Below are 56987 nucleotides of genomic sequence, written 5' to 3'. Positions count from 1 at the left end.
GCTTGTCGAAGAGCACCGCCACCGAGCGGGGGCCGGCCAACGGCTGATGGCCGAACCGGTCGGCCTTCATCCGGGCCGCCAGGTCGAGCACGCTGGACTGTTCGGCGGGTGAGAGGTCGTCGTCGCGCAGGAAGTGCCGGGTCATGCGGTCGTCCCCGTCGTGGTGGGCTGGGTGGAGGGTTCGGTGGTCGCGGGAGCGCTCGTGCCGGCCGCCGCGGGGGCCGTCGCGTCGAGGGCCGCCGGGAGCGCGGCGAGGAACGCGTCGACCTGCTCGGTGGTGAGGATCAACGGCGGGGCGAGCCGGACCGTGCCCGGCTGCACCGGGTTGGTCAGGAAGCCGACCTCCCGCAGCGCCTCGGCCAGGACCGTCGCCACCGGCGCGGTGAGCACCACGCCGAGCAGCAGACCGGCCCCGCGTACGCCCGCGACGAGCGGGTGGTCGAGCGCCTCGATACCCCGACGTAGCCGTTCGCCGACGCGCTTGACGTGGTCGAGCAGCCCTTCGTTGGCGATCGTCGCCACCACGGCGAGCGCGGCGGCGCAGCTCACCGGGTTGCCGCCGAAGGTCGTACCGTGCGAGCCGGGTGTGAGCAGGTCGGCGGCCCGGCCGAAGGCGAGCGTCGCGCCCAGCGGCAGGCCGCCACCCAGGCCCTTGGCGAGGGTCACCACGTCGGGCTCCACGCCCTCGGCCTGGTGGGCGAACCAGTGCCCGGTACGCCCGATCCCGGTCTGCACCTCGTCGAGCACCAGCAGCGCCCCGTGCCGGGCGGTGATCCGCCGAGCCGCCGTGAGGTAGCCGGCCGGCGGCACGACGACGCCGTTCTCCCCCTGAATGGGCTCCAGGATCACCATGGCGGTGGCGTCGGTGACGGCCGCCTCCAGCGCGGCGACGTCGCCGAAGTCGACGTGGGTCACGTCCCCGGGCAGGGGACGGAACGGGTCCGTCTTGGCGGGCTGACCGGTCAGGGCGAGGGCGCCCATGGTGCGGCCGTGGAAGCCGCCGTTGGTGGCGACCACGTGGCTGCGCCCGGTGCGCCGGGACAGCTTGAAGGCGGCCTCGTTCGCCTCCGCGCCGGAGTTGGCGAAGAAGACCCGGCCGGGTCGGCCGGCGAGCGCCAGCAGCAGCTCCGCGAGAGCCACCGGCGGCTCGGCGACGAAGAGATTGGAGACGTGCCCGAGCGTGGCCACCTGCTTCGACACCGCGGCCACCACCGCCGGGTGGGCGTGACCGAGGGCGTTCACCGCGATCCCGCCCACCAGGTCCACGTACTCGCGGCCCGCCTCGTCGACCACTACCGCGCCCGCGCCGGAGACCAGCGCCAGCGGCGGCGTCCCGTAGTTGTCCATCATGGACTGTGTCCACCGTTGCACCAGGCTGCTCATGCCCCGACCGTCCCGTCCTGCGGCACCACCATCGTTCCGAACCCTTCCGACGTGAACACCTCGAGCAACGTGGAGTGCGCCACCCGCCCGTCGACCACGTGCGCGGCGGGCACGCCCCCGCGCACGGCCCGCAGGCAGGCCTCCATCTTCGGCACCATCCCCGACTCCAGGCGGGGCAGCAGCTTGGCCAGGTCGTCCGCGGTGATCTCGGAGACCAGGCTGCTGGTGTCCGGCCAGTCGGCGTACAGGCCGGCGACGTCGGTGAGGACGACCAGCTTGCGGGCCTGCAGGGCGACGGCGAGCGCGGCGGCGGCGGTGTCCGCGTTGAGGTTGTGCAGGACACCGTCGGCGTCCGGCGCGACCGTCGAGATCACCGGGATCCGACCGGCGTCGATCAGGTCGGTCACCGCGGAGGTGTCCACCGACTCGACATCGCCGACCTGGCCGACGTCGACCGGCTGCCCGTCCACGTACGCCGGCCGGCGCACCGCGGTGAACAGCCGCGCGTCCTCGCCGGACAGGCCGACGGCGTACGGGCCGTGCGAGTTGATCAGCCCGACCAGCTCCCGCCCGACCTGCCCGACGAGCACCATCCGGACCACGTCCATCGCCTCGGCGGTCGTCACCCGCAGGCCGCCCCGGAACTCGCTCTCGATGCCGAGCCGGCCCAGCATGGCCGAGATCTGCGGACCGCCGCCGTGCACCACGACCGGCTTCAGACCGGCGTAGCGCAGGAACACCATGTCGGCCGCGAACGCCCGCTGCAACGCCGGCTCGGTCATGGCGTTGCCGCCGTACTTGACCACCACGGTGGAGCCGGAGAAACGCGCCAACCAGGGCAGCGCCTCGATCAGCGTCTCCGCCTTCGCCTGGGCCCGGGTGAGGTCACCACTGAGACTCACAGTGCCGGCCTTCCGTTCGCGACTGCGGGACTCCGCTTCGCTGCGTTCCTCGCGCTCACCGGGCCCGCCTTCCGTTCGCGAACTGCGGGACTCCGCTGCGCTGCGTTCCTCGCGCTCACGTTGAATACGCCGAATTCTCGTGCACGTACGCGTGGGAGAGGTCGTTGGTCCAGATCGTGGCCGTCGCGTCGCCCGCGTGCAGGTCGATCCGGATCGTCACGTCCCGTGCGCTGAGGTCGGCCTTCGACCGGTCCTCGGCCGCGGCGCCGTTGCGGCACAGCCACACCCCGTTGACGGCCACGTCCACCTCGTCCGGCTCGAAGGCGGCCGTGGTGGTGCCGACCGAGGCGAGGATCCGACCCCAGTTCGGGTCGTTGCCGAACAGCGCGGTCTTGACCAGGTTGCTGCGAGCCACCGAGCGGCCCACCTCGACCGCGTCGTCCTCGGTCGCGGCACCGACGACGTCGATGGCGACCTCCTTGGTGGCGCCCTCCGCGTCAGCGACGAGTTGCTGCGCCAGGTCGTGACAGGCCGTCGTGACGGCGGCGACCAGCTCGGCCGGGGTGGGCTCGATGCCACTCGCGCCGCTGGACAACAGCAGCACGGTGTCGTTTGTGGACATGCAGCCGTCGGAGTCGACCCGGTCGAACGTCACCCGGGTGGCCGCGCGCAGCGCCTCGTCGAGCGCCGCCGGCCCGGCCACCGCGTCGGTGGTGAGCACGCAGAGCATGGTGGCCATGCCCGGCGCGAGCATCCCGGAACCCTTGGCCATCCCGCCCACGGTCCAGCCGCTGCCCCGCGCCACCGTCGTCTTCGCCCGGGTGTCCGTCGTCATGATGGCCTCGGCAGCGGCCAGGCCGCCGTCGCGCGACAGCTCCCGGATCGCGGTACGGACGCCCGGCAGCAACTTGTCCATCGGCAACCGCTCACCGATCAGCCCGGTGGAGCAGACCGCCACCTCGCCGGCCCCGAGGAGCAGCCGCGGGCTGACCGCGCTCAACGCCGAGGCGGTGTGCTCGGCCGTGGCGTGCGTGTCCTGGAAGCCGGCCGGGCCGGTGCAGGCGTTCGCACCGCCGGAGTTGAGCACCACCGCGCGGACCACACCGCCCTGCACGACCTGCTGGCTCCAGAGCACGGGCGCGGCCTTGACCCGGTTGGTGGTGAAGACACCGGCGACGCCCGCGTCCGGGCCGTCGTTGACCACCAGCGCGACGTCCGCGCCACCGCTGCTCTTCAGACCGGCGGTCACTCCGGCCGCCCGGAACCCCCGAGGGGTGGTGACACTCACGCGACTTCCCTTTCGTTCGCGACTGCGGGGCCCCGCTGCGCTGCACTCCTCGCGCTCACGGGCTGACTCCCCAGATCGACAGGCCCGTCGCCTCCGGCAGGCCGAGCATCAGGTTGGCGTTCTGCACGGCCTGGCCCGCGGCGCCCTTGCCCAGGTTGTCCAGCGCGCTGAGCACGATCAGCCGACCGGAGTCGACGTCGACGGTCGCCTGCAGGTGACACGAGTTCGAGCCCAGCGTGGTGGCCGTGTGCGGCCAGCGTCCCTCCGGCAGCACGTGCACGAACGGCGCGTCGGCGTACGCCTGCGCCAGCACCTGCTGCGGGTCGACGCCCCGGGCCGGCACGGCCGTGACCGTGGCGAGGATGCCGCGTGGCATCGGCGCGAGGACGGGGGTGAACGACAGGCCGGTCGCCCCGGAGGCCTGCTTGATCTCCGGCACGTGCTGGTGGGTGCCGACCCGGTACGGGGACAGGTCACCCATCACCTCGCTGGCCAGCAGGTGCGGCTTCGCCGCTCGGCCCGCGCCGGACGTGCCCGAGGCGGCCACCACCACCACGTCGGCGGGGCTGGCCGCGCCGCCGGCGATCAGCGGCGCGAGCGCGAGGGTGATCGCGGCGGCGTAGCAGCCCGTGTTGGCGACCCGCGTGGAGCCGGCGATCAGTTCCCGCTGGCCGGGCAGCTCCGGCAGGCCGTACGTCCACTGGCCGGCGTGCGTGCCGCCGTAGTACTGCGCCCAGGCGTACGGGTCGGCGAGCCGGTGGTCCGCGCCCAGGTCGACGACGCGCACCTCGGGCGGAAGCTGGGCCGCGAGGGCCGCCGACTCGCCGTGCGGCAGAGCCAGGAAGACCAGGTCGGCGTCGCCGAGGATCGACGGGTCGGTCTCGCCGAGCACCAGGTCGAGCCCGGTGAGCTGCGGATGCACCACGTCGACACGGTGCCCGGCCTGGCGGTGCGCGGTGGCGGCGACCAGGTCGAACTCCGGGTGCCCGGCGATCAGACGCAGCAGCTCGCCGCCCGCGTACCCGCTCGCTCCGGCGACCGCGACTCGAATCCCCATACCCACCTCCGCATGACTATGCAGAGGAGACTAACAAGAGCGATTGTTTCCTGCAAGTTAATACAGCCTACTGCATGGTGATGAGCGCCGGTGCTGGCCGGTGCAGGGTGGCGTCCTCCCGCCGGGTATTCCAGCAGAGGACGCCCTCGCTGTCAGTTCACGTGCTCGGACAATCCGTGCTGTCGCTCGTACGTCCGTAGGGCGGCGTCCCACGCCTCCGTGTACTCGCTCGGCCCCATGCCGAGATCCCCGTGGCCCCGAACCGCCTCGCGCAGCAGGTCCACGAGACCGGGCACGGTCTCCCGGCGCTCCTGGACGTACCGACGGAACACCTCGGCGAACTGCTCACCGGTCAACCGCGCGGCATGCGAGGTGACCGGATCGTCCTCGAGATTCTGCAGCACCGCGCACCAGCGACGCGTCAGCTCATCCGCCTGGGTCGCCTTGATCTTCTGCAACTCGTGGTCACACTCAAGCCGGATGCGGTCCTCCCAGTACGGCCGCAGCCGCTCCCGGACCCGCTCGTCCGGACTGACACGGATGAGCACGCTGAAGTGCGGCGAACCCTCCCGTGGCCAGCGCTGGCCACCGAACAGATTGTTCAGCGCACGTTCGAGGTCGTGCGAACGGTGGGGTTCGTGTTCACGGGCCAGGTCGACCGCCCGCTCCCGGACGATCCCGCCAGCCCACCCCAGATAACGCTCGGCGCGAAACCGCAGCTCCTCGTACGTCATGTTCTGCGCCGTCCAGTTGTAGACGGCGTGCAGGCGGAAGTCGAACGCGTCCCCCTTCGCGGGTACCAGGATCGGCGCGGGGACGTCCTGACGGAACGTCACGGTGGCGGGGACGATCGGCGCCGGCGGGGCCGGGGGAAGCGGGGGCTCGGTCGGCGGGAAGAACGCATGCCACCAACGACGACGTTCCGCCTGCCCAGGGATAACTGCTCTCGTGCCGGGAGCACCGGCGGGACCCGTCGTCATCGCGTCTCCTCATCGATCAGTCGTTGTACGTCGTCGAGCAGGTCGTTGTGGGGCATCACGGGACGCCACACGTGGTGGAGCTGGTGGTCCAGGCGATGACGCAGCGCCGGCTGTCCAGCGATCATGTGCCGCACGAGTTGAAGGCAGTGGCTGGCGACGGCTGCCTGCTGATCCGCCCGGTCCAACCAGAAACCGAGGGTTCGCCACGATCGGTACGCCGTCCTTGGCAGGCTGAGGGCGGTCGCCCAGAGCACGGCGAGGTCGGCCAGTTCGATCGTTCGCTGCTCCACCAGGTTCAGCAGCTCCGGCCAGTGCTCCCTGGGCGGTTCGGCCCAGCGGTCCGCGAGCACCCGCAGGGTCCGCGCCGCGTGGAGCTGCACCTCGGGGTCGACGGATGCGGTCCAGTCCACGAGTGCCGGCACGACGCTCGCCGCGTGACCGTTGCGGTAAACCTCGACCACCCCGCGGACGACGGAATTGTTCCGCCGCTGCATGCGGGCCTGCGCAACCTGACGCAAGTGGACCAGCGCCGACTCCGGCCAGAGCCGGGCCATCCCGAGGCTGTACGCACGCGCCACGGTGTCCCGTAGGTGAGCGGCCGGACCGGCCACCCACTGATCAAGTTCGGTCCGGATCCGAGTGCGCAACCCGGGCTGCATCGCCATGGCGACCAGTACGATCGCTGCGGCCTGCCGAACCCCTGCCCGTCGTTCCCGGGCCAGTTCCCCCACGGTGTCGAGGGCTGACTGCACATCGCGTGTCGCAGACCAACCGATGGCGCCGGCCGCGGCCTGTCGGACCGTCGGAAGGTCTCCTCGGACAAGGTCCGCCAACCAGTCCAGCAACAGCCTGGGCGACCACCACTCTGTCCATGCCACGTCCAGCAACGCAGACCGGAGTGGCTTGGCACCGGCCGAGAAGTCGATCCGACACCCACCTGGCACGCGCGCGTCGTTCAGCCGTGTGACGGCTTTGCCCAGTGTCGACCCCAACAGCGCGTCGAGCATCGAACCGCGAAAAGGGGCACTGGTCGATCCGGGTTCCGGGAGGTCGAACCGGGCCAGACGTTGAGCTGCCTGGTGTATCTCAGTCACCGGCTGCCCGGCAAGGACGGCGCACGACAGGCGGAAGGCCCGCACCTCATCGGGCGGGAACACGTCGACTTCCTCGCCGCCGCGCCGCACATCGAGGATCTCGGCCGCGCGCTCCCGTAGTTGAAGCGGCAGAAACTGCTCCAGCCGCTCGGCCAGCGCTCCGCCCTTCGGGACCGTCCGAGCGATCGTCACGACGATGTCGACGACGTCGCCGGGTCGAGGTTCGCTGGCCAGGTAGCTCGACAGCAGTGGATGCCCTACGCAGTCCTCATCCACGTAGCGTTCCACGCAACGCCCCTCGCACGTGCCCGTACACCAGCCCACGCACTGCCCGGTGAGCTGTTGGCGAAGCTGCGCCCTGAACACCTCGGCCGCCGGGGCCGGACGGTGTTCGACGATGTGGCCGACGAGGTCGTGCTTTCTTCGGGAGAAGTCCCCGATCAGAATCAGCGTGGTGCCGGAAGTCTCGGCTCTGGCTGCCAACGCCACGAGGGTGAAGCCGTCCACTTCCCGAAGAACCACCTCATTCAGCCGGAGCACGTAACCGTGCCCGGCGGGCAACGGTGCGTCCACGCCGAGCAGATCGGCCATCTGGTCGACACCGAGTACGCGGACCCGCTCGAACCCGTGTCTCCGGGCCACCGCCAGGGTCGCCGACGTGAATCGTCCGCTTCCGACGGGGCCCGAGAGGCAGACCAGGTGATGACGCTCGAGATGTTGGTCAAGCCGCCGATCACTCGGCGCATCGGCGTACCTGCCCGCAGTCTCACGGACACCAGCCTCGACGAGAGTCTGGAACCAGACGCGCCCGGCGCCGTCGGACCGCCCGGCGGTGAAGTTGACCGTTCCGATGGCCACGGCGCCCGGGCCGGTGGCGTTCTGTCCCTGAACCCGAACGTCGCCGACATCGATCGTCGAACCGCCCAGCAGGCCAGCAAGCCTGCGCAGCACGTCCCCGGGGTCCACGAGGTCGTCCGGATCATCCTCCTCCGGTGGCTCCTCGCCCGACTCCACAGAGGATGCCGGCTCGTCCTCGCCGTCGAGCGACTCGACGGCTACGGGTGGTCTCTCCCCGGGTCCGCGAGCCGCACGATCCTCGACGTCACCGAGTGGGCCATCGGCAGAGGTGTCCTCCAACACGTCGTGCCAAGGGTTGTCCAGATCCCCTTCGCCGTCGGCGGAGACAGGGGCGTACCGACCCCTCACCGAGGATCGTCCCTGCGCGTGCCGACGTTCGCGTCGCGGCCGACCGAACCGATCGCCGCCGCACCCGGCCCGATCGCGTTCTGCCCCTTGACGCGGATGTCGCCAGTGCGAATTCCACCGTGCTCCAGCCTGCTGCTGGCAGGCTCTGCCTCCGCGGCCTCCACCGGCTTTTCCGCGGTCTGCGCAGCGCCCTCCTGCCCAGCGCTCGCCAGGGTGCCCGGGACCGTGACGGCGGCGAGATCCTCGTCCACCACGCAGAGCCAGGCGTCCTCGCGGAATTCCTTGTCCGGGTGGGCCACCTCGATCCGAACGAACCGCTCCGGCCGCATCTCCTCCGGGTACTCGGTGACGACATCACGGAAGATCTCGGTCGAGACGACAAGCGCGACGCCGGCATCGGGAAATGCGGCCAGCGCCTTCTTCACCGGCTCGGCGTCGCAGAGCCGGCAGACGAACACCACGGCGTTGCCGGGGAAGCCGTTCGCGCCGTCGAGATGCACCAACCCCTGGTGCACCGCCACTCTGAGCCGGATCCGGGCAGCCGGAAGGCGGCTGCTGTTGTGGTGGCGCAGCCGCCGGTTCAGCTCCGGGACGAACCTGCCGATGACCCGCGACTCGGACACGTCACGTGGCACGATCGCCAGCTCGCCGTCGCCCGCCTGCTGAGTCATCCAGGCCACCCGGTCGAGACCGACGGCATCGGCGGCCTCGTGCAGCAGCTCCCGGAAGTGCCGCTGCGCCTCGTACTGTTGGACGTTGCTCCGCCTGCTGTAGCGCTCCATATCCACGGAGATCAACAGCCGTCGCTCGGGATGTCGCATCCAGCTCCCGCCTTCACCATCCGGCTCGCCCCGCCGGCGAGCACCGCAGGAGCCATCGAACCGGTGCGTGCGGACCGGGACCCCGTAGAACTACGGCATTCCGCGGGCACGTCGAAAATCGGTCATCCCGTCCTGCTGGCAGATCCGTCGCACACCCGCGCCGTGTGCTTGCCGTATGAGGACGGATCTACCTGACCTGTTGCTCACCCTCGGCTGGCCGCCCGCGGCGGTGCTGGCCCTGACAACCGTCCATCTGCTGATCGAAGCGTGGGATCGATCAGGGGCATCGCGCTACGCACAGGAACGGCTACGCTTCGGCAGTCGTCCGTCGAGAAGGAGGCCGCGGGTGCGACGACCCCACGAACTGTCCGGCGACGAGTGGCCCTACGGCACGTTCCTGCAGCGGCTCACGCCACCGGTTCGGAAGACGCTACTGGGGCTGGGGGTCCGTCGTCAGGTCCCCGCCGGGCAGATCGTCATCCACGAGGGCCTGCGAGAAGCTCATCTCGTGCTCCTCGAGGAGGGACTGACCAAGGTCACCGCGACACTGCCGGACGGTCGATCCGCTCTGCTGTCACTGCGGGTCGGGGGAGATCTCGTGGGTGAGATGTCGGCACTGAACAACGAGCCCCGCTCCGCCACCGTGACGACCTGCGGCCCGGCGAAGTACAGCGTGATCCAGCCGGACCGGTTCAAGAGGTTCCTCAAGGATCATCCGGAGGCGGCCCTCGAACTCGCCGCGATGGTGTCCGACCGGCTGCGCTGGTCCAATCGACGCCGGATCGATTTCACCTCGTACCCGGTGAAACTGCGTGTCGCCAGAGTGGTCGCCGAACTCTGCCGTACCCACGGTCGACAAGGCATGGACGGCGTCATCATCGACGTTCGCCTCACCCAACCCGACCTGGCTACCATCTGCGGCGCCTCCGAGACCTCGATCCAGAAGGTGCTTCGAGAGCTACGGACGGACGGGTTGGTCGACACCGACTACCGGCGGATCACCGTCCGCGATCTGCCGGGCCTGCGACAACTCGGTGACCTGAACCCCAGCGACGACTGACGGGCCCTCTCCGCCGCGACGGCGACCGCCGCTTCTCGAAGGGCTGTCGAAAACGAATCGACTGAGTGACCACTCAATCGACTAGCATCATTCTCCGACGGTGGTGGACCGGTTGTCCGGTCCGCGTGGGGGCACCTGACGGAGGCGCGGTGGGAGTGTCGTTCCAGATTCTCGGTCCGGTCCGCGTCCATCGCGACGGCGAAGCCCAACGTGTCCCGGCCGGTCGGCCCGCCGCCCTGCTGGTCACCCTGCTACTGCACGCCGGCGCGGTCGTGCCCGTCGAACGACTGCGCGAGGAGCTGTGGGGCCGGTGCCCGCCGGTATCGGCCCTCGCGAACCTGCGCAGCCACGCCAGCCAGCTACGCCACCTGCTCGACTCCCCCGGTCGTCCCGCCCGGCTGCCCGCCGAGCACGGCGGTTACCTGCTGCGGGTCGAGCCGGGTGAGCTGGACGCCGCCGAGTTCGAGCGGCTCGCCACCGAGGGGCACGCCGCCCGCATCGGCGGCGAGCCCGAACTGGCCGCCACCCTGCTCGGCAAGGCGCTTGCGCTCTGGTCGTCGACGGACCCGTCCGGAGCGTACGGGCCGGTCACCGCGGCGGCCTTCGACCGGCTGCGCGAGCGGCGGGCGGCCGCCCGGGAGACGTACGCCAACTGCCGGCTGGACCTGGGTGACGCGGGCACACCCGCGTTGCTGACCCTGCTGCGCGACCACGTCACCGAGCACCCGCTGCGTGAGCCGGCGTGGGCGCTGCTGATGACCGCCCTGCACCGCTCCGGCGACCAGGCCGGCGCGGTGCGGACGTACCAGGCGGCGTGCCGGGCTCTCGACGGGGAGCTGGGCGTCGCTCCCGGGCCGGAGTTGACCGAGCTGTACCGCGAGGTCCGCCGGCACGCGCCCCGGTCACCGGTACCGTCCCGGCGTCGCGTCGCCCCGCACGCCCGCGATCATCCGGACATCCGTGACCGTCCGGTCGATCCGCAGGGACGACGCGTACCGCACGAGCTGCCCTGCCCCTCGGCCCCGTTCGTCGGCCGGCGCGCCGAGCTGGCCCGACTAGGCGATGCCCTGGCCGACGCGCGGCGACAGCCGGTCACCGTCGCGGTCTTCGGCATGGCCGGCACGGGCAAGTCGGCACTGGCCCTACGCGCCGCCGCGGCGGCGCTGGACGCCTTCCCCGACGGCCAGCTCCACCTGGACCTCGGCGGATCGGTCGCCGACACCCCGCCGCCGCCGTTGCAGGTCGCCACACGCGTGCTGCGGGCACTGCACCCCGGTGCCGACGAGCCGGCGCCGGCCGGCATCGCGGAGGCCCGGGCCCGCGTCCGATCCCTGCTGTTCGACCGCCGGGTGCTGCTCGTGCTCGACAACGCCACCGACGCCGCCCAGGTCGACGGCCTGCTTCCGGTACGCGGGGGATGCGCTCTGCTGGTGACCAGCCGTACCCCGGTCACCAGCGGCGACGCCCCGGCGCTGCGGCTCGATCCGCTGCCGGCCGCCGACGCGCTGGCGTTGCTGCGCGCCACCGCCGGGGACCGCCCGGTCGACGACGAGCCGGAGGCCGCGTCGGCGGTGGTCAGTCTCTGCGAGCGCCTGCCGCTCGCGCTGCGTACCGTGTCGGGTCGGCTGACCGAGGGACCGCACTGGTCGCTCAGCCGGTTGGCACGACTGCTGCGCGACGAACGCTACCGGCTCGCTGAGACCGGCCTGGGGCCACGGCTCGGCGCCAGCTACCGGCGGCTCGGCTCGGCGGCTCCGATCTTTCTCCGGCTCGGCCGTGCCCACCCGGGGCCGGTGACCGCGGAGCTGACCGCCGCGTTGACCGGAGCGCCGCCGGAGGACGCGGCACGCGCCCTGGACCGTCTGGTCGCCGCGCAGCTCGCCGAACCGGCCGGCCCGGGCCGTTTCCACATCGGCGACCTCGTCCGGCTGTACGCCGCCGAACTCGCCGCCAACGAGGCGGCGCAGACCGCAACGGTCAGGCCGGCGCCGGCTCGTCCTGGCGGTAGCCCCGGGCCTGGAGGGTGAACAGGCGCGCGTACCCACCACCGGCGGCCAGCAGCCGATCGTGGTCACCGCGTTCGACGACCTGCCCGTCGGCGAGCACCACGATGGTGTCCGCGTCGCGCACCGCATTGAGCCGGTGCGAGATGAGCAGGCTGGTCCTTCCCCGCCGCAACTCGCGCAGCCGCTGGTTGAGGTCGTGCTCGGCCTCGGCGTCCAGCCCGGAGCTGGGCTCGTCGAGGATGAGCAGGTCCCGGTCGGCGCGCAGGAAGCCCCGCGCCAACGCCACCCGCTGCCACTGGCCGCCGGAGAGCACCACTCCCGCCTGCGGGTCGTCCCGGTCCGGGCCGTCGAAGAAGATCCGGGTCAGCAGGGTGTCGTAGCCGCGGGGCAGCGCGGCCAGCGTCTCGTCGATGCCGGCGTGCCGGGCGGCGGCGCGCAGCCGCTCCGGATCGTCGCGCGCGCTCAGGTCGCCCAGCGCGATGTTCTCCGACGCGCTGAGGTCGTACGGCATGAAGTCCTGGAACACCGCTCCCAGCCGTTCGCGCAGCGCCGCCGGGTCGAGGTCCCGCAGGTCGATCCCGTCCCACCGGATGGCGCCGCGCTCCGGGTCGTAGAACCGGCACAGGAGCTTGACCAGCGTGCTCTTGCCGGCGCCGTTGAGCCCGACCAGCGCGGTCGTGCGGCCGGCCGCCAGGCGCAGGTTCACGCCCCGCAGCACCCAGGGGTGGTCCGGCGAGTAGCGGAACCACACGTCGCGCAGCTCGATCCCCTCGGTCAGCGGTGGTACCGGCAGCGGGTCGGCCAGCACCGGCAGATCCCGCTCGACGTGCGCCACCTGGTCGTAGTGCTCGAACAGGAGCAGCGACTGGTGAATCGCGCCGAGCTGACTGACCAGGCTGCCCAACGCGCCCTGCACACCCGGCACGGCCGCCAGGTAGATGACCACGTCGCCCGGGGTCAGGCCACCGGCTCGGGCCACCGAGACGGTGTAGACCACGCCGACGCCGGCCACCGCCGCGCCGAGCAGGCCGAGCACCGCCTGGGCACGCACCTCGCGGCGGTCGAGTCGTTGCTCCACCCGGTGCATGCCGTGCAGTTCGTCGAGCATCCGGTCGCCGAAGAACCGGCCCAGACCGAAGAGCCGCACCTCCTTCGCCGCGGACACGCCCACCAGCAACTGCGCGAAGAACATGTCCCGTCGTTGAAAGTGCTCCAGGCGGAGCACCATCGCCGCGCGGGCCCGGTTGAGCCGCAACTGCATCCACAGGGTGGGCAGTGCGGCCAGGAGCACCAGCACCCCGATCAGCGGGTTGAGCATCAGCAGGATGCCGACGAACCCGCCCATCGCCAGGACGCTCTGCACCGCGCCGAGCGTGTTGCCGGTCAACTGGGTCGGGCCGAGATGCCCCGTCTGCTGGGCGGCCTGCAACCGGTCCTGGAACTCGGGGTCCTCCAGTCGGACCAGCCCCACCAGGCGCCGCAGCGCGTCGTGCAATCGGCGACGCACGAGGCGGGACACCGCCCGCGACCGCTCGGCCGCCACGTAGGTGCGCAGATGCGGCAGGACCACGTTGAGCGCGGCGGCGACGGCGAGGCCGGCAGCGAGCGCGGCCAACCCCACTGGAGCCGAGCCGGCGCCGGTGAGACGGTCCAGCAGCAGCTTGGTCAGCGCGGCGACGAGCACCGGGGTGAGCCCGGCCAGCACCGCGAGGACAACATCCGCCGCCGTGCCCCCCGGTGCCGCGCGCCAGGTCAGACCGAGGGCCGCCCGCGCGTAGCGGACGGCCCGTCGGGGAGTCAGCCGCGGGCCGCTCACCGCGCCACCGGAAGGTCCAACCGGGCGATGCCGAACGCCGTGGCCCCGACGATCCCGCGCTCATCGAGCAGACCGAACGCCGGGTACCCCTTCACCGCGAACGCGAGCGGCAGCGGCCCGTTCCCGGGCTCGACGAAGACCGTCGCCAGGCCGGCGAAGCGCTCGGCGTACGGCTGGGTGTCCGGACCCTTGCCGACCACCACGATCCACACGTGGTCGGCGCCGCCGGGCATGGTCCGTGCCCGGTCCATCAGCAGCGGCAGTTGCTCCTCGCAGTGCTCACAGCTCGGCGAGAGGAAAGCGACCATGGTCATCGGTGGGATGTCGGACCGATCGAGAACTCGACCGTCCACGGTGGTCGAGACGAAGTCACCGGGGATCGAGCCGACCTCCAACATGACCGGCGGCGGCGCGCTCTGCTGGTCGCTGAGCAGCTCGGTGTGCTCACGAAGGCGTCGGATCACGCCGAGCATCAGGATCAGATTGAGCAGGCCGAGAGCGGCGACGAGGACGACGGCCACGGTCAACAGCGCCATGAGGACTCCTTCGGGTGCGGGGTACGGACCGGGATCAGGACCGACGGGCCGGGCGGGGCGCCCGGGACGGGGCGGGTGCGAAGAGCGCGACCAGGTCGTCGAGACGGATCACCACGGCGGCGAGGAGGACCGCGACGCCGACGGCGAGCAGCACGGTCGGCGCCGACGGCGGCTGTCCGGTGCTGGTGGCCCAGCCCAGCAGGCCGAGCAACGCCACAGTGGCGAGGGCGAGGTTGCGGGCGACGTGCCGACCGCCGATCGGGGCGTCGCCGGCGCCGAAGCAGCGGCACGCCGGCCGGGCACCCCGTCGCAGCGCGCCCACGATCGCGGCGGTGAGCACGCCGAGCAGCCCGGCGGCGAGCAGCAGCCCGGCGGGCACGGTACGGGGAACGGCGAGCAGGACCACCACGGCCGCCTCCACGGTGACCGCGAGGCGAGCGGTCGGCGGTGCCCAGCGGGCCGGCACGCCGAACTGGCGGACCGACCCGACGAACTCCGCGAAGACCGTGCGGCTGCGCAGCTTGCCGATCACCGCGACGACGAACACCAGGGCCAGCAACAGCCGCGCGGTCAACTCCAGGGTTCGCATCGCTACGCCACCTCCTTGCCGGGAGGGCCAGGCTAGGAGCGGCGGATACATCCGAAGTACATCGATGCACATCGACAAGCTGTCCGGCTGTGCGGGGGGTGTAGCGGGCCGCCGTAGCGTCCGGACACCGATCAGTATCGAGAGGAGGTGAACGGATGTTCCGTCGACTGGAGACCCTGGGCGAACGGATGCTCGGCGCGTTCGTACCCAGGGTGACGGCCGCGGCCGGCTGTCCGCCGGACCCGTGGTGCGCCGTCTGCGCCACGTGCTACCTGAAGCGGTGCAGCCAGAACGGTGCCTGCAAGACGTTCTGCGGCGGCTGCGGCTACAGCTGCAGCGCGGGTGCGAGCACGATGACCGCCCTCTGCTGAGCGGTCACGGCGTGCCGTCCGGCTTCCCGCCGGGCGGCACGCCGTCCCGGGCGCGGTTCGACCGGTCAGTCCGCCCGCGGTCGCGGCCGGACCAGCACGCCGAGCACGTCCGGCTCGGGGATGTAGCCGCACTCGCGGGAGTCGTAGCTGTGCGACGGGTTGTCGCCGAGCACCACCAGCCGACCCGCCGGCACGACCTGTTCACCGCCTCCACGCAACAGCGGCACCCGGTCCACCGGCACCGGGTCGCCGGGCACCGCGTACGCCCGCTTGATCAGCAGGCCGGGGCCGGTCGCGTCGGGGCGGGTGGGGTGGCCGGCGGTCATCGCCGCCGGGGCCACCACGACGACCACGTCACCGGGCCGGACCCGGGCCAGCGGCACCCGCCGGGCCAGCACCCGGTCACCGGCGCGCAGGGTCGGCTCCATGCTGCGACCCACGACGGCCACCAGCAGCAGGTGCCGGCGGGCCCAGAGCAGGCCGGCGGTGGCCACCGCGAGCACGGCGGCCACCGCGAGCCATCCCAGCAGCGGCATGCTCAGGCGCCGCGCAGGGTCGCGCCGAAACGCTCGGCCGCGACGGCGACCGCCGCGTCCCGGGCGGCCAGCGCCTCCTCGACGGTCAGCGTCCGGTCCGGAGCGCGGAACGTCAGCTTGTACGCCAGCGACCGTCGGCCCTCGCCGAGCTGCGCGCCGGAGTACACGTCGAACAGTCGCACGTCCTCCAGCAGCTCGCCGGCGCCCGCCTCCAGCGCCCGACGCACCTGCTCGGCCGGGACCGACTCGTCCAGCACCAAGGCCACGTCGATCAGCGCCGGCGGGAACCCGGACACCGTCGGCGCGGGAGTCACCGGCACCGGCGGCAGCACGTCCAGGTTCAGCTCCATGGCGCAGGTACGGCGGGGCAGCTCCAGCGCCGCCATCGCCGCCGGGTGCAGCTCACCGGCGTACCCGACGACGGTGTCGTCGACCCGCAGCTCGGCGCAGCGGCCGGGATGCCACGGCGCGCACTCGGCGGCGCGCACCTCGACCCGCTCGTCGGGAACACCGGCGGCGGCCAGCACGTCCCGGGCCGCCTCGATGGCGTCCGCCCAGCCGGCCGGGCGGCCCGCGCCCCACCAGCCGGCCGGGTCCAGGTCACCGGCGAGCACCGCCGCGACGTGCACCGGTTGGGCCGGCACGACCGCGTCGGCGGCGGCGAACTCCTCGTCGGTGGGTCGCCGGTCCACGCCCATCGCCGGCGGACTGCCGGCGTCGGGACGCGGGTGGAAGACCGCGCCGATCTCGTAGAGGGCGAGGTCGCGCTGACCCCGCCCGAGGTTGCGCTTGAGGATGCCGAGCAGCGGGCCGAGCAGCGTGGTGCGCAGCAGCGGCTCCTCCTCGGACAGCGGGTTGGCGAGGCGCACCGCGGGTCGGCGCGGGTCGTCGGCCGGCAGGCCGAGCTGGTCGGCCAGCTCCGGGGACACGAAGGGATGCGCGAGCACCTCCACGTACCCCCGCTCGGCCAGCGACCACGCCACGGCCCGGCGGCGACGCTGGCGCGGGGTCAGGCCTCGACCGGGCGGCGCGGTCGGCAGCACCGACGGCACCCGGTCGTACCCGTCGAGGCGCACGACCTCCTCGACCAGGTCGGCCGGATCGGTCAGGTCGGGCCGCCAGCTCGGCGGAGTGACGCTCAGCACCGCCCCGGCGCCGCTGGCCGTGCCGACCGCGCCCGGGTCCTCGGACAGTCGGTCCGCGCCCTGCGCGACCGTGCAGCCCACCTGCTCCAGCAGGGCGACGACCCGCGCCGGCGGGTACTCGACCCCGACCCGCCGGGTCGGCAGGTCCGCCGGCAGGGTGATGGGGGTACGCGGCCGGACGTGGTCGATGTCCAGGATCTCCGCGCTCGGGGTGCCGCCGCCGTGCTCGGTGAGCAGCCGCACGGCCCGTTCCAGGGCGACCAGCGGCACGGCCGGGTCGACGCCCCGCTCCCAGCGCTTCGCGGCCTCGCTGAACAGCTTGTGCCGGCGGGCCGTTCGCCCGACCATGGCCGGGTCCCAGTGGGCCGCCTCGAAGAGCACGTTCGTGGTGACGCCGGTGTCGACCTCGCTGGTCTCGCCGCCCATCACCGCCGCGAGCGAGATCGGCCCGGTGTCGTCGCAGATCACCATGTCGTCGGCGGTGAGCACCCGGCTGACACCGTCCAGGGTGGTCAGCTTCTCCCCCGGCTCGGCGCGACGGACCACCAGCGGCCCGGCGATCCGGTCGGCGTCGAAGGCGTGCATCGGCTGACCCAGCTCCAACATCACGTAGTTGGTGATGTCGACGGGCAGCGAGATGCTGCGGATGCCGGCGGTGACGAGCCGCTGGGCCATCCACGACGGCGTGGGCGCGGCCGGGTCGACGCCGCGCACCAGGCGAGCGGTGAACCGGTCGCAGCCGACCGTGTCGCGGACCTCCACCGGGTACGCCGGCGTCGGCGTTCCACCCGGGGCGGGCACCAGGGCCGGGTCGTGCAGCGGCACGTCGAACGCGTGCGACAGCTCCCGGGCCAGGCCGCGCAGGCTCAGCGCGTACCCCCGGTCCGGGGTGATCTCCAGCTCGAACACGACGTCGTCGAGGCCCACGACGGGCCGCGCGTCGTCACCGGGCTTGGCCGCGCCGTCCGGCGGCAGCACGATGATGCCCGAGTGGTCGTCGCCCAGGCCCAGTTCCTTGGCCGAGCAGATCATGCCGGCCGAGTTGTGCCCGTACGTCTTGCGCGCGCCGATCGCGAACCCGCCGGGCAGCACGCCGCCGGGCAGGATCACCACGACCCGGTCGCCGACGGCGAAGTTGCGCGCCCCGCAGACGATCTCCTGCGGCTCGCCGGTGCCGTTGGCGTCACCCACGTCCACCCGGCAGAACCGGATGGGCTTCTTGAAGCCGGTCAGCTCCTCGATCTCGCGTACCTCGCCGACGACGAGCTGACCGGTGACGCTCGCGCGCAGGTCCTGCACGGACTCGACCTCGATGCCGAGGTCGACCAGGGCCTGCTCCAGGTCGCCGGTGGGCAGGTCGGCGGGGAGGTCGACGTACTCCCGCAGCCAACTGACAGAAACTCGCATGACTTCAGACCACCGTTCCCGTGTCTCGTACCCGCATCGCCCTACGCCCCGGTCCCGAGCGCGCGGCTGAACCGCACGTCGCCCTCGAAGAGATGGCGGATGTCGCTGACTCCGTGCCGGACCATCAGGGTCCGGTCGATGCCCATGCCGAAGGCGAAGCCGGAGTAGACCTCCGGATCGACCCCGCAGGCGCGCAGCACCCGGGGGTTGACCATCCCGCAGCCACCCCACTCGACCCACTGCGGACCGTCGCGGTGCTCCGGGAACCACACGTCGAACTCCGCCGACGGCTCGGTGAACGGGAAGTAGTGCGGCCGCCACCGGGTCTTCGCCTCGGGGCCGAACATCGCCCGCGCGAAGTGGTCGAGGGTGCCCCGCAGGTGCGCCATCGTGATGCCCTTGTCGACCACCAGACCCTCGGCCTGGTGGAACACCGGGCTGTGGGTGGCGTCGATCTCGTCGGTGCGGTAGACGCGGCCGGGGACGATCACGTAGATCGGCGGCTTGCGGCTGAGCATGGTGCGGGTCTGCACCGTCGACGTGTGGGTTCGTAGAACAAGGCCGGAGCCCTCCGGCGCGATGTGGAACGTGTCCATCAGACCACGCGCCGGGTGGTCGGCGGGGATGTTCAACGCGTCGAAGTTGACCCACTCCAGGTCGACCTCGGGGCCCTCGGCCACCTCGTAGCCCATCCCGACGAACAGGTCGCTGATCGACTCCATCAGCGTGCTGAGCGGGTGCCGGGCGCCGCGGGGGCGCCGGGCGTACGGCAGCGTGACGTCCACCCGCTCCTCGACGAGCACCCGCGCCGCCTGCTCGCGCTCCACCACCTCGGCGCGGTCGGCGTACGCGGTCTCGATCGCCCGACGGGCCTCGTTGACCCGCTTGCCGGCGTCGGACTTCGCGGCCGGCGGCAACGCGCCGATCTCGCGGCGCGCGAGGGACACCGGAGACCGGTCACCGAGATGCGCGGGGCGCAGCGCGGTGAGCGCGTCCGGGTCGGCAGCCGCCGTGAACGCCTTCGTGGCGTCCGCGACGGCCTCGGCCAGGGCGGCGGGGTCGAGCAGGGCAACCTGCTTCGGGTCGTACGGATCGTTGCGGTAGCTCATGGCGTACGGGCACTCCCTCACGGCGGCGCCAGCCCGTCATCGGGGCGGCGAAGCGAGTCTACGGACGCGCGGCTGTGCCGCAGCCCGCCGGTAGGAGTTGCGCAGGGAGCAGGTCAGGCCCGCCGCCCGCCGACACCGGCGGGCTGGCTAAACGAACGCCGTGGCGCGTTCATGGACGGACGCTCTCCCCTGCTGTCAGTCGCGCCGGGTGCGGACACCCTCAGCGCTGTGCTCTCGCTGAAGCGTACAGGCAGACGGCCGCGGCGGCAGCCAGGTTGAGGCTCTCGGCGCGCCCGTACAGGGGGACCCGCACCCGGGCGTCGGCCGCGGCCGTCAACTTCTCGGGCAGCCCGTGCGCCTCCGAGCCGAACAGCCAGGCGGTGGGCCCGACGAGTCGGCCGTAGTCGGTCAGGTCGTCCAGGTCGCTGTCGCCGTACCCGGTGGTGGCGAAGATCGACAAACCGGCGGCCCGCAGCGCGTCGACCACCGCGACCGGATCGGACGCGCGGACCACGTCGACGTGGAACAGGCTGCCGGCGGAGGCGCGGACACACTTGCCGTTGTACGGGTCGACGGCGTCGCCGGCGAAGACCACCGCCCCCGCGCCCGCCGCGTCGGCGGTACGCAGCACGGTGCCGGCGTTACCGGGGTCGCGGATCTCGGCGAGAACCGCCACCAGCCGGGGAGCGCCCGCGAGCGCCTCCTCCAACGACACGTCCAGGTGCCGGCAGACGGCGACGAGCCCCTGTGGGGCGACCGTCTCGGCGAGCGCCGCGAGGGCGTCGTCGGTCACCTCGGAGACCGGCACGTCGGCCCGGGCCGCCGTGGCGGCCAGCTCCGGGTACCGATCCAGCGCGGTGGTCGTACCGAAAAGCTCGGTGACCACCCCCGGCCGCGCCAGGGCCTCGCGGACCGCCTGCGGGCCCTCGGCCAGGAACCGCCCGGCCGCGTCGCGGTCCCGGCGGCGTTGCAGGCGGCGGGCGGCGACAACCCTGGGGGTACGCGGGGTGAAGGCCATGGGGTTTGCTCCTCGGGCACGATCGAGGCGCCCCCCGGACGGCGGTGCCGACGCGGGAGACGCCTCGTTCTGGTGCGTGGGGATCAGGCGGCCTGAGCCGCCGCGCCGCCGGTGCCCTCGGCCGCGACCGCGGCCCGGGCCAGCTCGACGATCGCCGCGAAGGCGGCGGCGTCGTTGACGGCCAGGTCGGCCAGGATCTTGCGGTCGACCTCGATGCCGGCCAGACGCAGGCCCTGGATCAGGCGGTTGTAGGTCATCCCGTTGGCCCGGGCGCCCGCGTTGATCCGCTGGATCCACAGCTGCCGGAAGTCGCCCTTGCGGTCACGACGGTCCCGGTAGGCGTACTGCATCGAGTGCAGCACCTGCTCCTTGGCCTTGCGGTACAGCCGGGAGCGCTGGCCGCGGTAACCACTCGCGGTCTCCAGCAGGGTACGACGCTTCTTCTGGGCATTCACAGCCCGCTTGACGCGTGCCATCTCAACTCCTTCTTACGTAAAGGTGGCGCGCGTCAGCGGCCGAGCAGCTTCTTGATGCGCTTGACGTCGGCCTTGGCCAGCACGACCGTGCCGGTCAGCCGGCGGGTCTGGGTGGAGGGCTTCTTCTCCAGGTTGTGGCGCAGGCCGGCCTGCTGGGCAACGACCTTGCCCTTGCCGGTCAGCTTGACCCGCTTACCCATACCCGTGTGGCTCTTCATCTTCGGCATGTGGAACGTCTTCTCCCCTGTTACTCGCCGCTGGTGGCGGCGGTGCCGGTGTCGCCGGCTGCTGCGGTCTCGCCGACCGCCGCGGTCTCATCGGCTGCCGGAGCGGCGGACTCGTCCCCGGCCCGGTCCCGAGGCCCACCGCGCGACGCCGTGGCGGCGACCGCGGAGGCCTTGACGGCCCGGTGCGGAGCGAGAACCATGATCATGTTTCGGCCGTCCTGCTTGGGAGCGGCTTCGACGTATCCCAGATCCGTGATCTCGGACTCGAGCCGGCGCAGGAGCCGGTAACCCAGCTCCGGGCGGCTCTGCTCGCGACCGCGGAACATGATCGTCACCTTGACCTTGTCGCCCGCCTTGAGGAACCGCACCACGTGACCCTTCTTGGTCTCGTAGTCGTGCGGGTCGATCTTCGGCCGAAGCTTCATTTCCTTGATGACGGTCTGCTGCTGGTTACGCCGCGCTTCGCGCGCCTTCAGTGCGCTCTCGTACTTGAACTTGCCGAAGTCCATGAGCTTGCACACCGGCGGGCGCGCCATCGGCGCAACCTCGACCAGGTCCAGATCGACGTCCGCGGCCAGCTGAAGGGCGCGCTCCAGCGGGACGATGCCCACCTGCTCACCCTCTGGGCCGACCAGTCGGACCTCACGTGCCCGGATCTGCTCGTTCACGCGTGGTTCGACGCTGATGGGGCCTCCTCGAGTCGTTTCTGCTCAGGTGCCGACCCCCGCGGCTCCCGGATGGGAACCGACCTGGAAAACAGAAGGCCCCGGCGCATGCCAGGGCCTGCTCGACCGGTCGGCACGATCACAGGATCGCGCATCCGGGACCGGGACATGCCCGGAACCGGTGACCGGACCCGGCCACCGTGGCGGCGACTCGGGTGGGAGCAGGCGCTCCGCTTTCAAGGCTGCCTGCTCGCACGCGGAGACAGCCTGGTCGACTCGACAACACTACACCGCCGTACCGCCGACCCCCAAACCGGACACGACCTACGGGCGCGCCGCCGCGGGCGGCGAGGCCGCGGGCGGCGAGGCCGTGCGGCAGGCGGGCCGTACGGCAGGCGGCCGTGCGGCAGGCGGGCCGTACGGCAGGCGGGCCGTACGGCAGGGTCGGCGCTCGGTGAGGGCCGTGCGGCCGTCGAGAGCCGTGCGGCAGGGCCGGCGCTCCGTGAGGGCTCGACGGGCCTCAAGATCCGCGCAGTTTCAGGGAAGTTGCGGCATCTGGCCGCCGGGAGGCAGCAGTTTCGGGGAAGTTGCTGCCTCGGCGTGCGGCTTTCGGGCGCGGGCGGGGCGGAGGGAACGCTGCGGGTGCGGGCGGGGCGGGCAGGGCGGACGCGGCGCGGTGGCCGGCGGGGCTAACGCGATGCGGGCGGGCCGGTGGTGCGGCTGCCGGCGGGGCTAACGCGATGCGGGCGGGCCGGTGGTGCGGCTGCCGGCCGGGCGGACGCGATGCGGGCGGGCCGGTGGTGCGGCTGCCAGCCGGGCGGACGCGATGCGGGCGGGGCGGTGGTGCGGCTGCCGGCCGGGCGGACGCGGTGCGGGCGGGTGCGGGTGCTCAGCTGCCGACGGCGCGTTCGGCGAGGCGGGCCTGGTGGGCCTCGTGCAGCCGGCGCAGGGCGCGCACCCCGTCGACGGCCAACTCCTTGTCGGCCGCCTGAAGAGCGATCAACGGCAGCAGGTCGTCGTCGTGCAGTTCCAGGCTGGCCCAGGGCGCTCCGCGGTCGAAGCGGACACCCCGGACGACCTCCCAGGGCAGCTCGTAGGAGCTGATCACGTTCCGCACCCGGATGCGCCGCTCGTCCGCTTCGATGCGCGGGCGGGTGAACAGCAGGAAGCCCAGTGCCCCGAAGACGCCGAGGCCGATCATGGCGATCTGGTCACCGCGCTGGAAGCTGCCGTACCCGTCGCCGGTCGGCCCGGTCAGCGAGGTGGCGACCAGGGCGAACACCACCACCAGCACGATCGCCGCGGACCAGCACACCACCCGGATGCGGCGGGGCTTGAGGCGGACCAGCTCGGTGTCACTCACTCTCCCAGTCTGCCACTCACGTCCGCTCCACCCGCGCACCACCCGCCGAGGCGCCACGGTGATCCACACGAGCTCAGCGAAATGGGGGTGACCCGCGCGGGCAGACACCCCCATTTCGGCGAACTCGGGTGGATCAATACCCGTCAGAGTCGGCAGGCGTGGATGTTGGTGACCAGGATGGCGCGGGCGCCCAGGTCGTACAGCTCATCCATGATCCGGTGCACGTCGTCGCTGAGGACCATGGCCTGCACGGCCACCCAGCCCTCGCGGTGCAGCGGCGAGACGGTGGGCGACTCGATGCCGGGGGTCAATCCGCTGGCCCGGTCCAGCAGACCGGCCGGCACGTCGTAGGCGAGCATCACGTAACGGCGGGCCACCAGCACGCCGTGCAGGCGGCGCAGCAGCTGCTCGGCCTGCGCGTGGGCCGGCGCGCCGGCACGGCGCACCAGCACCGCCGACGAGAGCAGCAGCGGCTCGCCGAACACCACGAGGCCCGCCTGACGCAGCGTCGCGCCGGTCTCCACCACGTCCGCGATCACGTCGGCGACCCCGAGGCGTACGGCGTTCTCCACGGCGCCGTCGAGGCGGATGACCTCGGCCTTGACGCCCGCCTCGTCGAGGTGCCGCTCGACGAGCCCCGGGTACGCGGTGGCGATCCGGTGCCCGCCCAACTGCTGGACGGAGTCGATGTCGTCGGGGCGGGCGGCGAAACGGAAGGTGGCCCGGCCGAAGGCGAGGTCGACGACCTCCTCGGCGGGCGCGGCGGAGTCGATCAGCAGATCGCGGCCGGTGATGCCGAGGTCGAGGTCACCGGAGCCGACGTAGGTGGCGATGTCCTTGGGACGCAGGTAGAAGAATTCGACGTCGTTGCCCTCGTCGCGGCAGACGAGGTCCTTGGGATCGGTGCGCTGGCGGTAGCCCGCCTCGCGCAGCATCTGGGCGGCCGGCTCGGCCAGGGTGCCCTTGTTGGGGATGGCGACACGCAGCATGACGGAGTGCTCCTTCGATCGAATCTGATCAACGACGGGGCGCACTCACAGATGTCGGTAGACGTCCTTGAGCTCGAGACCGCTGGCGAGCATCAGCACCTGGACCTGGTAGAGCAGCTGAGAGATCTCCTCGGCGGTGCGCTCGGGCCCCTCGTGCTCGGCGGCCATCCACGACTCGGCCGCCTCCTCGACGACCTTCTTGCCGATGAAGTGCACGCCCTTGTCCAGAGCGGCGACGGTGCCCGAGCCCGGGGTGCCGGCGGCGGCCTTGGCCTGCAGCTCGGCGAACAACTCCTCGAACGTCTTCACGGGATGCGATTCTTCCAGCCGCCGGGCCGCCACCGGACGTCCGGGTCCGGCCGAACCCAGCAGGCGGACACTTCCCCGTCATCGCGGTGGGAAGATCTTCGATCGATGCCCGTGGACCTCTACGCTGTCCGCCATGGCCAGCCGTTCACGTCTTCTCGCGCTCACCCTCGTCGGCGCCGTCGTCGGCGCCATCGCCGGTTGCGCGCCACAGGACGAACCGACCCCCACCGTCACCGCCGCGCCGTCCTGCGCCAAGGACAGCCTGCCCACCCGTACGCCGGGCAAGCTCACCATCGCCACCGACCAGCCGGCGTACGAGCCGTGGTTCCGGCAGGACAAGCCGGAGAACGGCGAGGGCTTCGAGGCCGCCGTCGCGTACGCGGTGGCCGAGAAGCTGGGCTACGCCCGGGGTGACGTCACCTGGACGCGGGTGAAGTTCGACACCGCGATCGCGCCCGGGGAGAAGACCTTCGACTTCGACATCAACCAGTTCTCGGTCACCGACGAGCGCAAGCAGGCGGTGGACTTCTCCGCGCCGTACTACCTGGTGCGGCAGACGGTCATCGCGCTCAAGTCGTCGAAGATCGCCGGCAAGAAGACGGTGGCCGACCTGAAGGGCGCCAAGCTCGGCGCCCAGGTCGGCACGACCAGCTACCAGGCGATCACCGACGTCATCAAGCCGACCGCGAAGCCGCAGGTCTACAACAGCAACGACGACGCCAAGAAGGCCCTGCAGAACGGGCAGATCGACGGTCTCGTCGTGGACCTGCCGACGGCCTTCTACATCACCGGCGCGGAGGTCACCGACGCGGTGATCGTCGGCCAGGTGCCGCGCGTCGGCGTGCCGGAGGTGTTCGGGCTGCTGCTGGACAAGAACTCGCCGCTGACCCGCTGTGTGAGCGACGCGGTCGGTCAGCTCGGCGAGGCGGGCACGCTGAAGGAGCTGGAGCAGAAGTGGCTCGCGCAGGTGGCGGGCGCGGCCGAGCTGACGTGACGCCGCGGGGCGACACCACTTCCGTAGCGCCACGGGAACACACTCCCTCGGCGGCGCAGGCGCGGCGGGCGGCGTACCGGCGTCGACAGACCGTCTACAGCGTGCTGGTCGCGGCCTCCTCCACGGCGGCGCTCGGCACCCTGCTGGTCGTCGCGGTGACCGGCGCGCCGGGCTGGGACCGGGTACGGCACTCGTTCCTGGACCCGAGGATCGCCGCCGACGCGCTGCCGGCCGTGCTGGACGGGCTGTGGCTCAACGTACGGCTGCTGGTCTGCTGCGCGGCCGGGGCGCTGCTGCTCGGGCTGGCGATCGCCGTGCTGCGGACGCTGCGCGGCCCGGTCTTCTTCCCGGTCCGCGCGCTGGCCGCCGGCTACACGTACACGTTCCGGGGCCTCCCGCTGATCATCGTGCTCTACCTGCTCACCCTGGGTGTGCCCGGCCTGCGGTTGCAGGGCATGCCGTCGGTGCTGGTGCTGGGCGGGCTCGCGCTGGTGCTCACCTACAGCGGCTACCTCGCCGAGGTGTTCCGGGCGGGCATCGAGTCGGTGCACCCCAGTCAACTCGCCGCCGCCCGATCGCTGGGCCTGACTTACCGGCAGACGATGCGGCACGTGGTGCTGCCGCAGGCCGTCCGTCGGGTGGCGCCACCACTGCTCAACGACGTGGCGGCGCTGCAGAAGGACGTCGGGCTGGTCTCGCTCGCCGGCCCGATCGACGCGGTCCGGGCCGCCCAGATCGCCACCGCGCAGACGTTCAACTACACGCCGTACATCGTGGCGGGCGTGCTGTTCGTGCTGCTCGCGATCCCGCTGATCGCGGTCACCGACTGGGTGACGCTGCGCTCGGCCCGCCGCCAGTCGGGAGGCTGACCATGACGCTGCTGCGCTGCCGTGGGCTGCGCAAGGAGTTCGCCGGCCACGTCGTGCTGGACGGGCTCGACCTGACCGTCGCCGAGCACCGGGTGGTGGCCCTGATCGGGGCGTCCGGGTCGGGCAAGTCCACCCTCCTGCGGTGCGTGAGCCTTCTCGACGAGGTGGACGACGGCACGATCGAGCTGGACGGGGAGGACATCTCCGACCCTCGGGTCGACGCCGACCGGGTACGCCGGCGGATCGGCATGGTGTTCCAGGCGTACAACCTGTTTCCGCACCTGAGCGTGCTGGACAACATCACCCTCGCGCCCCGGCGCGTGCACCGGCGGTCCCGCGCCGAGGCCGAGGCCCAGGCCCGCGACCTGCTCGACCGGGTGGGGCTGGGCGCGAAGGCGCACGCCTATCCGGACGGCCTCTCCGGCGGGCAGCAGCAGCGGGTGGCGATCGTCCGGGCGCTGGCGAACTCGCCCCGGCTGATGCTGCTCGACGAGGTCACCTCGGCGCTGGACCCGGAACTCGTCGGCGAGGTGCTGACGATGATCCGGGACCTGAAGACGGACGGGATGACCATGGTGCTGGCCACCCACGAGATGGGCTTCGCCCGGGAGGTCGCCGACGAGGTGTGCTTCCTCGACGCGGGGCGCGTCATCGAGAGCGGGCCGCCGGAGCAGGTGCTCGGCGAGCCGACGCAGCCCCGTACCCGGCAGTTCCTGCGCCGGATCATCGAGGCCGGCCGGCTCTGAGACAGGCCGGCCGCGACGCGCCGGCCACCGACGGGCGCGTCAGCCGCCGAAGCCCACCCGCTGGGCGTTGCCGGCGGCCACGGTGCGCACGGCCAGCGCGGCGTCGAGCGCCGCGACGGTCGCCGCCCAGCCCTTGTCCTCCGCCGAGCCGGGCAGTCCGGCCCGGTCCCGGGCCTGCTCGATGGTCTCCACGGTGAGCACACCGTGCGCGACGGGCTTGCCCTCGTCCAGCGCCACCCGCGTCAGACCGTCGGTGACCGACCGGCACACGTAGTCGAAGTGGGCGGTCGCGCCCCGGACGACCACGCCGAGCGCGACCACCACGTCGCAGCGGCGTGCGAGGGCCTGGGCGACGACGGGCAGCTCGACCGAGCCGGCGACACGGGCGACCACGGATCGCGCGCCGCACGCCTCGGCGGCGGCGACCGCGCGCTCCAGCATGTGGTCGGTCAGGTCGCCGTGCCACCGCGCGGCCACCACGCCGACGGTCAGCCCCGCGGCGTCCACCGCGTCGACTCCCGGCTCACCGAATCCCGCCATCGTCATGCTCCGATCTCGTCGTTGGCGACGGGACGCCCCAGCGGCGCCTCGGACACCTCGTCCAACTCGTCCAGCAGGTGACCCATCCGGTCCCGCTTGGTGCGCAGGTAGCGCAGGTTCTCCGGGTGCGCGCCGGCCGGCAGGCTCTCGCGGCCGGTGATGGTGAGCCCGTAGCCCTCCAGCCCGGCCCGCTTGGCCGGGTTGTTGGTCAGCAGCCGCATCGAGCGCACGCCCAGGTCGTACAGGATCTGCGCGCCGGTGCCGTAGTCGCGGGCGTCGGCCGGCAGGCCCAGGTCGAGGTTGGCGTCGACGGTGTCGCGGCCCTGGTCCTGCAACTGGTACGCCTGGAGCTTGTGCAGCAGCCCGATGCCGCGTCCCTCGTGGCCGCGCACGTAGAGCACCACGCCCCGGCCCTCGCGGGCGACCCGGGCCAGCGCGGCGTCCAACTGCGGCCCGCAGTCGCAACGCAGCGAGCCGAACACGTCCCCGGTCAGGCACTCGGAGTGCACCCGTACCAGCACGTCCCGGCCGTCGCCGAGGTCTCCGATGACCATCGCGACGTGCTCGGCCGGGTCGTGCTCGGCGCGGTAACCCAGCGCGCGGAACACCCCGTGCCGGGTGGGCATCCGGGCCTCGGCCACCATCTCGACCTGCTTCTCGGTACGCCGCCGGTAGGCGATCAGGTCGGCGATGGTGATCAGCACGAGGCCGTGTTCGGCGGCGAACTTCTCCAGGTCCGGCAACCGCATCATGGTGCCGTCGTCGTTGACCAGCTCGCAGAGCACGCCCGCCGGACGCAGCCCGGCGAGCCGGGTCAGGTCGATCGCCGCCTCGGTGTGTCCGGGCCGGCGCAGCACCCCACCCTCACGGGCGCGCAGCGGCACCACGTGCCCGGGACGCGCCAGATCCGTCGGGTCGGTGGCGGCGTCGGCGAGCAGCCGGATGGTGTGCGCGCGGTCGGCCGCCGAGATGCCGGTGCTGACCCCCTCCCGGGCGTCGACGGTCACCGTGTACGCGGTGCCACGCCGGTCCTGGTTGGTGTGGTGCATGGGCGGCAGGTCGAGGCGGTCGGCCTCGCTCTCGGTCAACGGCACGCAGACGTACCCCGAGGTGTAGCGCACCATGAACGCCATCAGCTCCGGCGTGGCCAGCTCGGCCGCGAAGATCAGGTCGCCCTCGTTCTCCCGGTCGGCGTCGTCGACCACGACGACCGGCCGTCCGGCCGCGATCTCGGCGATCGCCTGCTCGATGTCGGCGAAGCTGCTCATGCGACGGCCTCCGTGTAGGTGGGCGGGAGCGTGGCGGCCGGACGGGTGGCGCGCGACGTGTGCCACCAGGCGGCGAAGCCCCAGGCGCAGAGGGCGCCGTAGATCAGGTACATGGCCGCCGACGGGTAGAACCCGCCTTGCAGCAGCAGCGGCACGCCGACGGCGTCCACCGCGATCCACACCAGCCAGAACTCGACCCAGCCGCGGGCCATGCCGTAGGTGGCGAGCAGACTGCCGGTGAGGATCCAGGCGTCCGGCAGCGGACCCCAGGAGCCCAGCGCCTTGAGCAGCGGGTACGCCGCGGCGGTGCCGACGACGGCGGCCAGCAGCAGGGCGAGCCGTTCCCGCCCGGTGGCCCAGCGTGGCAGGACGGCGGCGTGCTGCGCGTCGGCCCGTCGGTTGCGCTGCCAGCGCCACCAGCCGTAGACGCTCACCGCGAAGAAGAAGACCTGCCGCCCGGCCTGCCCGTACAGGTCGTGGGCCTGCGGGGTGGCGAACACCCCGCCGAGGAAGACGGTGAAGAGCAGCGCGTTTCCGATCATGCCGACCGGCCAGGCCCAGACCAGCCGGCGCAGCCCGAGCAGCGCCGAGATCAGGCCGAACGCGTTGCCGACGATCTCCCGGATCAGCACCGGCGAACCGGCCACCTGCACCTGGGCGTCGAGGAGCCAGCCGAGGGCGCCCATCAGGCCACCTCGCCGGTCTCGGCGAGCCGACTGCCCAGCAGCCGCTCGACGTACTTGGCCACCACGTCGACCTCGAGGTTGACCGGGTCGCCGACGCTCTTCGCGCCGAGGGTGGTGAGCTTGAGGGTGGTCGGGATCAGCCCCACGGCGAACTCGTCGACGCCGACGGCCGCCACGGTCAGCGACACGCCGTCGATGGTGATCGAGCCCTTCTCCACCACGTAGCGCGACAGGTCGGCGGGGAGCCGGAACCGCACGGTCTCCCACTGCTCGGCCGGTTCGCGCGAGAGCAGTTCGCCGACGCCGTCGACGTGCCCCTGGACGAGGTGCCCACCGAGGCGGCTGCCCAGGGCGGCGGCCCGTTCCAGGTTGACCGGGTCGCCCGGGCGCAGCGCGCCCAGCGCGGAGCGGCGCAGGGTCTCGCCCATGACGTCGGCGGTGAAGACGCCGTCCGCCGCGTCCACGACGGTCAGGCAGACACCGTTCACGGCGATGGAATCACCGTGGCGGGCGTCGGAGGTGACCAGCGGGCCACGCACGGCGATCAGCGCGGAATCGCCCGCCGTGGCGGTGACGCGCACGATCTCGCCCAATTCCTCGACAATGCCGGTGAACATGTCAGCCCTCCCTCTTTCGGGGCAAAGCGGTGATCCGGAGATCCGGACCGACCTGCGTAACGTCGACGAGCTCCAGATCGATGGCCTCAGCGATGGTCGTCACTCCCGCGTCGACAAGCGCGGCGGGACCGGCGCCGAGCAACCGCGGCGCGACGTACCCGACGATCTTGTCCACCAGGCCGGCGGCCAGGAAGGCGCCGGCCAGCCGCGGCCCGCCCTCCAGCAGCACCGCGCGGACGCCGCGCTGGTGCAGCGCCGCGAGCAGCGCCGGCAGGTCGACCCGGCCGTCCGGGCCCGCGCCGACCTCGGCGGCGGTCGCGATCCACGTCCGCGCGGCGCCGTCGCGGACCCGGGCGTCCACCGGGGTACGCCCCGAGCTGTCCACCACGACCCGCAGCGGCTGCCGGATGGCCAGGCTGCCGTCGCGCAGGTTGCGGGCGGTCAGGCGCGGATCGTCGGCGAGCACGGTGCCCACCCCGGCGATGACCGCGTCGACAGTGCCGCGCAGCGCGTGCACGTCGATCCGGGCCGCCTCCGAGGTGATCCACATGCTGGTGCCGTCCTCGGCGGCGGAGCGCCCGTCCAGGGTGGCGGCGTACTTCCAGATGACGTACGGCCAGCCCCGGCGCATCGAGGTCAACCAGGCCACGTTGCCGGCCTCGGCCTCGTCGCCGCGTACCCCCAGATCGACCTGGACCCCGGCGGAGCGCAACGTGGCGGCGCCGCCGGTGGCCACCGGGTTGGGGTCGGGTACGGCGATGACCACCCGGGCCACGCCGGCCTGGACCAGCGCGGTGCTACAGGGGCCGGTGCGGCCCGTGTGGTCGCAGGGTTCCAGAGTGACGACCGCGGTGCCGCCCTTGGCGCGCCGGCCGGCCTGGGCCAGCGCGACGATCTCGGCGTGCGGTCCGCCCGCGTAGGCGTGGAAGCCCTCCCCCACGACCTGGCCGTCCGCGTCGAGCAGCACGCACCCGACCACGGGGTTGGGGCTGGTGGTGCCGAGCCCGCGCGCCGCCAGCTCGATCGCACGCCGCATCGCCTCGTCGACGGAGACGCTGGCCATCGCCCTGTCCTGCCCTCTCACTCGCCTCATCGCGCGGGCGGTCAGGGAGGCGGCATCGGACCGCGGGCAGGCGGCGGCGGATTCCGGGTACGGCGCAGCCGCCCCGGGAGGGCGGCACGGCACGCTGAGGCCAGCGGCCGGCTCGGACCCGTCCGTCCCGCGCGCTGTCTCCCATCCGGACTTTCTGGGCGCGGACGAGCCGCACCCAACCGTCGGCCCCGGATTTTCACCAGGTCCACCGGGCGGCAGAGCCGTCCGGGTCGCGGGCTGACCACGGTTGGACCGTGGATCACCGCCGGTTCGGAATTTCACCGAGTCCCGCCAGCGCGTGGTGGGTACTTCGCAGTCTTACACGCCGAACCCGGCGTGTCGTTACTCAGGCGAGCTACTTCACAGCGGGATCACGCCTCAGGTGACGCCGCGCCGCCGGTCCACCGCGACGTACGACCCCGGTTGGCTCTTGGCGACCGTCTTCATCTCCGAGGCCACCGCGATCGCCTCGAGCGGGTCGGTGAACCGCTTGCCGGCGTCGGACAGCGAGACGCCGATCGAGAGGGTGACCAGGGCGGCGCGGCGGATGTTGCCGCGCCGGTCCTTCAGCTCGACGAAGCCGCGCTCACGGTCGGTCGCGTCGTAGAGCGTGTCGGCGGACTTCTCGAAGTCGACCACCGCCCGGGAGGTGAGCGGGCGGACCTGGTCGGGCGCGCAGACGATCACGAAGTCGTCGCCGCCGACGTGGCCGAGGAAGGCCGGCGGCAGGCCCACCGCCACCACGGCCCGGTGCAGGCTGCGGGCCAGCGCGGAGATGAAGTCGTCGCCCCGGACGAAGCCGTACCGGTCGTTGACGCTCTTGAACCGGTCGATGTCGATGTAGCCGACCGCGTAGTCCACCCCCTGCCGGACCCGGTCGCTGATCTCCCGCCGGATGCGGCTGTTGCCGGGCAGTCCGGTGAGCGGGGAGACCTCCCGGAACTCCTTGTTGCGTCGCAGCGTCGAGGAGACCCGAGCCACCAGCTCGGCGGTGTCGAACGGTTTGACCAGGTAGTCGTCCGCGCCCGCGCTGAGTCCGTGGACCTTGTCCACGGTCATCCCCTTGGCCGTCAGCATGATCACCGGTAGGGCGGAGGTCATCGGGTCGGCGCGCAGCCGCCGGGTCAGCTCCAGCCCGTCGATCCGGGGCATCATGAGGTCGACCACCGCGAGGTCGGGCCGCTGGCGCTCGATGACCTCCAGGGCCTCCTGACCGTCGCTGGCGTGGATCACGTCGAAACCGTGCAACCGCAGGTTGAACTCGACGAACCGGGCGATGTCCTCGTCGTCGTCGACGACGAGGATGACGTCCTTGCGGTCGGCCTCGGGCTCCATCTCAGGCCTCGGGCGCCGCGCGTTCCGCCAGCGCCCGCAGGTGCCGTACCGCCTCCGCCGGGTCGGCGGCGCCGTAGACGGCGGTGCCGGCCACGAACGCGTCGGCGCCGGCCGCCGCCGCCTGCTCGATGGTGTCGGCGGCGATCCCGCCGTCCACCTCGATGCGCAGTTCCAGGTGCCCGGCGTTCACGTGCCGGCGGGCGGCGCGGACCTTGTCCAACAACTGCGGGATGAACCGCTGCCCGCCGAAGCCCGCCTTGATCGTCATGATCAACAGGGTGTCGAAGCTGGGCAGCAGGTCCAGGTACGGCTCGATCGGGGTGTCCCGGTCGATGGCCAGTCCCGCCTTCGCGCCGGCCGAGCGCAGGTCCTTGGCCAGCGCCACCGGGTCGTCGGACGCCTCGGCGTGGAACGTGACGTTGTACGCCCCGGCGTCGGCGTACCCGGGAGCCCACCGACGCGGGTCGTCGATCATCAGGTGCACGTCGAACGGCATCGTGGTGGCGGCCCGCAGGCTCTGCACCACGGGCAGCCCGATGGTCAGGTTGGGCACGAAGTGGTTGTCCATCACGTCCACGTGCAACCAGTCCGCGGCGTCCTCGACGGCACGGACCTCTTCGGCGAGGCGAGCGAAATCGGCGGCCAGGATGCTCGGCGCGACGATTGGCGGCGGTACGGTCACGGGGCCAGTGTACGAACGCGGCCACCCGCCGCCCGCAGCACCGCACCAACTCCGACACGCTGTGATCCAGCAGTGACCAGTAGTGCAGAATTAGCCGGTCCGGACGCTCGAATCCGGACGAACAGACATCAGTGGCTGGCCGATCGACCCAAACGCGACGACACTCCAAGCGGGACGGTGCCGTAGGCTGCACGCCCGCCGGGGTCGCGCCGCGGGGCGCGGCGACCGGTCGCCAGCTCCCGGGAGGGCGGACGATGCGACGGTGGCTTGCAGCGCTGGCGCTGGTCGGCGTCACGACGATGCTGCTGTCCGGCTGCGCGCCGGCACGAGGCGCGGACGGTGATCTCACCGACGACTGGCCGGAACTGCGGGTGCCCCGACCGTTCACCCCGGCCACCGACACCTGCCTGCCTCGGATCACCGCGGTCGTGCAGGCCAGCACGTACGAGACCGTGGACTGCGCCCGCAGCCACCTCGCCGAGGCGATCCACGTCGGCACGTTCACCGGGCCGGCCGCGCGGGCCGGCGCCCGGCCGGGCCCGGGTTCGACCGCGCTGCGCGCGGCCCGCGCCGAGTGCGACCAGCGGGCCCGGGACGTGCTCGGCGGCGACTGGCACACGGCCCGGCTCACCCTGACGCTCTCGCTGCCCTCGGCGCCGGCGTGGACCGGGGGCGCGCGCTGGTTCCGCTGCGACCTCAGCGAGACCGACAGCATCGACAACACCCGCCCCGTGAACCGCGTCGGCAGCCTTCGTGGCGCGCTGATCGGCGACAGTCCGCTGACCCACCGCTGTTTCGATCCCAAGCTGATCGGCGACAACCTCAACTACATGGCCCCGGTGCTCTGCACCGAGCCGCACCGCGCCGAGTTCGTCGGCGTCTACGAGGAGAAGGACATGAGCTGGGCGGCCTTCGCCCGCGCGGGCGAGCAGGCGCACCGGCGCTGCATGGCGCTGATCGCCACGTACGTGGCCGTACCCAACAACGACGAACTGCCGTACCGGGCCGGGTCCATCTACTACCCACCGTCGCAACGGGAGTGGGAGGAGGGCGACCGCGGGGTGCGCTGTTTCCTGTGGAGCGACGACCGCAAACTCACCCGATCGATGCGCGGCGCCGGCCCCGAGGGACTACCGGCGATCTGAGCTACGGTGCCGTATGCTGCTGCGCCGTGGCGTTACCGGCCGGCTGGAGGTCGACCGGAGGTCACCGGCGGCGGGAGGTCGAAGATGCGACGGTGGTTGACGGCGGTTGCCGGGGGCGCGGCAATCGCCCTGGCCCTCACCGGCTGCGGCGCGCCCGCCGGCGTGGACCGGAACCTCACCGACGACTGGCCGGCGCCCGTGGCGGCACAGCAGTTCGTCCCCGAAGCGGGTGTCTGCCACCACTCCTCCCAGCAGGTCGGCTTCCTGAGCGGCTACAACCCCATGGAGTGCAGCGAGGCGCACCGGGTGGAGACCATCCACGTCGGCACGCTCACCGGTCCCGGCGCCCAGCGCGGCACCACGCCGCCCCCCGGCTCCGAGGGCATGCGCGCCGCGCAGGCCGGCTGCGAGAAGGAGGTCACCAAGGCGGTCGGCGGCGACTGGCGTTCCGGACGCCTCGGGCTGACCGTCGTGCTGCCGTCGGCGCCCGCCTGGGCCGGCGGCGCCCGCTGGTACCGCTGCGACGTCACCGAGATCGCCAGCATCGACGACACCGCCGTCGACCTGCGCACCGGCAGTCTGCGGGGCGCGCTGACCGGCGCGGCCCCGCTGGCCTACCGCTGCTTCAACCCGAAGCTGGTCAAGGACGACATCGAGGCGATGGTGCCGGTGTCCTGCACGGCCAAGCACCACGCCGAGTTCGTCGGCATCTGGCAGGCCCCGGACATCAGCTACGCGGAGTTCAACCGCACCACCAAGCGCACCCACCGGGCCTGCCAGTCGGCCACCGCCAAGTACGCCAAGGTGCCGGACGACTCCAAGCTCGACTTCCGCGCCGGGACGATCTACTACCAGCCGTACGAGCAGGAGTGGAAGAACGGCAACCGCGGAGTGCAGTGCTTTCTCTGGATCAGCGACCGGAACCTGACGCGCTCGATGCGCAACGCCGGCACCAAGGGCCTCCCGGTCACCTGACCCCGAACACGGACACCGCGCCTGGCCGAGGTCGGCCGGGCGCGGTGTCGTCTTCGGCCGCTGTCAGCCCTTGCGCAGGACGGCGAGGAACATCGCGTCGGTGCCGTGCCGGTGCGGCCACAGCTGCACGGTCGGGCCGTCACCCAGGCCGGGCATGCCGGCCGGCAGCAACGGTCGGGCGTCGACGAAGTCCACCGCCACACCGCTGCGGCGGGCCGCCTCGGTGACCGTCACGTGCGTCTCCACGGTGTGCGGCGAGCAGGTCACGTAGGCGACCAGACCGCCCGGCCGGACCGCCCGCAGCGCGGCGCCGAGCAGCTCGCGTTGCAGCCGGGTCAGCGGCGGCAGGTCCGACGGCTGCCGCCGCCAGCGCGATTCGGGACGCCGGCGCAGCGAGCCCAGCCCGGTGCACGGCGCGTCCACCAGCACCCGGTCGAAGTGCCCCTCCGGCAGCTTCGGGTCCGCGCCGACCTCACGGCCGTCCATGGCGAGCACGGTGACCGGCAGGCCTCGGGTCGCCTGGGACACCAGCCGGGCCCGGTGCTCGGCCACCTCCACGGCGGTCAGGCGGGCGCCGCGCTGCGCGGCCAGCGCGCCGAGCAGCCCGGCCTTGCCGCCGGGACCGGCGCACAGGTCCAGCCAACGCCCGTCCGGGCCGTCCAGCGGCGCGTCGGCGAGCGCGGCGGCCACCAGTTGGGAGCCCTCGTCCTGGACGTGGGCGCGGCCGTCGGCCACCGCCGGCACGTCGCCGGGCGCGCCGCCAGGCAGATAGACGGCGTACGGGGAGAAGGCGCCGGGCGCCCCGCCGACCGCGTCGGCCAGCTCGACCGGGTCGATCAACCCGGGCCGGGCGCACAGGTGCACCGGGGGACGCTCGTTGTCCTCGATGAGGAGCCGGGCGGTCTCGCCCAGGTCACCGCCGAGCGCCTCGGAGAAGGCCCGCACGATCCACTGCGGGTGGCTGTAGGCCAGCGCCAGGTGCCCGACCGGGTCGGTCTCCAGCGGCGGCGCGAGTTTGGCCACCCACGCGTCGATGTCACGGGTCGACACCTCGCGCAGCACCGCGTTGGCTAACCCGGCGGCGCCCGGCGCGACCGAGCGGACCAGGTCCACGGTCGACGACACGGCCGCGTGCGGGGGCACCCGCGTGTGCAGGAGCTGGTACGCCCCGATCCGCAGCGCGTCGCGTGCCGGCGGGTCGATCCGGGCCACGTCCCGGCCGGCCGCGTCGCTGAGGATCGCGTCCAGCGTGCCCAGGTGACGCAGCGTGCCGTAGGTCAGCTCGGTGGCGAAGGCGGCGTCGCGGCCGTACAACCCCTCCTCGCGCAGGATGGTGGGCAGCACCAGGTTGGCGAAGGCGTCGTCGCGGTGCACGGCGGCCACCGCCTCGTACGCCGCGCGTCGCGGCCGGTCCAGCGGCGGCCGCGACGGCCGGCGGTCGCCACCACGGCCGGTCGACGGACCGCCCCGGTACGGACGCGTCCCCTCCGGGGCCGTCACGCGAGACCCTCGCCGGCGCTGACGCGGACGCCGCGCGCCCAGTCGGTGGCCGCCATGGCCCGCTTGCCCGCGGCGCGGACCTCGCCCAGGCGCACCGGCGCGGTGGCCGTACCGGCCAGCACCCGGGTCTTCTCCACCAGCAACTCCCCCGGTTTCAGGTCCGGGCCGTCGGCCACCGGAACGACCGGACCGAGCTTCACCCGCTCGTCCCGGAAGGTCGTCCACGCGCCGGGCGCCGGAGTGCAGGCGCGGATGCGCCGGTCCACGGCGAAGGCCGGGTCGGCCCAGCGGACCCGGGCGTCCTCCACGGTCAGCTTGGGTGCCAGGGACACCCCGTCGGCCGGCTGCGGCTCGGCGCGGGCGGTGCCGTCGGCGATCGCGTCGAGCACGGCCACGAGCAGCCCCGCGCCGCTGTCGGCGAGGCGTTCCAGCAGGTCGCCGGAGGTGTCACCGGGACGGATCTCGTCGGTCAGGGTGCCGTAGACGGGGCCGGTGTCCAGGCCCTGCTCCAGCTGGAAGACGCTGGCCCCGGTCAGCTCGTCGCCGTGCAGCACCGCGTGCTGCACGGGCGCTGCACCCCGCCAGGCCGGAAGCAGCGAGAAATGCAGGTTGATCCAGCCGTGACGGGGGATCTCCAGCGCGGACGGCGGCACCAGCGCGCCGTAGGCCACCACCGGCACGCAGTCCGGCGACAGCGCGCGCAGCCGGTCGAGGAACTCCGGGTCGCGGGGGCGGGCCGGCGTGAGCACCTCCACGCCGTGCTCGTCGGCCCACGCGCCGACCGGCGAGCGGGACAGGCCCCTGCCCCGTCCGGCGGGCGCGTCGGGCCGGGTGATGACGGCGACCAGCTCGTGTCGGGACGCCGCGACGGCGGCCAGGGCGGGTACGGCCACCGCCGGCGTGCCGGCGAAGATCACGCGCATCCGGGTCACCGACCCAGACCGAAGGGGCTGCCACCGGCGTGCGGGTTGACCTTGACGACCGGCGGCGCGGCCGGGTCGTACCACTCGGCCTGGCGGATCGCCTTCATGGCCTCCTTGCGACCGGCGGAGTCCAGCCGGTCGAGGAAGAGCACGCCGTCGAGGTGGTCGGTCTCGTGCTGCACGCAGCGGGCCATCAGCCCGGTGCCGACGATCTGCAGCGGGTCGCCGTAGCCGTTGAAGCCCTTGGCGATGACGTTCTGCCGACGCTTGGTGTCGAAGTACAGCCCGGGAATGGACAGGCAGCCCTCCGGGCCGTCCTGCTCCTCCTCGTCGGGGAACTCCAACACCGGGTTGACCAGGTGCCCGAGCACGTCGTCGACGTCGAAGGTGAACACCCGCAGGCTCACGCCGAGTTGCGGCGCGGCCAGGCCGGCGCCGTTCTGCCCCCGCATCGTGTCGGTGAGGTCGGCGATGAGCCTACGCAGCTCGACATCGAAGTCGACCACCGGATCGGCCGGCGTGCGCAGCACCGGATCCCCAAACAGACGGATGGGCTGGACGGTCACGCGGGACGGCTCCTTCGTCGGACGGGCGGGCGGTGCCGTACCAGTCTACGGAGTGCCCGGCGGTACGCCGGCCGGCGTACCTCGATCGGCCACGGCCGGTGTGCCCAGCGTCACCAGCAGGCTCTCGTAGCCGCGCAGGGTCAGCCGGGTCCGGTGCCGGGGCGGCCCGGCCAGGGCCAGCTCGGGCAGCCGGCGCAGCAGCAGCGGGAACGCCAGCTGCGCCTCCAGTCGGGCAAGGCCGGCGCCGAGGCAGTAGTGCGGACCGGCGCCGAAGGACAGTGGGTGCGCCTGCTCACGGGTGGGATCGAAACGCTCCGGGTCGGTGAAGCGGCGGGGGTCGCGGTTGGCCGCGCCGAGCAGCAGCAGCGCCGTGCTGCCGGCCGGCAGGTCGAGCCCGCCGCAGCGCACCGGCGCCGTGCTGGTCCGGGTGGTCAGCTGCACCGGGGAGTCGTAGCGCAACAGCTCCTCGACGTACGCCGGGACGAACCCGGGGTCGGCGCGCAGCGCGGCGGCGGCCTCGGGGTGGCGCAGCAGCACGACCAGGCCGTTGCCGAGCAGATTGGTGGTGGTCTCGAAGCCGGCCACCAGCAGCACCACCAGGTTGGCCAGCAGTTCGTCGCCGGTGAGCCGCTCGCCGTCGGCGTCGTGGACCTGGACCAGCGCGGTGGTCAGATCGTCGGCCGGTTCCCGGCGGCGGGCGACGATCAGCTCGACGAAGTAGTCGCGCAGCTCGGCGGCGCCCGCGTCGGCGACGGCCAGCTCCTCGATGGTGATCTCCGGCTCCAGCACGCCGGTCAGGTCGCCGGCCCACCGGCGGAACAGCGGCCGGTCCTGCGCCGGCACGCCGAGCAGCGCGCAGATCACCCCGACCGGGAGCGGGTACGCGAAGTCGGCCAGCACGTCGACCGGCCGGCCGGCCTCGGCGCGCTCGATCATCGCGTCGAGCAACTCCTCGGCCTGTGCCCGCACCACGTCACGCATCCCGGCGATCCGGCGCGGACTGAACGCCCCGGCGGCGAGCCGACGCATCCGGCTGTGGTCGGGCGGGTTGGTCCGCAGCATGGACCGGGCGATCGACTTCATCGCCGGGCTCTGCCGCCAGTTCGGCCACACCTGGTCGCGCAGCGCGTCGTCGAGCACCCCGAGCCGGGGGTCGCGCAGCAGCTCGTCGACCTCCGGGTAGCCGGTCACCACGTACAGGCCGGGCAACGCCTCGACCACCGGGCCGTGCGAGCGCAGCCGCTCGTACGTCGGGTACGGATCGACGCGTCCCTGCGGCGACATGAGCAGTGTGAGCGCCTCGGCAGCCTCCATGGCCGGCCTCCCCGTCGATGCGTCCAAGGCTCCATCATCCCGGTGCCGCCGCCGGGAGGCATCCCCTGCCCGGCGCCCGTCAGCCCTGGGCGGTCGCCGCCGTGGCCAGCAGGGCGCGAACCCGCTCGGCGTCGGGATGGCCGAGGTCGTCGAGGATGCGCACCGCACGCCCCCAGGTGCGCACCGCGCCGACGGTGTCCCCCGACGCCTGCCGGCTCTCGCCGAGCCGGGAGAGCGTGTCCGCCTCGTCGTAACGGTCGCTGATCCGCCGGTAGAGCCGTAGCGCGCGCCCGTAACAGCGGATCGCCTCGGCGTGGTCACCCAGGCGGGCGTGGATGAAGCCGAGGCTGTCCCAGGTGTTCGCCTCACCGTGCCGGTCACCGGTACGGCGCAGCAACGTCAGCGCCTGCCCGCAGTGCGTGAGCGCCGGGGCGTACTCCCCCAGCTGGGCGTGCGCCCAGCCCACCGCGTTGCGGGCGCTCGCCTCCCCGGCGAGATGGCCGGCGTCGCGGTACAGCGCCAGCGCCCGCTGCCCGTGCTCCAGCGCCTCGGCGTGCCGGCCGAGGCCGTCGAGCATCGCCCCGAACGCCCGGTGGGTACGCGCCTGCCCGGTGTGGTCACCCAACGCCCCGAAGATCGCCAGCGCCTGCCGGTAGTTGGTCGCCGCCTCGTCCACCCGGCCCAGCCGGGACAGCACCCGGGCGAGGTCCCGGTGGGCGTTCGCCTGCCCGAGTCGGTCGCCCGCCCGGCGGGCCCCGGCCAGGGCGGTCCGCTGGGCGACGGCGAGGTCCGGCCAGCGCCCCCGGCGTTGCAGGAAGTCCACCAGCGTCCACGCCAACTGCCAGGCGTGGCCGTCGAACCCGACGTGCCGGGCGTGCGCGACCGCCGCCAGGAGCACCGGGTACTCGGTGGTGAACCAGGCGAGCGCCTGCGCGTGGTCGGTGATCTCCTCGGGCAGCGCACCGGGCGCGGCCGGGGGCAGGGTGACCGGATCGCGGCCCGGTTGCAGCAGCAACGCGGCGGCGTGGGCGGTGTGCAGGTAGTGGTCCAGTCCCCGCCGGATCGCGGCCCGCCGGGCCGGCTCCGGCTCGAACCGTTCGGCCTGCTGCGCGGCGTACGCCCGGAGCAGATCGTGCGCGCCGAACCGCCCGGGCGCGTGCTCGGTGACGAGGTGGGCGTGGGCCAGCTCCGCCAGCAGTCGGGGCGCCTGCTCCCGGGGCAGCCCGGCGAGGCTGGCCGCCGCCGGCACGCCGATGTCCGGGCCCGGGTGGCAGCCGAACAGCCGGAACAGCCGTGCGGCCGGGGGCGTGAGGCTCTGGTAGGACCAGGAGAAGACGGCCTGGACGTCGGTGCCGGCATCGCCGGCGTCGAACGATTCCAGCGGGCGGGGCGCCCTGCTCAGCTCGGCGGCGAGGCTGGCCAGGGGGAACCCGGGATTCGCCGCGCCCCGCGCGGCGAGCACCGCCAGCGCCAGCGGCAACCGCGCGCACCGCTCGATGATCTCGTCCACGGCCCGCGGTTCCAGGGTCAGCCGGTCCGCGCCGAGCCGGCGGGCCAGCAGCTGCCACGCCTCGGCGGCGCTGAGCAGCTCCACCCCCACCGGCCGGGCACCCTCGGCGGCGATCAGGCCGGCCAGGCGGTTGCGGCTGGTGACCAGGACCAGGCAGGTCGGGCTGCCGGCCAGCAGCGGCCGGACCTGCTCGGCGTCGCGGGCGTTGTCCAGCAGGACCAGCATCCGACGGCCGGCGAGCAAACTGCGGTACAGACCCACCTGCGCGCTCAGGTGGGTGGGGATTCGTTCGGGCGGCACCTCGAGGGCCTCAAGGAAGCCGCGGATCGCCTCGACCGCCGTCACCACGGTTCCGGTGGAGTCGAATCCCCGCAGGTCGACGTAGAGCTGACCGTCCGGGAAGCGATCGGCGACCCGATGCGCCCAGTGCACCGCCAGGGTGGTCTTGCCGACCCCGGCCGTACCGGACAACGTCACCACCCGGGCGGGCGCCATGCCGCCGTCGTCGGAGGCGTCCGGGCCGGCACAGGCGGCGTCGAGCTGAGCGATCTGTTCGGTACGTCCGACGAATCCGGGCAGCGCCGGAGGCAGTTGGCGCGGTACGGGGAGGCGGTTCGACGTCGTGGCGACCCGCTTGCCGCCGCGGGAGCGCACCGCTTGGTCGTCCAACCGCACGTCGGTCACGTGGTTACCCGTCGGGCGTCGACGTCGCTCCTCGATCCGGTCCCGCGCGGTGGCCAGCACGCCCTGCTCGGTGGGGCTCGCGCCGAGCAACCGGATGAGCGCGTCGAACCGCTCCGGCGGGGGCAGCACGTTGCCCGCAAAGTACTCCCCGATGATGCCGCGTGACCAGCCGGTCTTCGCCGCCAACTGGCGGTATGTCAGCTGGGTCTCGCCCTGCTGCCGTGCTTCGCGGCGGCGCAGTTGGCGGAGCAGACCAGCCAGCTCCTGCAGGGTCTGCGCCGCGACGGCACGGCGCGCCACCTCGCACGCCTCGGGCGACTCCTGCGACCTCGAACGAACGTCAGGAGGAACCCACTGGTCGGACATGCGGCCCCCACCCCCTCGCGGTCACCCGGCCGCCCCGGATGCCGACACGGGCAGGCTAGTTGCGGCCACCGTCAGTGAGATAGGAGATCGCCGATGTTTGACAGTTCACATCGGACCTTTCTGGCGTCCGACGGTGTCCAGCCGTGTCCAATCCCGTCCAGGATCGCCGTACGGAACGGATGTCACGTGCCACCGTCCTGGTGCGGGCTCGGCCCGCGCCACGAACCCTGGGGAAGGGGTACAGATGATCCGTCCACACCCGACCGTCCGCCGGTCCCCGTCGATGCTGCGCCGCATCGCCGTGACCGTGTTCGGTCTCACGCTGCTCGTCACGAGCGTGGCCACCACACCGGCCGGCGCCGCGCCGAAGGGCAAGGCCGCCACCACCGGATCGTTCGTCGACAGCACGGCGGTGCCCGGCGGCTTCGCCTCCTGGGCCGAGCTGCTCGAGGTGCAGCAGCGGATGAACACCGCCGCCGCCGCGATCACCAACGCCGCGCAGCGCAGCGCGAACTCCGGCTTCGCCGGGATCGTCGCCGATCCCACCACCCGGCACCTCCAGGTCTACTGGAAGGGCGAGCCGCCGGCCCGCCTGGTCGCCAACGCCCGGGCCACCGTCGCGACGACGGTGCTGCCCGCCGCGTACTCGCAGCGGGAGCTGATGGTCGCCGCCGACAAGCTCCGCGCCTCGGCCGGTGACAAGATCACGACGGTCGGGCCGCGCGCCGACGGCGCGGGCCTTCTCGTGGGTACGCAGAGCGGACTGCTCGGCGCGGCGGCCCTCGCCGGAGTCCCGGTGACCGTCCAGACCGGCGTCGCCGCCGCTCCCGCCACCCGGTGGGACGACTCGCCGCCCTGGTGGGGTGGCGCCGCGTGGCGCAACACCTCCACCGGCGGCGGTTGTTCGACCGGCTTCGGCGTCTGGGCGGGCGGGGTGTCGCGGGTGCTCTCCGCCGCGCACTGCGCCAACCTCAACGTCGTCGCGGCCGACCCGACCGGGCAGACCATCGGCGTCGTCACCAGCCGCAACGTCAGCAGCGACACGCTGCTCATCGCGGGCTCCGGGGGCGGCCGGGTCTTCAACAACAGCACGGACGCCGCCGGCGCGGTGGTCAGCGAGTTCAGCAACCAGGTGATCGGCGCGCAGGCCAGCCAGGTCGGCAACTGGGTGTGCAGTTCCGGCGCGTACTCCGGCACCCGGTGCTCGATCCAGGTGAAGGCCCGCAACCTCTGCATCAACGTGCGCAACTTCGGCACGGTCTGCGGTCAGGTGCAGGCCGAGAACACCACCCGCACCAACGGCGTCGGCCAGGGTGACAGCGGCGGTCCCGTGGAGATCGTGAACGCGGCGAACACCCTCCAGGTCTGGGCGACCGGCACCAACACCGCCATCGACGACACCAACACCTCGACGGCGTGTACCGGCTACGTGCCCACCGGGCGGGTGTGCGCCTGGCGGTTCTACTACGAGGACATCTTCTCCGGCATGGCCGGCGTCGGCGCCTCCGGAGTCGTCCTGGGCTGACGCCTCCGCACGACCCTCGTGAAATCCGGCAGTCGGGCCGGCGTGCATCCCGCGCGCCGGCCCGGCGTCGCCCTCGGGCTCCGCCTAGGCGCCGACGCCCGTGTCCGCGGCGAGAACGGCGTCGCCCCTGATCAGGGACGGCTCCGGCAACGGCAGATGGATCTTGTGCGCCGCCTCCCAGTCGTAGACCAGGCCGGGCCGCACCTGCGCGGCGAAGTAGTCCACGGCGCTCATCCCGCCCACCACCGGCTCGTCGACCTCGGCGGCCAACTGGGCCGGCACCAGGGAGAACCCGTTCTGCAGGGCGGCGCTGAGCCGACGGTGCCCGTCGACGACGAAGAAGTACTCCCCGGTGAAGCCGATCTTCAGCGGCTCCAACGACTCGTCGCCGGCCTCGGCCACGTCGCCGACGAACTCGCTGTCCCAGAGGCCGCGCAGGGTGGCGATGTCCTCGGTCGGGTAGATGCGCGCCGGGTCCAGCAGCAGCAGCGGCGGACTGTCGCGCAGCACCTCGGCGCCGAGCGTGCCCTCGTACGCGGCGATGATGTGCTCGACCACCTCGGCGGCCGAGGCCCGGGTCGTGTCGCAGATCAGGTCGTAGTTGCGCAACCGCGCCTTGTCCACCCCGTAGCGGACGATGAACCGGCTGCGCTCACTGGCGCTGCGCTCGCGGAGCTTGGCCTTGGCCTCCTCGTGCGAGGTGTAGCTCTCCGCCGGGCCGGAGGGTCGGGCCAGCACCCGGCGGGCCGCCTCACCCGGCTCGGTGATCATGTGCACCTTGAGCGCGTCGGTGAAGAAGTGCCAGGCCAGCCGCGAATCCATGATCAGGTGCTCGCCGGAGGCAGCGATGTCGCGCTGGAGCTGGTCGACGTACCCGTCGACGGCCTGGTCCAGCTCGGCGTGCAGGTTGAGTTGCAGGGCCGTCATCTGCCGCTGCTGCGCCATCTCCCGGTAGAGGTCACCCACGCTGACCCGGCGCATCCCGAGGCGCTTGGCGATCTCCACCGACACGGTGCTCTTACCGCTGCCGAGGTCACCGTTGAAAACGATCGATTGTCGAACGGTCACGACTGGTCCACCCCTGATAACCGGCTTCCTGACATCATCGACATCGCCCGAGCATGACGGGCGATGCTACCACCTCGACGCCAGCGTTCTGCCGGACGCGGTGTGCGGGCGCCGGGCGCCGCACCCGCCGGCCACCACCGGAAAAACGGTCAGAACAGGCTCAGCGGATCCACCTGGAGACGAACCGGATCGGCGGCCTTGCGGGCGGCACGCAGTCCGGCGGCGGAGTGCAGGGCCTCGGCGAGCGCGGCGGCCCGCGCCCGGGGCACCCGCAGCAGCATCCGCTCGCGTCCCTCGTCGGCCGGCACGGGCCCCAGCACCTCGGCGTCGGCGGGGAGTTGGGCAGCGGCGAGCAGGTCGGCCACCGCCTCGGCCGGGCCGGTGACGCTCGCCATCCGTACGGCCGGCGGAAAGCCCAGCTCGCGGCGCTCGGCCAGCTCCCGCCCGGCGAACCAGGCGGCGTCCCAGCGCAGCAGCGCCTGCACCGGCGCGAGCGCGCCGTCGGCGACGACCACCACACGGCCGGCCGGCGCGGGGCGGGCCAGAGCCGCCGCGGCCAACCAGCGGCGCAGCGCCTCCTCGCCCGCGCGCAGGTCGGCCCTGGTCAGCAGGGCCCACGAGTCCAGCAGCAGCACCGCGCCGTAGCCGCCCGCCGCGACCGGTTCGGCGCCGGGCGTGGCGACGACCAGGGCCGCCGTGCCGGGCACGTCGGTCAGGACCTCCTCGCGTCCCGAGGTCCGCACCGGCACGTCGGGAAACGCCCGGCCCAGCTCCTCGGCGGTACGCCGGGCGCCGGTGACCGCCGCCCGCAGCCGCCGCCCGCCGCACTCCGGACAGGCGTACGCGGCGGCGACCCGGGCGCACCACCGGCAGACGGGGGTCCCGCCGGCCGACGGCAGCGCGAGCGGGCCGGCGCAGTGCGCGCAGCGGGCCGGGGTGCGGCAGTCGGCGCAGGAGACCGAGGGCAGGTAGCCACGGCGGGGCACCTGCACGAGCACCGGCAGGCCCGCCCGGAGCGCGTCGCGGGCGGCCGTCCAGGCCAGGCTGGGCAGCCGGGCGGTGGCCGCGCCGGGATCACGGGCGAGCTGCGGGTCGTCTCCGGTCGGCGCGATGGCCGGTATCCGCGCCCGCACCGTCGCCCGGTCGGCGACCACCTCGCGGGCCCAGCCGGTCTCCAGCAGCAACTGCGCCTCGGCCGTACGCGCGTACCCGCCGACCAGCGCGGCCGCTTCGGTGAGCTGCGCCCGGGTGAGCAGCACGTCCCGGGCGTGCGGATAGGGCGCGCGGGGTTCGGAGTGCAGGTCGTCCCCGTCGTCCCAGACAGCGACGAGACCGAGCCGGTGCACCGGGGCGAACATCGCCGCCCGGGTGCCGATGACCACCGGCACCTGCCCGCGACGGGCGGCGAGGAACGCCCGGTAACGCCGGGCCGGCCCGAGGGCGGCCGAGAGCGTGACGTGCCGCCCCGGGCCCAGCACGTCGGTCAGCGCCGCGTCGAGCCGGTCGAGGTCGCGCGAGTCCGGCACCACGACCACCGCGCCGCGCCCACCGACGACGGTGGCGGCGACGGCGTCGGCGTAGCGGGCGGCCCAGTCCTCGCCGGGAAGCGCCGACCAGACCGCACGGGCCGGCCGACCGTCGGTGAGCGCCCGCAACAGCGCCGGCCCGGCCGGATAGTCCCGCCATCCCCTCGGGTCGACGGGCTCCCCCGGTGCGGCGGAAGCGCCCGGCACGCCGGAGTCTCCGGGCGCCACCGAACCGCCGGGCACGGCGGCATCGCCGGAATCGGCCGGACCGCCGGGCACGGCTGTCGCGGCGGCATCGCCGGGTTCGGGGGCGTGGTTCGGCTGGTCGGCGGCGGGTTCCTTCTCGACGCGGGCGTGTCGGGGTGGCACGGCGAGCCGGAGGACGTCGGCGAGGTTGCCCGCGTACCGGTCGGCGACCGCGCGGGCCAGGCGGGCGACCTCCGGGGTCAGCACCGGCTCGGGCGAGACGACCTTCTCCAGGTAGGCGAGCCGGCCGGTGTGCCCGGAGTCGTCCGCCCGCGACAGCAGCCAGCCGTCGACCAACTGCCCCGCGAAACGAACCTTGACCCGGGTGCCGGGCACCGCCTGGTCGTCCAGCTCGGCCGGTACGAGGTAGTCGAACGGGCGGTCCAGGTGCGCCAGCGGCACGTCCACGCAGACGCGCGCGACCGGCGACCCCTGTGCGGGTCGCCGGTCGCTACGCCTGGTGGCGGTCAGGCTCCCGCGGCCGACTTGAGGTCGGCGGCCCGGTCGGTGCTCTCCCAGGTCAGGTCCGGCAGCTCCCGGCCGAAGTGGCCGTACGCGGCGGTCTGCTGGTAGATCGGGCGGAGCAAATTGAGGTCCCGGATGATCGCGGCCGGGCGCAGGTCGAAGACCTCGCCGACGGCCTTCTCGATCGAGGACACCGGCACCGTCTCGGTGCCGAACGTCTCGATGAACAGGCTCACCGGGTGCGCCTTGCCGATGGCGTAGGCGACCTGCGCCTCGCAGCGCTCGGCGAGGCCGGCGGCGACCACGTTCTTGGCCACCCAGCGCATCGCGTACGCGGCCGAGCGGTCCACCTTGGACGGGTCCTTGCCGGAGAAGGCGCCGCCGCCGTGCCGGGCGTACCCGCCGTAGGTGTCGACGATGATCTTGCGGCCGGTCAGGCCGGCGTCACCCATCGGGCCGCCGATCTCGAACCGGCCGGTCGGGTTGACGAGCAGCCGGTAGCCGTCCGTGTCCAGACCCAGGCTCTCCAGCTCGGGGGCGATCACGGAGTCACGCACGTCGGGGGTCAGCAGCGACTCCAACGAGATGTCCGCGGCGTGCTGGCTGGACACCACGACGGTGTTCAGCCGGACCGGGCGCAGCCCCTCGTACTCGATGGTGACCTGGGTCTTGCCGTCCGGGCGCAGGTAGGGGATCGTGCCGTCCTTGCGGACCGCGGCGAGCCGACGCGCCAGCCGGTGGGCCAGGGCGATCGGCAGCGGCATCAGCTCCGGAGTCTCGGAGCAGGCGAAGCCGAACATCATGCCCTGGTCGCCGGCACCCTGCGCGTCCAGCGCGCTCTCCGACGCCCCGGTCCGCAGCTCGAAGGCGTTGTCGACGCCCTGCGCGATGTCCTCGGACTGCGCGCCGATCGAGACGCTGACCCCGCAGGACGCGCCGTCGAAACCCTTCTTCGACGAGTCGTAGCCGATGTCCAGGATGGTCCGGCGGACGATGGTCGGGATGTCGGCGTACGCCTTGGTGGTGACCTCGCCGGCGATGTGCACCTGGCCGGTGGTGATCATGGTCTCCACCGCGACCCGGCTGTGCGGGTCCTCGGCGAGCAGCGCATCGAGGATGCCGTCGCTGATCTGGTCGGCGATCTTGTCCGGGTGGCCTTCCGTGACCGATTCGGACGTGAAGAGGCGGCGTGTCACGGCACTCCTAAGCGTGTGATGTCGTTCCGCGGCAGTCTAGTCACCGCTGCGGCCGGTGTCGGGATCGGTCGCGCCCTGTTCCACCCGTCAGGAGCGGTTGGCCAGCCGCGCCACGACGAGGTCCCACACGGTGTCGGCCACCGCCTCCTTGGCCTGCTCCGGCAGACGGCTCACCGAGCCGTCCGCGCCGATGACCGTCACCGTGTTGGTGTCGGCGCCGAAGACCCGGTCCGGACCGACCTCGTTGACCACGATGAGGTCGGCCCGCTTCCGGGCCAGCTTCGCCCGGCCGTTGGCCTCCGCGTCGCCGGTCTCGGCGGCGAACACCACCAGCACCTGCTCCGGTCGCTTGCGCTGGCCGAGCTCCGCCGCGATGTCCGGGTTCGTGACGAGCTCGATGGTGGGAGCGACACCGTCGTCCGACTTCTTGATTTTGCCAGGCGCGTACGTCGCCGGTCGGAAATCGGCCGGAGCCGCCGCCATCACGACCGCGTCGGCCTCGGCGGCGGCCTTCAGGGTCGCCTCGCGCAGCTCGGCGGTCGTGCCGACCCGGACCAGATCGACCCCGGCGGGATCGGCGAGCGAGACGTTGGCCGCGATCAGCGTGACCTGGGCACCCCGGGCGACCGCCGAACGCGCGAAGGCGTACCCCTGTTTGCCCGAGGACCGGTTGCCGAGGAAGCGGACCGGGTCCAGCGGCTCGCGGGTGCCGCCGGCCGTGACCACCAGCCGGCGACCCGTCAGGTCCGCCGGGGCGGACCCGCCCCGAGCGAGGACCTGACGGGCGACCGCGAAGATCTCCGCCGGGTCGGGCAGCCGACCCTTGCCGGTGTCGGCGCCGGTGAGCCGCCCGACGGCGGGCTCGATGACCCGGACGCCCCGGGAGCGCAGCGTGGCGACGTTGGCGACGGTCGCCGGGTGCTCCCACATCTCGGTGTGCATGGCCGGGGCCAGCACCACCGGGCAGCGGGCGGTCAGCAACGTGTTGGTGAGCAGGTCGTCGGCGAGACCGTGGGCGGCCTTGGCGAGCAGGTCGGTCGTGGTCGGCGCGACCACCACCAGGTCGGCCTGCTTGCCGAGGCGGACGTGCGGCACCTCGTGCACGTCGGACCAGACGTCGTCGGCGACCGGCTGGCCGGAGAGCGCCGCCCAGGTCGGGACGCCGACGAATCGCAGCGCCGACGCGGTCGGCACGACTCGGACGCGGTGGCCCGACTCGGTGAAGAGGCGCAGCAGCTCACATGCCTTGTAGGCAGCGATGCCGCCGCCGACCCCGAGAACGATCGAGGCGGACATCGACGGGGACGGGCCTACGGCTGGTCGGTCGGCTCGGCGGTGAGCAGGCCGCCGTTGATCTCGCGCATGGCGATGGAGAGGGGCTTCTCCTGCGGAGTGGTCTCGACGAGCGGGCCGACGTACTCCAGGAGGCCCTCACCGAGCTGGCTGTAGTAGGCGTTGACCTGGCGCGCGCGCTTGGCGGCGAAGATGACCAGCGCGTACTTCGACGTCGTCTTCTCGAGGAGCTCGTCGATCGGCGGGTTGGTGATGCCTTCGGGGTTGGCGATGGATCCCACGAATTAACCTCTGCGTCTATCGAGCCGCGCGGACGCGGTGCTGAGTCCCGACGGCGGCCGGCCGTCAGCCACGGGGGCGCGACCAGGCCGGATCCGGATGAGTTGAACCGAGTAAGCCTACCAGCTCGTCGACCACCCGATCGGTGCGGTCGTGCGTGAGGGTGTCCGCGAAGACGGCCGCCACGGCGGCGTCGGGCCGACATCCGGGCGGAACCAGCAGCACCAGACGCGCGTCGGGCAGTCGTGCCCGTACCAGCCGGGCCCCGGTCACGTCGAGCGGAAGCAGGACCTGCTGCCCAGCGTGCAGCCGGGCGCGCAGCGGCGGATGCAGGGTTCCCCGGTGATACGCGCCGATCCGGGACCACTCCAGCAGCTCGCCGGCGGCCAGCCGGCGCTCGAACTCGGCCGGGGTGAGGAAGACCCGTTGCTCTCCGTCCACCTCCGGCTCCCGGCGCGGCCTGGTCGTTGCCGGCACCGGGATCCACACGGACGGGAAACGCGCCCGGACGAGCTCGACGACACTCTCCCTGCCGGAACCCGAAGGTCCAGCCAGGACAGTGAGCCGAGCCGCCGGGCGCGCCTCGTCATCCGTGCTCACTGCTTGTTTCTACACGCTGCCAGGTTCAGTTGGCGGCGAACTCTCCAAGCAGTGCCTTGCGCTGCTGCTCGCCGAGGCCGCGCAGACGACGGCTGTCGGCGATCTTGAGCTTCTCCATGATCTGGGTAGCCCGGATCTTGCCGATGCCCGGCATCGCCTGCAGGACGGCCGAAACCTTGAGCTTGCCGACGACGTCGTCGCTCTCGGCGCGCTCGAGGACGGCACCAAGGGTGGTCTTGCCCTGCTTGAGCTGCTCCTTCAGCTCGGCACGGGCCTTGCGGATCTCCGCGGCCTTCTCGAGCGCGGCAGCGCGCTGTTCGGGGGTCAGTGACGGGAGCGGCACCAGTTCTCCTCAGGTCCCTATCGCGGCGGGCGGGGCGCACCGCCGCATCTGTGAAACGTGGTGTCGCTGTGAACCAAGGGGTCCATGGTTCCCAGCGCGGGGAAAACTAGCGGTCAACGGAGCTTTCGGCAACGTGGGCGCGCGATGATCATCGCAAAGTGACCGAGCCGTCAGTCAGTCACCGGGCAGCCAGAACGGCTCGGCAGTCGCCCAGAACCCGGTCCGCGGCGGCCCTCAGGGCGTCGGTGTCCGGTCCTGCCGACAGGACCTCACGGGAGTACGACGGAAGCACCGCGGCGAGGCTGGAGCCGAAGACGGTACGCAGATCGGCGGCGCCCGCACCCTGCGCGCCGAGCCCCGGAGCGAGCAGCGGACCCCCCACGGTGGAGAGGTCATGACCGGTGTCACCGATGGTGGCGCCGACCACCAGACCGAAGCTGCCGAGGGGGTCCGCACCCCTGTTGAGCTGGGAAATCTCGTCGATAACGGTCTGCGCCACGGTGCGCCCGTCGGACGTACGGGCCCGCTGCACGGCCGCGCCCTCGGGGTTCGAGGTGAGGGCCAGCACGAAGACCCCGCCGCCGTGTTTCGCGGCCAACTCGAACATCGGGGCCAACGAACCTACTCCCAGGTAGGGACTGGCCGTGACCGCGTCGACATACAAGGGACTGGATGGATCCAGGTACGCGGAGGCGTACGCGCTGACCGTTGAGCCGATGTCGCCGCGCTTGACGTCGAGCAGAACGAGCGATCCGGCTTCTCGTAACTGTCGGATAGTTGACTCAAGAATCGCCACACCGCGGGATCCGAACCGCTCGAAAAAGGCCGACTGAGGCTTGACAACCGCAACCCGGTCACCGAGCGCATCCACCACGGTTCGGGCGAAGCGGTCCAGACCGTCGACGTCGTCGGTGAGGCCCCAGCGGGCCAGCAGACCGGGATGCGGGTCGATGCCCACGCACAGCGGTCCGCGCTCGCTGACGGCCCGGTGCAGCCGGGTGCCGAAGCTCTCCATCGGCGTACTTCCCCTCTTCTCGTCCGGGCGGCGACCGCCTCCCGGGATGCTTGTCGGTTCCCGCTCAGCCGGCCGCCACGGCCGCCGCGATCCCGGCCGAGATCCGGGCCAGGTCGGCGTCGTCGGTGACGTACGGCGGCATCGTGTAGATCAGGTCGCGGAACGGTCGGAGCCACACGCCACGGTCGGCGGCGGCGGTGGTGGCCGCGCCGAGGTCGACGTCGTGGTCGAGCTGGACAACGCCGATCGCCCCGAGCACCCGCACGTCGGCCACGCCCGGCGCGGCGCGCAGCGGTTCCAGACCGGCGCGCAGGCCCGCGCCGATCCGGGACACCTGTGCCGCCCAGTCACCGGCCTGCAGCAGCCCGATGGAGGCGTTGGCGACCGCGCAGGCCAGCGGGTTGCCCATGAACGTCGGACCGTGCGCCAGCACGCCGTCGGCGGAGATCCCTCGGGCGATCTCCGGGGTGCACAACGTCGCGGCCAGGGTCAGGTAACCGCCGGTGAGGGCCTTGCCCACGCACATCACGTCCGGGGACACCCCGGCGTGCTCGGCGGCGAACATCGTGCCGGTACGGCCGAACCCGGTCGCGATCTCGTCGAAGATCAGCAGCACCCCGTGCTCGCGGGTCACCTCGCGCAGCACCCGCAGGTAGCCGGGGTGGTGGAAGCGCATCCCACCCGCGCCCTGCACCACCGGCTCCACGATGACCGCGGCCAGTTCGTGGGCGTGCCGCTCGACGGCGTCCACCAGGGCCGCCACGTACGCCTCGTCGGGCGGATCGGCGAAGCCGCCGGGCGGCACCGGGGCGAAGACCTGCCGGGGCAGCACGTCACCCCAGAGGTGGTGCATCCCGCCCTCGGGGTCGCAGACGCTCATTGGATGGAAGGTGTCGCCGTGGTACCCGCCCCGCCAGGTGGCCAGCCGTCGCCGTTCCGGCCGGCCGACGGCCCGCTGGTACTGCAGGCACATCTTGACGGCCACCTCGACGCTGACCGACCCGGAGTCGGCCAGGAACACGTGCTCCAGCCCCTCGGGGGCCAGCTCGACCAGGGTCCGCGCGAGCCGGACGGCGGGCTCGTGGGTGAGCCCGCCGAACATCACGTGGCTCATCCGCCCGAGCTGGTCGGTCACGGCCGCGTCCAGCACCGGGTGCCGGTAGCCGTGGACCGCCGCCCACCAGGACGACATCCCGTCCACCAGCTCCCGGCCGTCGGCCAGGGTCAGTCGTACCCCCTCGGCGCTGCGGACCACGAACGGCGCGTTCGCCGGCGGCAGCGCGGCGTACGGATGCCAGACGTGCGCCCGGTCGACGGCCAGGATCTCCTCGGGTGTCACGGGTACTCCTTCCGGACCCGAGCGGGCCGCCCGGCCCGACGGGGGTGATCCGCGACGGCAGTGCCGTCCGGGCGGCGGGCCGGGCGGGGGGCCGCGCGGCCGGACCGCACGTCCCCCCGACCGCCTTTGCTCTGCTTCAGCGGAGGCGACACCTGGTGTCCGGATATCGGACGCCCACTGTTTCCCCGGTTGAAGCAGAGCAAAGGGCGCAGTGACCGGTCGGGGTCCTCGGTCGACCGACGCACGGACCCGGCGGCGACGCCGGGCCGGGGGTCGGTCACTGTCACCGGCCGGCGACCGGAGCCGGTGTCGCGGCCGTGGCGCTCGCGCGGGCCGCGGCGCGGACCAGGGCCGGGCCCCGGTAGATGAAGCCCGTGTAGAGCTGCACCAGGGAGGCGCCGGCATCGAACATCCGGGTGGCGTCGTCCGGGTCGAGCACGCCGCCGACCCCGATGATGGGCAGGCGGCCACCGGTCTCGCGGTGCACGAAGGCCACCACGTCCCGGGCGCGGCCGGTCAATGGCCGACCGGACAGGCCACCGGCCTCGGCGCCGCGCTCGGCGTCCGCCGCGGCCAGCCCGTCGCGAGCCAGAGTGGTGTTGGTGGCGATGACCCCGGCCGCGCCGCGAGCCAGGCAGACCTCCAACAGTTCGGCGATCGCCGCCTCGGTCAGATCCGGCGCGATCTTCACCAGCACCGGCTTCTCCCCCACCAGCGCGGCGAGCAGCGCGTCCAGGTGGGCACGGTCCTGCAACGACCGCAGACCCGGCGTGTTCGGCGACGACACGTTCACCGCGAAGTAGTCGCCGTGCCCGCGCAGTGCCCGGTACGAGGCGAGGTAGTCCTCGACCGCCTCGTCGAGCGGGGTCACCTTGGACTTGCCGAGCGAGATGCCCAACGGGACCCCGAGCGGACGCGGCAGCGCCGCCAGTCGGGCGGCCAACGCGTCGGCGCCGGCGTTGTTGAAACCCATCCGGTTGACGATGGCCTCGCTCGCCGGCAACCGGAACAGCCGGGGCCGGGGATTGCCCGGCTGGGCGTGCGCGGTGACCGTGCCGACCTCCACGAAGCCGAAGCCGAGCGCTGGCCAGGCCGGCAGCGCCGCGCCGTCCTTGTCCATGCCGGCCGCCAGCCCGACCGGGTTGGGGAACCGCACGCCGAAGACCGTGCGCGGCGCCTCGACGGCGTACCGGGCCCGCAGCGCGGCGAGGGCGGCGGGACGCCGCGACAGCGCGGCCAACCGCCGCAGCGTCCACTCGTGCGCCGTCTCGGCGTCCCCGCCGCCGAGACGGAACAACCCCGGCCGTACGACCTGCTCGAACAGCGTCACTGCGCCGCCCGCAGGGTGGCGTGCAGATCCTGCAGCGGGCGCACCCGCATGTCGCCCCGGATACGCGCCTCGATCCCCATCACGGCCGCGGCGGCGCCGGGAACCGTGGTGATGCAGGGGATGTCGGCGGTGACGGCCGCGCTGCGGATCTCGTAACCGTCGGAGCGGGCGCTCGCGCCCGAGCCCTGCGGCGTGTTGATCACCAGCGCGACGTCGCCACGGAGGATCAGCGACACGGCGTCGTCGCCCTCGCCGGCCTGGTAGTGCTTGCGGATCTGCTCACAGGCGATGCCGTGCCGGCGCAGCACCTCGGCGGTGCCGGCGGTCGCCACGATCTCGAAGCCCAGGTCGGCCAACCGCTTGATCGGGAAGATCATGCCGCGCTTGTCCCGGTTGGCCACCGACACGAAGATCTTCCCGGCCGTCGGCAACGACCCGTACGCGGCCGACTGGCTCTTGGCGAAGGCGTGCCCGAAGTTGGTGTCGATGCCCATCACCTCGCCCGTCGACTTCATCTCCGGGCCGAGCAGCGAGTCGATCCCCTTGCCCGCGCGGGTACGGAAGCGCTTGAACGGCAGCACCGCCTCCTTGACCGCGATCGGCGCGTCGGCGGGCATCGTCCCACCGTCCCCCGTCGCCGGGAGCAGGCCCTCGGCACGCAGCTCGGCGATGGTGGCGCCGAGCGCGATCCGGGCCGCCGCCTTGGCCAGCGGCACCGCCGTCGCCTTTGAGACGAACGGGACGGTCCGGGATGCGCGGGGGTTGGCCTCCAGCACGTACAGCACGTCGTCCTTGAGCGCGTACTGCACGTTGAGCAGACCGCGCACGCCGACACCGCGAGCGATGGCCTCGGTGTAGCGGCGAACCTCGGCCAGGTGCGACCCCGCGAGGGTGATCGGCGGCAGCGCGCAGGACGAGTCTCCGGAGTGGATACCGGCCTCTTCGATGTGCTCCATCACACCACCGACGTAGACCTCGCCGTCGGCGTCGCAGAGGGCGTCCACGTCGATCTCGATGGCGTCGTCGAGGAACCGGTCCACCAGCACCGGGTGGTCGCCGGAGATGTCGGTGGCCCGGCCGATGTAGTCCCGCAGCGTCGGGTCGTCGTACACGATCTCCATGCCGCGCCCACCGAGCACGTAGGACGGACGGACCAGCACCGGGTAGCCGATCTCGTCGGCGATCGTCTTGGCCTCGTCGAACGAGGTGGCCATGCCGTGCGCGGGCGCGCGCAGCCCGGCTCGGGCCAGGACCGCGCCGAACGCGCCCCGCTCCTCGGCCAGGTGGATCGACTCCGGCGAGGTGCCGACCACCGGCACGCCCGCGTTCTTGAGCCGCTGCGCCAACCCCAGCGGGGTCTGCCCGCCGAGTTGCACGACCACGCCGACCACGCCCGGTCCGCCGGCCGCCCGGCCGGAGGAGTCCTCCGCGTGCCAGGCCTCCAGGACGTCCTCGAAGGTCAGCGGCTCGAAGTAGAGCCGGTCGGCGGTGTCGTAGTCGGTCGAGACCGTCTCCGGGTTGCAGTTGACCATCACGGTCTCGTAACCGGCCGCCCGCAGCGCCTGCACGGCGTGCACGCACGAGTAGTCGAACTCGATGCCCTGCCCGATCCGGTTCGGGCCGGAGCCCAGGATCAGCACCTTCGGCCGGTCCGACGGCACGACCTCGGTCTCGTGGTCGTACGACGAGTAGTGGTAGGGCGTGCTGGCCTCGAACTCGGCCGCGCAGGTGTCGACGGTCTTGTAGACGGGGCGCACGTCGAGGCGGTGCCGCAGGGCGCGTACGCCGTCCTCGGCCGCCAGCTCCGGGCGCAGCGCGGCGAGCTGCCGGTCGGACAGGCCCGCCCGCTTGGCGCGACGCAGCAGCTCGGCGTCGAGCACCGGCGCGTCGACGATCTCGGTCCGCAGCTCGATCAGCGCGGCGATCTGGTCCAGGAACCAGGGGTCGATGCCGCCGGACGCCTCGCTCACCTCGCTGATCGAGGCACCGAGACGCAACGCCCGCTCCACGGTGTAGAGCCGGCCGTCGTGCGGGATCCGCAGCGCGGCGAGAGTGTCCGCCAGCGTGACGCCGTCGGGGTCGGGGGTGGTCCAGAACCCGACCGCCTTCGTTTCCATCGAGCGCATGGCCTTGTTCAGCGCCTCGGTGAAGTTACGCCCGAGGCTCATCGCCTCCCCCACCGACTTCATCGTGGTGGTCAGCTCCGGGTCCGCGCCGGGGAACTTCTCGAACGCGAACCGGGGGATCTTCACCACCACGTAGTCCAGGGTCGGCTCGAACGCCGCCGGAGTCTTCAACGTGATGTCGTTGGGGATCTCGTCGAGCGTGTAGCCGATGGCCAGCTTCGCGGCGATCTTCGCGATCGGGAAACCGGTCGCCTTGGAGGCCAGCGCCGAGGAGCGCGACACCCGGGGGTTCATCTCGATCACGACGATCCGGCCGTCGACCGGGTTGACCGCGAACTGGATGTTGCAGCCGCCGGTGTCCACCCCGACCTCGCGCAGCACGGCGATGCCCAGGTCACGAAGGTGCTGGTACTCCCGGTCGGTGAGCGTCATGGCCGGGGCCACGGTGACGCTGTCGCCGGTGTGCACGC

At 72.8% G+C, this 56987-nt stretch carries 53 protein-coding genes and 1 riboswitch (2 of these 54 running past the window's edge); of the genes, 9 read left to right on the top strand and 44 right to left on the bottom strand.

Going from position 1 to position 56987, the window contains the following annotated elements:
* From argF to ACQPZK_RS11730, 8 genes are all read right to left on the bottom strand, one after another.
* On the bottom strand, positions 1-145 hold the beginning of the coding sequence (gene argF / locus ACQPZK_RS11765) for an ornithine carbamoyltransferase (protein WP_433538317.1). 791 nt of this gene lie to the left of the window's left edge; 145 of the gene's 936 nt are visible here — the first part of the coding sequence; its start codon is at positions 143-145; its stop codon lies off the left edge, out of view.
* Positions 142-1383, bottom strand: a complete 1242-nt coding sequence (locus ACQPZK_RS11760; protein ID WP_433538316.1) for an acetylornithine transaminase — start codon at positions 1381-1383, stop codon at positions 142-144. The genes argF and ACQPZK_RS11760 overlap by 4 nt, the downstream gene beginning before the upstream one ends.
* Entirely contained in the window at positions 1380-2285 is a 906-nt protein-coding gene (gene argB / locus ACQPZK_RS11755) for an acetylglutamate kinase (protein WP_433538315.1), read from the bottom strand. Before argB ends, ACQPZK_RS11760 begins: the two co-directional genes overlap by 4 nt.
* Positions 2286-2400: 115 nt before the next feature.
* Complete coding sequence (gene argJ, locus ACQPZK_RS11750; protein ID WP_433538314.1) at positions 2401-3573, bottom strand: bifunctional glutamate N-acetyltransferase/amino-acid acetyltransferase ArgJ; 1173 nt, start codon at positions 3571-3573, stop codon at positions 2401-2403.
* A gap of 55 nt (positions 3574-3628) precedes the next feature.
* Entirely contained in the window at positions 3629-4630 is a 1002-nt protein-coding gene (gene argC, locus ACQPZK_RS11745; protein WP_433538313.1) for an N-acetyl-gamma-glutamyl-phosphate reductase, read from the bottom strand.
* 152 nt (positions 4631-4782) lie between these two features.
* Positions 4783-5466, bottom strand: coding sequence for a hypothetical protein (locus ACQPZK_RS11740; protein ID WP_433538312.1), 684 nt, complete (start codon positions 5464-5466; stop codon positions 4783-4785).
* 140 nt (positions 5467-5606) lie between these two features.
* Positions 5607-7844: a hypothetical protein gene (locus tag ACQPZK_RS11735; RefSeq protein WP_433538311.1), complete on the bottom strand. Its 2238-nt coding sequence runs from the start codon at positions 7842-7844 to the stop codon at positions 5607-5609.
* A gap of 62 nt (positions 7845-7906) precedes the next feature.
* Positions 7907-8731: a hypothetical protein gene (locus ACQPZK_RS11730; RefSeq protein ID WP_433538310.1), complete on the bottom strand. Its 825-nt coding sequence runs from the start codon at positions 8729-8731 to the stop codon at positions 7907-7909.
* A 346-nt stretch (positions 8732-9077) separates the two neighbouring features.
* Here ACQPZK_RS11730 and ACQPZK_RS11725 point away from each other — a divergent pair, with 346 nt between their 5' ends.
* Both ACQPZK_RS11725 and ACQPZK_RS11720 read left to right on the top strand, forming a co-directional pair.
* Complete coding sequence (locus ACQPZK_RS11725; protein ID WP_433538309.1) at positions 9078-9791, top strand: Crp/Fnr family transcriptional regulator; 714 nt, start codon at positions 9078-9080, stop codon at positions 9789-9791.
* A 149-nt stretch (positions 9792-9940) separates the two neighbouring features.
* On the top strand, positions 9941-11818 hold the full coding sequence (locus tag ACQPZK_RS11720) for a BTAD domain-containing putative transcriptional regulator (RefSeq protein WP_433538308.1): 1878 nt from the start codon (positions 9941-9943) through the stop codon (positions 11816-11818).
* On the opposite strand, the gene ACQPZK_RS11715 is transcribed toward ACQPZK_RS11720, so the two are convergent.
* From ACQPZK_RS11715 to ACQPZK_RS11705, 3 genes are read right to left on the bottom strand one after another with little or no spacing between them, the layout of a single operon-like run.
* The gene (locus tag ACQPZK_RS11715; protein WP_433538307.1) at positions 11769-13613 is read right to left on the bottom strand and encodes an ABC transporter ATP-binding protein; all 1845 of its coding nucleotides are present in this window, start codon (positions 13611-13613) and stop codon (positions 11769-11771) included. The two genes, ACQPZK_RS11720 and ACQPZK_RS11715, sit on opposite strands and share 50 nt — an antisense overlap.
* A complete protein-coding gene (locus tag ACQPZK_RS11710; RefSeq protein ID WP_433538306.1) occupies positions 13610-14149 on the bottom strand; it encodes a TlpA family protein disulfide reductase in 540 nt (179 codons plus the stop codon). The genes ACQPZK_RS11715 and ACQPZK_RS11710 overlap by 4 nt, the downstream gene beginning before the upstream one ends.
* Positions 14150-14183: 34 nt before the next feature.
* Complete coding sequence (locus ACQPZK_RS11705; protein WP_433538305.1) at positions 14184-14738, bottom strand: MauE/DoxX family redox-associated membrane protein; 555 nt, start codon at positions 14736-14738, stop codon at positions 14184-14186.
* A gap of 155 nt (positions 14739-14893) precedes the next feature.
* On the opposite strand from ACQPZK_RS11705, the gene ACQPZK_RS11700 reads away from it, so the two are divergent.
* Positions 14894-15109 (top strand): hypothetical protein, encoded by a 216-nt coding sequence (locus ACQPZK_RS11700; protein ID WP_433538304.1) that lies wholly within the window; start codon positions 14894-14896, stop codon positions 15107-15109.
* A gap of 65 nt (positions 15110-15174) precedes the next feature.
* Here the strand turns inward: ACQPZK_RS11700 and ACQPZK_RS11695 are convergent, their stop codons facing one another.
* The 10 genes from ACQPZK_RS11695 to ACQPZK_RS11650 all read right to left on the bottom strand — a co-directional run bounded on the left by ACQPZK_RS11695 (position 15175) and on the right by ACQPZK_RS11650 (position 24353).
* The gene (locus tag ACQPZK_RS11695) at positions 15175-15645 is read right to left on the bottom strand and encodes a S26 family signal peptidase (RefSeq protein WP_433538303.1); all 471 of its coding nucleotides are present in this window, start codon (positions 15643-15645) and stop codon (positions 15175-15177) included.
* A 2-nt stretch (positions 15646-15647) separates the two neighbouring features.
* Positions 15648-18197 carry a phenylalanine--tRNA ligase subunit beta gene (gene pheT, locus ACQPZK_RS11690; RefSeq protein ID WP_433538302.1) on the bottom strand — a complete coding sequence of 850 codons (2550 nt, stop codon included), beginning with the start codon at positions 18195-18197 and terminating at the stop codon, positions 15648-15650.
* Between the two features lie 41 nt (positions 18198-18238).
* On the bottom strand, positions 18239-19306 hold the full coding sequence (pheS, locus tag ACQPZK_RS11685; protein ID WP_433538301.1) for a phenylalanine--tRNA ligase subunit alpha: 1068 nt from the start codon (positions 19304-19306) through the stop codon (positions 18239-18241).
* Positions 19307-19526: 220 nt separating this feature from the next.
* Positions 19527-20324, bottom strand: a complete 798-nt coding sequence (locus ACQPZK_RS11680; RefSeq protein ID WP_433538300.1) for a TrmH family RNA methyltransferase — start codon at positions 20322-20324, stop codon at positions 19527-19529.
* Between the two features lie 83 nt (positions 20325-20407).
* Positions 20408-20800: a 50S ribosomal protein L20 gene (gene rplT / locus ACQPZK_RS11675; RefSeq protein ID WP_030335718.1), complete on the bottom strand. Its 393-nt coding sequence runs from the start codon at positions 20798-20800 to the stop codon at positions 20408-20410.
* A gap of 32 nt (positions 20801-20832) precedes the next feature.
* Positions 20833-21027, bottom strand: coding sequence for a 50S ribosomal protein L35 (gene rpmI / locus ACQPZK_RS11670; protein ID WP_355053110.1), 195 nt, complete (start codon positions 21025-21027; stop codon positions 20833-20835).
* Positions 21028-21047: 20 nt separating this feature from the next.
* Complete coding sequence (gene infC / locus ACQPZK_RS11665; RefSeq protein ID WP_030335715.1) at positions 21048-21695, bottom strand: translation initiation factor IF-3; 648 nt, start codon at positions 21693-21695, stop codon at positions 21048-21050.
* Positions 21696-22581: 886 nt separating this feature from the next.
* Positions 22582-23055: a PH domain-containing protein gene (locus tag ACQPZK_RS11660; protein WP_433538299.1), complete on the bottom strand. Its 474-nt coding sequence runs from the start codon at positions 23053-23055 to the stop codon at positions 22582-22584.
* 143 nt (positions 23056-23198) lie between these two features.
* Positions 23199-24044, bottom strand: a complete 846-nt coding sequence (gene hisG / locus ACQPZK_RS11655) for an ATP phosphoribosyltransferase (RefSeq protein ID WP_433538298.1) — start codon at positions 24042-24044, stop codon at positions 23199-23201.
* A 45-nt stretch (positions 24045-24089) separates the two neighbouring features.
* The gene (locus tag ACQPZK_RS11650; protein WP_030335709.1) at positions 24090-24353 is read right to left on the bottom strand and encodes a phosphoribosyl-ATP diphosphatase; all 264 of its coding nucleotides are present in this window, start codon (positions 24351-24353) and stop codon (positions 24090-24092) included.
* 133 nt (positions 24354-24486) lie between these two features.
* Here ACQPZK_RS11650 and ACQPZK_RS11645 point away from each other — a divergent pair, with 133 nt between their 5' ends.
* Genes ACQPZK_RS11645 through ACQPZK_RS11635 form a run of 3 tightly spaced genes read left to right on the top strand, consistent with a single transcriptional unit; the run spans position 24487 to position 26962 of the window.
* Positions 24487-25347 (top strand): ABC transporter substrate-binding protein, encoded by an 861-nt coding sequence (locus ACQPZK_RS11645; RefSeq protein ID WP_433538297.1) that lies wholly within the window; start codon positions 24487-24489, stop codon positions 25345-25347.
* The gene (locus tag ACQPZK_RS11640) at positions 25344-26216 is read left to right on the top strand and encodes an amino acid ABC transporter permease (RefSeq protein ID WP_433538296.1); all 873 of its coding nucleotides are present in this window, start codon (positions 25344-25346) and stop codon (positions 26214-26216) included. The genes ACQPZK_RS11645 and ACQPZK_RS11640 overlap by 4 nt, the downstream gene beginning before the upstream one ends.
* Before the next feature lie 2 nt (positions 26217-26218).
* Complete coding sequence (locus ACQPZK_RS11635; protein ID WP_433538295.1) at positions 26219-26962, top strand: amino acid ABC transporter ATP-binding protein; 744 nt, start codon at positions 26219-26221, stop codon at positions 26960-26962.
* Positions 26963-27001: 39 nt separating this feature from the next.
* Here ACQPZK_RS11635 and ribH read toward each other — a convergent pair whose 3' ends face one another.
* The 7 genes from ribH to rpe all read right to left on the bottom strand — a co-directional run bounded on the left by ribH (position 27002) and on the right by rpe (position 33183).
* Positions 27002-27502 carry a 6,7-dimethyl-8-ribityllumazine synthase gene (gene ribH, locus ACQPZK_RS11630; RefSeq protein ID WP_151487814.1) on the bottom strand — a complete coding sequence of 167 codons (501 nt, stop codon included), beginning with the start codon at positions 27500-27502 and terminating at the stop codon, positions 27002-27004.
* 2 nt (positions 27503-27504) lie between these two features.
* Positions 27505-28770, bottom strand: coding sequence for a bifunctional 3,4-dihydroxy-2-butanone-4-phosphate synthase/GTP cyclohydrolase II (locus ACQPZK_RS11625; protein ID WP_433538294.1), 1266 nt, complete (start codon positions 28768-28770; stop codon positions 27505-27507).
* Positions 28767-29456 carry a nicotinamide riboside transporter PnuC gene (gene pnuC / locus ACQPZK_RS11620; RefSeq protein WP_433538293.1) on the bottom strand — a complete coding sequence of 230 codons (690 nt, stop codon included), beginning with the start codon at positions 29454-29456 and terminating at the stop codon, positions 28767-28769. Before pnuC ends, ACQPZK_RS11625 begins: the two co-directional genes overlap by 4 nt.
* On the bottom strand, positions 29456-30073 hold the full coding sequence (locus ACQPZK_RS11615) for a riboflavin synthase (protein ID WP_433538292.1): 618 nt from the start codon (positions 30071-30073) through the stop codon (positions 29456-29458). The genes pnuC and ACQPZK_RS11615 overlap by 1 nt, the downstream gene beginning before the upstream one ends.
* Position 30074: 1 nt before the next feature.
* The gene (ribD, locus tag ACQPZK_RS11610; protein ID WP_433538291.1) at positions 30075-31136 is read right to left on the bottom strand and encodes a bifunctional diaminohydroxyphosphoribosylaminopyrimidine deaminase/5-amino-6-(5-phosphoribosylamino)uracil reductase RibD; all 1062 of its coding nucleotides are present in this window, start codon (positions 31134-31136) and stop codon (positions 30075-30077) included.
* A 159-nt stretch (positions 31137-31295) separates the two neighbouring features.
* A riboswitch (FMN riboswitch) is annotated at positions 31296-31466 on the bottom strand.
* A 78-nt stretch (positions 31467-31544) separates the two neighbouring features.
* Entirely contained in the window at positions 31545-32501 is a 957-nt protein-coding gene (locus ACQPZK_RS11605; RefSeq protein WP_433538290.1) for a GGDEF domain-containing response regulator, read from the bottom strand.
* Between the two features lies 1 nt (position 32502).
* The gene (gene rpe, locus ACQPZK_RS11600; RefSeq protein WP_433538289.1) at positions 32503-33183 is read right to left on the bottom strand and encodes a ribulose-phosphate 3-epimerase; all 681 of its coding nucleotides are present in this window, start codon (positions 33181-33183) and stop codon (positions 32503-32505) included.
* Between the two features lie 254 nt (positions 33184-33437).
* Here rpe and ACQPZK_RS11595 point away from each other — a divergent pair, with 254 nt between their 5' ends.
* Together ACQPZK_RS11595 and ACQPZK_RS11590 are read left to right on the top strand one after the other, a co-directional pair.
* A complete protein-coding gene (locus tag ACQPZK_RS11595) occupies positions 33438-34328 on the top strand; it encodes a septum formation family protein (protein ID WP_433538288.1) in 891 nt (296 codons plus the stop codon).
* Positions 34329-34412: 84 nt separating this feature from the next.
* On the top strand, positions 34413-35303 hold the full coding sequence (locus ACQPZK_RS11590) for a septum formation family protein (RefSeq protein WP_433538287.1): 891 nt from the start codon (positions 34413-34415) through the stop codon (positions 35301-35303).
* 63 nt (positions 35304-35366) lie between these two features.
* Here the strand turns inward: ACQPZK_RS11590 and ACQPZK_RS11585 are convergent, their stop codons facing one another.
* From ACQPZK_RS11585 to ACQPZK_RS11565, 5 genes are all read right to left on the bottom strand, one after another.
* Complete coding sequence (locus ACQPZK_RS11585; protein WP_433539183.1) at positions 35367-36845, bottom strand: RsmB/NOP family class I SAM-dependent RNA methyltransferase; 1479 nt, start codon at positions 36843-36845, stop codon at positions 35367-35369.
* Positions 36800-37726: a methionyl-tRNA formyltransferase gene (gene fmt / locus ACQPZK_RS11580; protein ID WP_433538286.1), complete on the bottom strand. Its 927-nt coding sequence runs from the start codon at positions 37724-37726 to the stop codon at positions 36800-36802. The genes ACQPZK_RS11585 and fmt overlap by 46 nt, the downstream gene beginning before the upstream one ends.
* A 5-nt stretch (positions 37727-37731) precedes the next feature.
* Positions 37732-38292: a peptide deformylase gene (def, locus tag ACQPZK_RS11575; protein ID WP_433538285.1), complete on the bottom strand. Its 561-nt coding sequence runs from the start codon at positions 38290-38292 to the stop codon at positions 37732-37734.
* Between the two features lie 45 nt (positions 38293-38337).
* On the bottom strand, positions 38338-39606 hold the full coding sequence (locus ACQPZK_RS11570; RefSeq protein ID WP_433538284.1) for a cytochrome P450: 1269 nt from the start codon (positions 39604-39606) through the stop codon (positions 38338-38340).
* A gap of 79 nt (positions 39607-39685) precedes the next feature.
* Entirely contained in the window at positions 39686-42100 is a 2415-nt protein-coding gene (locus ACQPZK_RS11565; RefSeq protein WP_433538283.1) for an ATP-binding protein, read from the bottom strand.
* Between the two features lie 310 nt (positions 42101-42410).
* On the opposite strand from ACQPZK_RS11565, the gene ACQPZK_RS11560 reads away from it, so the two are divergent.
* Entirely contained in the window at positions 42411-43691 is a 1281-nt protein-coding gene (locus ACQPZK_RS11560; protein WP_433538282.1) for a hypothetical protein, read from the top strand.
* An 84-nt stretch (positions 43692-43775) separates the two neighbouring features.
* On the opposite strand, the gene ACQPZK_RS11555 is transcribed toward ACQPZK_RS11560, so the two are convergent.
* The 11 genes from ACQPZK_RS11555 to carB form a co-directional block, all read right to left on the bottom strand.
* On the bottom strand, positions 43776-44759 hold the full coding sequence (locus tag ACQPZK_RS11555) for an AAA family ATPase (RefSeq protein ID WP_433538281.1): 984 nt from the start codon (positions 44757-44759) through the stop codon (positions 43776-43778).
* A gap of 149 nt (positions 44760-44908) precedes the next feature.
* Positions 44909-46939, bottom strand: a complete 2031-nt coding sequence (locus tag ACQPZK_RS11550) for a primosomal protein N' (protein WP_433538280.1) — start codon at positions 46937-46939, stop codon at positions 44909-44911.
* A gap of 59 nt (positions 46940-46998) precedes the next feature.
* Positions 46999-48192, bottom strand: coding sequence for a methionine adenosyltransferase (metK, locus tag ACQPZK_RS11545; protein WP_433538279.1), 1194 nt, complete (start codon positions 48190-48192; stop codon positions 46999-47001).
* An 87-nt stretch (positions 48193-48279) separates the two neighbouring features.
* Positions 48280-49488: a bifunctional phosphopantothenoylcysteine decarboxylase/phosphopantothenate--cysteine ligase CoaBC gene (gene coaBC, locus ACQPZK_RS11540; RefSeq protein ID WP_433538278.1), complete on the bottom strand. Its 1209-nt coding sequence runs from the start codon at positions 49486-49488 to the stop codon at positions 48280-48282.
* A 14-nt stretch (positions 49489-49502) separates the two neighbouring features.
* Positions 49503-49766, bottom strand: a complete 264-nt coding sequence (gene rpoZ, locus ACQPZK_RS11535; protein WP_074318577.1) for a DNA-directed RNA polymerase subunit omega — start codon at positions 49764-49766, stop codon at positions 49503-49505.
* A 64-nt stretch (positions 49767-49830) separates the two neighbouring features.
* Complete coding sequence (locus ACQPZK_RS11530) at positions 49831-50364, bottom strand: guanylate kinase (RefSeq protein ID WP_433538277.1); 534 nt, start codon at positions 50362-50364, stop codon at positions 49831-49833.
* A gap of 25 nt (positions 50365-50389) precedes the next feature.
* Entirely contained in the window at positions 50390-50707 is a 318-nt protein-coding gene (gene mihF / locus ACQPZK_RS11525) for an integration host factor, actinobacterial type (protein WP_007458370.1), read from the bottom strand.
* Positions 50708-50885: 178 nt separating this feature from the next.
* Positions 50886-51722, bottom strand: a complete 837-nt coding sequence (gene pyrF, locus ACQPZK_RS11520) for an orotidine-5'-phosphate decarboxylase (RefSeq protein WP_433538276.1) — start codon at positions 51720-51722, stop codon at positions 50886-50888.
* A 64-nt stretch (positions 51723-51786) separates the two neighbouring features.
* Entirely contained in the window at positions 51787-53061 is a 1275-nt protein-coding gene (locus tag ACQPZK_RS11515) for an adenosylmethionine--8-amino-7-oxononanoate transaminase (RefSeq protein WP_433538275.1), read from the bottom strand.
* Between the two features lie 283 nt (positions 53062-53344).
* On the bottom strand, positions 53345-54391 hold the full coding sequence (locus tag ACQPZK_RS11510; protein WP_433538274.1) for a quinone-dependent dihydroorotate dehydrogenase: 1047 nt from the start codon (positions 54389-54391) through the stop codon (positions 53345-53347).
* Positions 54388-56987 carry the 3' portion of a carbamoyl-phosphate synthase large subunit gene (gene carB / locus ACQPZK_RS11505; RefSeq protein WP_433538273.1) on the bottom strand. The gene runs 748 nt beyond the window's last position, so 2600 of the gene's 3348 nt are visible here — the last part of the coding sequence; its start codon lies beyond the right edge, outside the window; it ends in the stop codon at positions 54388-54390. Before carB ends, ACQPZK_RS11510 begins: the two co-directional genes overlap by 4 nt.

This window comes from Micromonospora sp. CA-249363 (assembly GCF_050950185.1).
Taxonomy (GTDB): Bacteria; Actinomycetota; Actinomycetes; order Mycobacteriales; family Micromonosporaceae; genus Micromonospora.
The sequence above is the reverse complement of the archived record's forward strand: the minus strand, read 5'-3'. Positions and strand labels throughout refer to the sequence as shown.

Bases quoted from the DNA above. Each gene is read 5' to 3' on its own strand.
- ACQPZK_RS11730 (WP_433538310.1), bottom strand. From the start codon at position 8,731: ATGCGACATCCCGAGCGACGGCTGTTGATCTCCGTGGATATGGAGCGC.
- ACQPZK_RS11700 (WP_433538304.1), top strand. From the start codon at position 14,894: ATGTTCCGTCGACTGGAGACCCTGGGCGAACGGATGCTCGGCGCGTTC.
- pnuC (WP_433538293.1), bottom strand. From the start codon at position 29,456: ATGGGCGCCCTCGGCTGGCTCCTCGACGCCCAGGTGCAGGTGGCCGGT.
- pheS (WP_433538301.1), bottom strand. From the start codon at position 19,306: ATGAGCTACCGCAACGATCCGTACGACCCGAAGCAGGTTGCCCTGCTC.
- coaBC (WP_433538278.1), bottom strand. From the start codon at position 49,488: ATGTCCGCCTCGATCGTTCTCGGGGTCGGCGGCGGCATCGCTGCCTAC.
- ACQPZK_RS11710 (WP_433538306.1), bottom strand. From the start codon at position 14,149: ATGGCGCTGTTGACCGTGGCCGTCGTCCTCGTCGCCGCTCTCGGCCTG.
- ACQPZK_RS11595 (WP_433538288.1), top strand. From the start codon at position 33,438: ATGCGACGGTGGCTTGCAGCGCTGGCGCTGGTCGGCGTCACGACGATG.
- ACQPZK_RS11570 (WP_433538284.1), bottom strand. From the start codon at position 39,606: ATGGAGGCTGCCGAGGCGCTCACACTGCTCATGTCGCCGCAGGGACGC.
- hisG (WP_433538298.1), bottom strand. From the start codon at position 24,044: ATGCTGCGTGTCGCCATCCCCAACAAGGGCACCCTGGCCGAGCCGGCC.
- ACQPZK_RS11560 (WP_433538282.1), top strand. From the start codon at position 42,411: ATGATCCGTCCACACCCGACCGTCCGCCGGTCCCCGTCGATGCTGCGC.
- ACQPZK_RS11760 (WP_433538316.1), bottom strand. From the start codon at position 1,383: ATGAGCAGCCTGGTGCAACGGTGGACACAGTCCATGATGGACAACTAC.
- pheT (WP_433538302.1), bottom strand. From the start codon at position 18,197: ATGCGAGTTTCTGTCAGTTGGCTGCGGGAGTACGTCGACCTCCCCGCC.
- ACQPZK_RS11625 (WP_433538294.1), bottom strand. From the start codon at position 28,770: ATGAGCAGCTTCGCCGACATCGAGCAGGCGATCGCCGAGATCGCGGCC.
- ACQPZK_RS11645 (WP_433538297.1), top strand. From the start codon at position 24,487: ATGGCCAGCCGTTCACGTCTTCTCGCGCTCACCCTCGTCGGCGCCGTC.
- ACQPZK_RS11615 (WP_433538292.1), bottom strand. From the start codon at position 30,073: ATGTTCACCGGCATTGTCGAGGAATTGGGCGAGATCGTGCGCGTCACC.
- ACQPZK_RS11635 (WP_433538295.1), top strand. From the start codon at position 26,219: ATGACGCTGCTGCGCTGCCGTGGGCTGCGCAAGGAGTTCGCCGGCCAC.
- ACQPZK_RS11680 (WP_433538300.1), bottom strand. From the start codon at position 20,324: ATGGCCTTCACCCCGCGTACCCCCAGGGTTGTCGCCGCCCGCCGCCTG.
- ACQPZK_RS11590 (WP_433538287.1), top strand. From the start codon at position 34,413: ATGCGACGGTGGTTGACGGCGGTTGCCGGGGGCGCGGCAATCGCCCTG.
- fmt (WP_433538286.1), bottom strand. From the start codon at position 37,726: ATGCGCGTGATCTTCGCCGGCACGCCGGCGGTGGCCGTACCCGCCCTG.
- argC (WP_433538313.1), bottom strand. From the start codon at position 4,630: ATGGGGATTCGAGTCGCGGTCGCCGGAGCGAGCGGGTACGCGGGCGGC.
- ACQPZK_RS11695 (WP_433538303.1), bottom strand. From the start codon at position 15,645: ATGCCGCTGCTGGGATGGCTCGCGGTGGCCGCCGTGCTCGCGGTGGCC.
- ACQPZK_RS11605 (WP_433538290.1), bottom strand. From the start codon at position 32,501: ATGGAGCCCGAGGCCGACCGCAAGGACGTCATCCTCGTCGTCGACGAC.
- ACQPZK_RS11705 (WP_433538305.1), bottom strand. From the start codon at position 14,738: ATGCGAACCCTGGAGTTGACCGCGCGGCTGTTGCTGGCCCTGGTGTTC.
- rplT (WP_030335718.1), bottom strand. From the start codon at position 20,800: ATGGCACGCGTCAAGCGGGCTGTGAATGCCCAGAAGAAGCGTCGTACC.
- rpmI (WP_355053110.1), bottom strand. From the start codon at position 21,027: ATGCCGAAGATGAAGAGCCACACGGGTATGGGTAAGCGGGTCAAGCTG.
- ribH (WP_151487814.1), bottom strand. From the start codon at position 27,502: ATGGCGGGATTCGGTGAGCCGGGAGTCGACGCGGTGGACGCCGCGGGG.
- ribD (WP_433538291.1), bottom strand. From the start codon at position 31,136: ATGGCCAGCGTCTCCGTCGACGAGGCGATGCGGCGTGCGATCGAGCTG.
- pyrF (WP_433538276.1), bottom strand. From the start codon at position 51,722: ATGGAGAGCTTCGGCACCCGGCTGCACCGGGCCGTCAGCGAGCGCGGA.